General features: G+C 34.9%; 54 protein-coding genes and 1 tRNA gene (1 of these 55 running past the window's edge). 25 read left to right on the top strand and 30 right to left on the bottom strand.

Annotated elements, in window-relative coordinates; all coding sequences use genetic code 11:
* Nucleotides 1-3983: beta strand repeat-containing protein (locus GGR32_RS07785; RefSeq protein WP_221403706.1), on the bottom strand; the 3983-nt coding region annotated here is incomplete at its 3' end.
* A gap of 619 nt (nt 3984-4602) precedes the next feature.
* Entirely contained in the window at nt 4603-5637 is a 1035-nt protein-coding gene (locus tag GGR32_RS07790; protein WP_183477641.1) for an SMI1/KNR4 family protein, read from the bottom strand.
* A 294-nt stretch (nt 5638-5931) separates the two neighbouring features.
* Here GGR32_RS07790 and GGR32_RS07795 point away from each other — a divergent pair, with 294 nt between their 5' ends.
* Nucleotides 5932-6495 carry a helix-turn-helix domain-containing protein gene (locus tag GGR32_RS07795; protein WP_183477642.1) on the top strand — a complete coding sequence of 188 codons (564 nt, stop codon included), beginning with the start codon at nt 5932-5934 and terminating at the stop codon, nt 6493-6495.
* A 7-nt stretch (nt 6496-6502) separates the two neighbouring features.
* Here GGR32_RS07795 and GGR32_RS07800 read toward each other — a convergent pair whose 3' ends face one another.
* From GGR32_RS07800 to panC, 4 genes are all read right to left on the bottom strand, one after another.
* Nucleotides 6503-8227, bottom strand: coding sequence for a tetratricopeptide repeat protein (locus tag GGR32_RS07800; RefSeq protein WP_183477643.1), 1725 nt, complete (start codon nt 8225-8227; stop codon nt 6503-6505).
* 68 nt (nt 8228-8295) lie between these two features.
* A complete protein-coding gene (locus GGR32_RS07805) occupies nt 8296-9282 on the bottom strand; it encodes a lysylphosphatidylglycerol synthase transmembrane domain-containing protein (protein ID WP_183477644.1) in 987 nt (328 codons plus the stop codon).
* Between the two features lie 7 nt (nt 9283-9289).
* Entirely contained in the window at nt 9290-9637 is a 348-nt protein-coding gene (gene panD, locus GGR32_RS07810) for an aspartate 1-decarboxylase (protein WP_183477645.1), read from the bottom strand.
* Between the two features lie 18 nt (nt 9638-9655).
* The gene (gene panC, locus GGR32_RS07815; RefSeq protein ID WP_183477646.1) at nt 9656-10510 is read right to left on the bottom strand and encodes a pantoate--beta-alanine ligase; all 855 of its coding nucleotides are present in this window, start codon (nt 10508-10510) and stop codon (nt 9656-9658) included.
* Nucleotides 10511-10621: 111 nt separating this feature from the next.
* Here panC and GGR32_RS07820 point away from each other — a divergent pair, with 111 nt between their 5' ends.
* From GGR32_RS07820 to mnhG, 12 genes are all read left to right on the top strand, one after another.
* The gene (locus GGR32_RS07820; RefSeq protein ID WP_183477647.1) at nt 10622-11443 is read left to right on the top strand and encodes a glycogen/starch synthase; all 822 of its coding nucleotides are present in this window, start codon (nt 10622-10624) and stop codon (nt 11441-11443) included.
* 5 nt (nt 11444-11448) lie between these two features.
* The gene (bamH, locus tag GGR32_RS07825) at nt 11449-12984 is read left to right on the top strand and encodes a BamH family beta-barrel-assembly machinery protein (RefSeq protein WP_183477648.1); all 1536 of its coding nucleotides are present in this window, start codon (nt 11449-11451) and stop codon (nt 12982-12984) included.
* A gap of 3 nt (nt 12985-12987) precedes the next feature.
* A complete protein-coding gene (gene glmS, locus GGR32_RS07830) occupies nt 12988-14841 on the top strand; it encodes a glutamine--fructose-6-phosphate transaminase (isomerizing) (RefSeq protein ID WP_183477649.1) in 1854 nt (617 codons plus the stop codon).
* 118 nt (nt 14842-14959) lie between these two features.
* Complete coding sequence (gene atpD, locus GGR32_RS07835; protein WP_183477650.1) at nt 14960-16471, top strand: F0F1 ATP synthase subunit beta; 1512 nt, start codon at nt 14960-14962, stop codon at nt 16469-16471.
* A 53-nt stretch (nt 16472-16524) separates the two neighbouring features.
* Nucleotides 16525-16791, top strand: a complete 267-nt coding sequence (locus tag GGR32_RS07840; RefSeq protein WP_183477651.1) for a F0F1 ATP synthase subunit delta/epsilon — start codon at nt 16525-16527, stop codon at nt 16789-16791.
* A gap of 160 nt (nt 16792-16951) precedes the next feature.
* Nucleotides 16952-19264, top strand: coding sequence for a putative monovalent cation/H+ antiporter subunit A (locus GGR32_RS07845; RefSeq protein WP_183477652.1), 2313 nt, complete (start codon nt 16952-16954; stop codon nt 19262-19264).
* Between the two features lie 28 nt (nt 19265-19292).
* Entirely contained in the window at nt 19293-19706 is a 414-nt protein-coding gene (locus GGR32_RS07850; RefSeq protein ID WP_183477653.1) for a Na+/H+ antiporter subunit B, read from the top strand.
* 1 nt (nt 19707) lies between these two features.
* The gene (locus tag GGR32_RS07855) at nt 19708-20061 is read left to right on the top strand and encodes a Na+/H+ antiporter subunit C (RefSeq protein WP_183477654.1); all 354 of its coding nucleotides are present in this window, start codon (nt 19708-19710) and stop codon (nt 20059-20061) included.
* A complete protein-coding gene (locus GGR32_RS07860) occupies nt 20058-21572 on the top strand; it encodes a proton-conducting transporter transmembrane domain-containing protein (RefSeq protein ID WP_183477655.1) in 1515 nt (504 codons plus the stop codon). Before GGR32_RS07855 ends, GGR32_RS07860 begins: the two co-directional genes overlap by 4 nt.
* Before the next feature lies 1 nt (nt 21573).
* Nucleotides 21574-22050: a Na+/H+ antiporter subunit E gene (locus GGR32_RS07865; RefSeq protein ID WP_183477656.1), complete on the top strand. Its 477-nt coding sequence runs from the start codon at nt 21574-21576 to the stop codon at nt 22048-22050.
* Nucleotides 22050-22358, top strand: coding sequence for a cation:proton antiporter (locus tag GGR32_RS07870; RefSeq protein WP_183477657.1), 309 nt, complete (start codon nt 22050-22052; stop codon nt 22356-22358). The genes GGR32_RS07865 and GGR32_RS07870 overlap by 1 nt, the downstream gene beginning before the upstream one ends.
* Nucleotides 22351-22743: a monovalent cation/H(+) antiporter subunit G gene (gene mnhG, locus GGR32_RS07875; RefSeq protein ID WP_183477658.1), complete on the top strand. Its 393-nt coding sequence runs from the start codon at nt 22351-22353 to the stop codon at nt 22741-22743. The genes GGR32_RS07870 and mnhG overlap by 8 nt, the downstream gene beginning before the upstream one ends.
* Before the next feature lie 2 nt (nt 22744-22745).
* Here mnhG and GGR32_RS07880 read toward each other — a convergent pair whose 3' ends face one another.
* From GGR32_RS07880 to GGR32_RS07895, 4 genes are all read right to left on the bottom strand, one after another.
* Nucleotides 22746-23225, bottom strand: coding sequence for a regulatory protein RecX (locus tag GGR32_RS07880; RefSeq protein WP_183477659.1), 480 nt, complete (start codon nt 23223-23225; stop codon nt 22746-22748).
* A 71-nt stretch (nt 23226-23296) separates the two neighbouring features.
* The gene (locus GGR32_RS07885; protein WP_183477660.1) at nt 23297-24838 is read right to left on the bottom strand and encodes an Rne/Rng family ribonuclease; all 1542 of its coding nucleotides are present in this window, start codon (nt 24836-24838) and stop codon (nt 23297-23299) included.
* Between the two features lie 259 nt (nt 24839-25097).
* Nucleotides 25098-25388: an HU family DNA-binding protein gene (locus GGR32_RS07890; protein ID WP_183477661.1), complete on the bottom strand. Its 291-nt coding sequence runs from the start codon at nt 25386-25388 to the stop codon at nt 25098-25100.
* Nucleotides 25389-25518: 130 nt separating this feature from the next.
* On the bottom strand, nt 25519-25995 hold the full coding sequence (locus GGR32_RS07895) for a PH domain-containing protein (protein WP_183477662.1): 477 nt from the start codon (nt 25993-25995) through the stop codon (nt 25519-25521).
* A gap of 84 nt (nt 25996-26079) precedes the next feature.
* Between GGR32_RS07895 and mutY the strand changes: the two genes are divergently transcribed.
* The 5 genes from mutY to GGR32_RS07920 are packed head-to-tail and all read left to right on the top strand — an operon-like array spanning nt 26080 to nt 30481.
* On the top strand, nt 26080-27132 hold the full coding sequence (gene mutY, locus GGR32_RS07900) for an A/G-specific adenine glycosylase (protein WP_221403707.1): 1053 nt from the start codon (nt 26080-26082) through the stop codon (nt 27130-27132).
* 39 nt (nt 27133-27171) lie between these two features.
* On the top strand, nt 27172-27624 hold the full coding sequence (locus tag GGR32_RS07905; RefSeq protein ID WP_183477663.1) for a single-stranded DNA-binding protein: 453 nt from the start codon (nt 27172-27174) through the stop codon (nt 27622-27624).
* A 20-nt stretch (nt 27625-27644) separates the two neighbouring features.
* Complete coding sequence (locus GGR32_RS07910) at nt 27645-28982, top strand: gliding motility-associated protein GldE (protein WP_183477664.1); 1338 nt, start codon at nt 27645-27647, stop codon at nt 28980-28982.
* The gene (gldD, locus tag GGR32_RS07915) at nt 28979-29539 is read left to right on the top strand and encodes a gliding motility lipoprotein GldD (RefSeq protein ID WP_183477665.1); all 561 of its coding nucleotides are present in this window, start codon (nt 28979-28981) and stop codon (nt 29537-29539) included. The genes GGR32_RS07910 and gldD overlap by 4 nt, the downstream gene beginning before the upstream one ends.
* Nucleotides 29540-29590: 51 nt before the next feature.
* Nucleotides 29591-30481 carry a DMT family transporter gene (locus tag GGR32_RS07920; protein WP_183477666.1) on the top strand — a complete coding sequence of 297 codons (891 nt, stop codon included), beginning with the start codon at nt 29591-29593 and terminating at the stop codon, nt 30479-30481.
* Nucleotides 30482-30544: 63 nt separating this feature from the next.
* Here the strand turns inward: GGR32_RS07920 and GGR32_RS07925 are convergent, their stop codons facing one another.
* Both GGR32_RS07925 and GGR32_RS07930 read right to left on the bottom strand, forming a co-directional pair.
* Nucleotides 30545-32614, bottom strand: coding sequence for a M16 family metallopeptidase (locus GGR32_RS07925; RefSeq protein WP_183477667.1), 2070 nt, complete (start codon nt 32612-32614; stop codon nt 30545-30547).
* A 9-nt stretch (nt 32615-32623) separates the two neighbouring features.
* Nucleotides 32624-33949 (bottom strand): M16 family metallopeptidase, encoded by a 1326-nt coding sequence (locus GGR32_RS07930; RefSeq protein WP_183477668.1) that lies wholly within the window; start codon nt 33947-33949, stop codon nt 32624-32626.
* A gap of 226 nt (nt 33950-34175) precedes the next feature.
* Between GGR32_RS07930 and rplU the strand changes: the two genes are divergently transcribed.
* The 4 genes from rplU (at nt 34176) to GGR32_RS07950 (ending at nt 38086) form a co-directional block, all read left to right on the top strand.
* Nucleotides 34176-34787 (top strand): 50S ribosomal protein L21, encoded by a 612-nt coding sequence (gene rplU, locus GGR32_RS07935; protein WP_183477669.1) that lies wholly within the window; start codon nt 34176-34178, stop codon nt 34785-34787.
* Between the two features lie 40 nt (nt 34788-34827).
* Nucleotides 34828-35088 carry a 50S ribosomal protein L27 gene (gene rpmA / locus GGR32_RS07940; RefSeq protein ID WP_183477670.1) on the top strand — a complete coding sequence of 87 codons (261 nt, stop codon included), beginning with the start codon at nt 34828-34830 and terminating at the stop codon, nt 35086-35088.
* Between the two features lie 145 nt (nt 35089-35233).
* A complete protein-coding gene (locus GGR32_RS07945) occupies nt 35234-37954 on the top strand; it encodes a PD-(D/E)XK nuclease family protein (protein WP_183477671.1) in 2721 nt (906 codons plus the stop codon).
* 58 nt (nt 37955-38012) lie between these two features.
* Nucleotides 38013-38086: transfer RNA gene (locus tag GGR32_RS07950), tRNA-Ala, on the top strand.
* A 44-nt stretch (nt 38087-38130) separates the two neighbouring features.
* Here GGR32_RS07950 and GGR32_RS07955 read toward each other — a convergent pair.
* From GGR32_RS07955 to porW, 15 genes are all read right to left on the bottom strand, one after another.
* Nucleotides 38131-39351 carry a murein hydrolase activator EnvC family protein gene (locus GGR32_RS07955; RefSeq protein WP_183477672.1) on the bottom strand — a complete coding sequence of 407 codons (1221 nt, stop codon included), beginning with the start codon at nt 39349-39351 and terminating at the stop codon, nt 38131-38133.
* Entirely contained in the window at nt 39351-40136 is a 786-nt protein-coding gene (gene lolB1, locus GGR32_RS07960) for a lipoprotein insertase outer membrane protein LolB1 (RefSeq protein WP_183477673.1), read from the bottom strand. The genes GGR32_RS07955 and lolB1 overlap by 1 nt, the downstream gene beginning before the upstream one ends.
* On the bottom strand, nt 40136-41500 hold the full coding sequence (locus tag GGR32_RS07965; protein ID WP_183477674.1) for a tetratricopeptide repeat protein: 1365 nt from the start codon (nt 41498-41500) through the stop codon (nt 40136-40138). The genes lolB1 and GGR32_RS07965 overlap by 1 nt, the downstream gene beginning before the upstream one ends.
* Before the next feature lie 3 nt (nt 41501-41503).
* Nucleotides 41504-42523: a sugar phosphate nucleotidyltransferase gene (locus GGR32_RS07970; RefSeq protein WP_183477675.1), complete on the bottom strand. Its 1020-nt coding sequence runs from the start codon at nt 42521-42523 to the stop codon at nt 41504-41506.
* 40 nt (nt 42524-42563) lie between these two features.
* Nucleotides 42564-42995: a dUTP diphosphatase gene (dut, locus tag GGR32_RS07975; RefSeq protein WP_183477676.1), complete on the bottom strand. Its 432-nt coding sequence runs from the start codon at nt 42993-42995 to the stop codon at nt 42564-42566.
* Between the two features lie 3 nt (nt 42996-42998).
* Nucleotides 42999-44477, bottom strand: a complete 1479-nt coding sequence (locus tag GGR32_RS07980; protein WP_183477677.1) for a lipopolysaccharide biosynthesis protein — start codon at nt 44475-44477, stop codon at nt 42999-43001.
* Between the two features lie 93 nt (nt 44478-44570).
* The gene (gene atpG / locus GGR32_RS07985) at nt 44571-45431 is read right to left on the bottom strand and encodes an ATP synthase F1 subunit gamma (protein WP_183477678.1); all 861 of its coding nucleotides are present in this window, start codon (nt 45429-45431) and stop codon (nt 44571-44573) included.
* Between the two features lie 69 nt (nt 45432-45500).
* Entirely contained in the window at nt 45501-47081 is a 1581-nt protein-coding gene (gene atpA / locus GGR32_RS07990) for a F0F1 ATP synthase subunit alpha (RefSeq protein ID WP_183477679.1), read from the bottom strand.
* Nucleotides 47082-47120: 39 nt separating this feature from the next.
* Complete coding sequence (gene atpH, locus GGR32_RS07995; protein WP_183477680.1) at nt 47121-47675, bottom strand: ATP synthase F1 subunit delta; 555 nt, start codon at nt 47673-47675, stop codon at nt 47121-47123.
* Between the two features lie 10 nt (nt 47676-47685).
* Complete coding sequence (locus tag GGR32_RS08000) at nt 47686-48180, bottom strand: F0F1 ATP synthase subunit B (RefSeq protein WP_183477681.1); 495 nt, start codon at nt 48178-48180, stop codon at nt 47686-47688.
* 85 nt (nt 48181-48265) lie between these two features.
* A complete protein-coding gene (gene atpE / locus GGR32_RS08005; protein ID WP_183477682.1) occupies nt 48266-48487 on the bottom strand; it encodes an ATP synthase F0 subunit C in 222 nt (73 codons plus the stop codon).
* A gap of 26 nt (nt 48488-48513) precedes the next feature.
* Nucleotides 48514-49599, bottom strand: a complete 1086-nt coding sequence (atpB, locus tag GGR32_RS08010) for a F0F1 ATP synthase subunit A (protein ID WP_183477683.1) — start codon at nt 49597-49599, stop codon at nt 48514-48516.
* 131 nt (nt 49600-49730) lie between these two features.
* Nucleotides 49731-50123, bottom strand: coding sequence for a hypothetical protein (locus GGR32_RS08015; RefSeq protein WP_183477684.1), 393 nt, complete (start codon nt 50121-50123; stop codon nt 49731-49733).
* A 4-nt stretch (nt 50124-50127) separates the two neighbouring features.
* Nucleotides 50128-50334 carry an AtpZ/AtpI family protein gene (locus GGR32_RS08020; RefSeq protein WP_221403708.1) on the bottom strand — a complete coding sequence of 69 codons (207 nt, stop codon included), beginning with the start codon at nt 50332-50334 and terminating at the stop codon, nt 50128-50130.
* The gene (gene porW, locus GGR32_RS08025; RefSeq protein ID WP_246415184.1) at nt 50334-52928 is read right to left on the bottom strand and encodes a type IX secretion system periplasmic lipoprotein PorW/SprE; all 2595 of its coding nucleotides are present in this window, start codon (nt 52926-52928) and stop codon (nt 50334-50336) included. Before porW ends, GGR32_RS08020 begins: the two co-directional genes overlap by 1 nt.
* Nucleotides 52929-53171: 243 nt before the next feature.
* Between porW and GGR32_RS08030 the strand changes: the two genes are divergently transcribed.
* Complete coding sequence (locus tag GGR32_RS08030; protein WP_183477685.1) at nt 53172-54224, top strand: 2Fe-2S iron-sulfur cluster-binding protein; 1053 nt, start codon at nt 53172-53174, stop codon at nt 54222-54224.
* Nucleotides 54225-54292: 68 nt separating this feature from the next.
* Here GGR32_RS08030 and GGR32_RS08035 read toward each other — a convergent pair whose 3' ends face one another.
* On the bottom strand, nt 54293-54490 hold the full coding sequence (locus GGR32_RS08035; protein ID WP_183477686.1) for a hypothetical protein: 198 nt from the start codon (nt 54488-54490) through the stop codon (nt 54293-54295).
* A gap of 6 nt (nt 54491-54496) precedes the next feature.
* Nucleotides 54497-55075 carry a MarC family protein gene (locus GGR32_RS08040; RefSeq protein ID WP_183477687.1) on the bottom strand — a complete coding sequence of 193 codons (579 nt, stop codon included), beginning with the start codon at nt 55073-55075 and terminating at the stop codon, nt 54497-54499.
* A gap of 158 nt (nt 55076-55233) precedes the next feature.
* Here GGR32_RS08040 and GGR32_RS08045 point away from each other — a divergent pair, with 158 nt between their 5' ends.
* The gene (locus GGR32_RS08045; RefSeq protein WP_183477688.1) at nt 55234-55803 is read left to right on the top strand and encodes a DUF3109 family protein; all 570 of its coding nucleotides are present in this window, start codon (nt 55234-55236) and stop codon (nt 55801-55803) included.
* 18 nt (nt 55804-55821) lie between these two features.
* The gene (gene dgt, locus GGR32_RS08050; RefSeq protein ID WP_183477689.1) at nt 55822-57165 is read left to right on the top strand and encodes a dGTP triphosphohydrolase; all 1344 of its coding nucleotides are present in this window, start codon (nt 55822-55824) and stop codon (nt 57163-57165) included.
* Between the two features lies 1 nt (nt 57166).
* Here dgt and GGR32_RS08055 read toward each other — a convergent pair whose 3' ends face one another.
* Nucleotides 57167-57671 carry the 3' portion of a 1-deoxy-D-xylulose-5-phosphate synthase gene (locus GGR32_RS08055; RefSeq protein WP_183477690.1) on the bottom strand. Its footprint extends 1277 nt past the window's final position, so 505 of the gene's 1782 nt are visible here — the last part of the coding sequence; its start codon lies beyond the right edge, outside the window — the gene reads right to left on this strand; it ends in the stop codon at nt 57167-57169.

The raw sequence follows: 57671 nt of genomic DNA on the forward strand, positions 1-57671 counted from the left end.
TGAGCGTTTTCTGTATTATTGGTGAAGTTAAGTGAAGCCCCACTTCCTGTAACAACATCATCATTGTTAAAATCTCCACTTAAAATGCTTCCTGTAGAGCTTGTAAAATCTCGGGTATGGCTTAAGTTGGTAACACCATTGGTAGGGTCAAAGCCACCGTAGAGTTGTACGTTTTTAACCATAACAAAAGCGTTGTCGCGATTTCCGTTGTTGGTATATTGTCCATCGGCAGCATTGTAAAGAGGCAAATAAGTGCCTTTGGCTACATAAATTTGTAGGGCTTGGGTGTTAAAAACCGAACTATCAGTATCTTGTTGTATTCTGGCCCATTTTAAGGCATCGGCAAGTTCTGGGATGGCGTTAGCCCAAGAGTCTCCTGCTTGTGTACCTCCGGTAACATTTTTATCTACATAAAGAATATTGTTTACATCTGGAGTTAAAATAATGGTAGGGGTTTGGCTTTCAAAAGCACCCATGTCTATCATGTTATCATACAAACGCGGGTTGCCGGCTAGGTCGGTATCGTTATTTAGGTCTCCTGTATAAAGACTATTACTACCTGTATTTATAGCAGGGCTTCCATCTTTTAAGCTATAATCAGCGTTGGCATGGTCTGTAAAAATATCGGTTTCGCTTAAGCCTGTAGCGTCGATATTACCGTTGGCAGTATCACTATTTCCTTGTATTAATGAGTGTTTTGCTGTATAATTACTACCGGAACTATTACTTATTCCTCCCAAAACAATACTGTTGTTTATAATAGGTGAAGAACTATAATTATACATCCCGCCGCCATAATTCGCTGTATTGTTTGCAATGCTTACATTGGTTAAACTTGGTGAAGAATTAGTATTATCCATCCCACCGCCATAGTCTGCGCTGTTTTTAGTAATAGTTACATTGATTAAGTTTGGTGAAGAGTTATTAAGGTTACAAATCCCGCCGCCCCAATCTACTGCTGTATTGTTTGCAATGCTTACGTTGGTTAAGCTCGGAGAAGAATTATTTTGGTTGTACATCCCACCGCCGTCATTAGTTGCTGTATTGTTTGCAATGCTTACATGGGTTAAACTTGGTGAAGAACTATGATTATGCATCCCGCCACCATTATGTAACCATATAATTTGTCCGTTAACGGTTATATGATTACCTCCATTTGCATTCCCGCCTGTAATGGAAAACCCGTTTAATAGGGCGTTGCCAACATCACTTACAGAGATGACTACGTGGTGAGCGTTTTCTGTATTATTGGTGAAGTTAAGTGAGGCCCCACTTCCTGTAACAACATCATCATTGTTAAAATCTCCACTTAAAATGCTTCCTGTAGTACTTGTAAAATCTCGGGTATGGCTTAAGTTGGTAACACCATTGGTAGGGTCAAAGCCACCGTAGAGTTGTACGTTTTTAACCATGACAAAAGCGTTGTCGCGGTTTCCGTTATTGGTATATTGTCCATCGGCAGCATTGTAAAGAGGTAAATAAGTGCCTTTGGCTATGTAGATTTGTAAACTATCATTTTGTAGCCAGTTGTTGTTAGCATCGTGTTCTGTTCTTGCCCATTTTAGGGCATCGGCAAGTTCTGGGATGGCGTTTGCCCAAGAATCTCCTGTTTGTGTGCCTCCGGTAACATTTTTATCTACATAAAGAATATTGTTTGCATCTGGAGTTAAAATAATGGTAGGGGTTTGGCTTTCAAAAGCACCCATGTCTATCATGTTATCATACAAACGCGGGTTACCAGCAAGGTCGGTATCGTTATTTATATCACCTGTATAAAGACTATTACTTCCTGTATTTATAGCAGGACTCCCATCTTTTAAGCTATAATCTCCGTTGGCGGGGTCTGTAAAAATATCGGTTTCGCTTAAACCTGTAGCATCGATGTTACCGTTGCTTGTATTGCTATTTCCTTCTATTAATGAGTGTTTTGCTGTGTAGTTACCACCATATATTCCTCCCCAAACAATACTGTTGTTTATGGTTGACGAAGAAGAAGCATTATACATCCCATCGCCCTTATTTGCTGTATTGTTTGCAATGCTTACATTGGTTAAGCTTGGTGAAGAAGAAGAAGAATTATGTATCCCACCGCCTTCTCCATCTGCTTTATTGTTTGTAATACTTACATGGGTTAAGCTTGGTGAAGAAAAAGTATAATTACGCATCCCACCAGCCCAATCTGCTGTATTGTTTGCAATGCTTACATGGATTAAACTTGGTGAAGAAGAATAATTGCTCATCCCACCTCCAGAATTAGGGCCTATAAGTTCTCCGTTAACTTTCGTATAATTACCTTTTTTTCCATTTGCATTCCCATTTGTAATGGAAAACCCATCTAATAAAGCGTTGCCAACATCTTTAACAGAGATGACTACGTGGTAAGCGTTTTCTGTATTATTGGTGAAGTTAAGTGAAGCCCCACTTCCTGTAACAACATCATCATTGTTAAAATCTCCACTTAAAATGCTTCCTGTAGTACTTGTAAAATCTCGGGTATGGGTTAAATCGGTAATGTTGTTAGCGGGGTCAAAGCCTCCGTAGAGTTGTACGTTCTTGACCATCAAGAAAGTGTTGTCTCTTCCTTCATCTGCAAAATTAGCACCATCTCTTGGGCTATATAGCGGTTTGTAGGTGCCCTTGGCAACAAAAACCTGTAAACTATCGTTTTGTAGCCAGTTGTTGTTAGCATCGTGTTTTGCTCTTGCCCATTTTAGGGCATCGGCAAGTTCTGGAATGGCGTTTGCCCAAGAATCTCCTGTTTGTGTGCCTCCGGTAACATTTTTATCTACATAAAGAATATTGTTTGCATCTGGGCTAATGATAATAGGTTGACTTTCAAAAGCTCCTATATCTATGGTGTTTCCAATTAAACGCGGGTTACCGGCTAGGTCGATATCGTTATTTAGGTCTCCACCTGCGTTGGTGTAAAGACTATTATCTCCCCTATTTATAACAGGACTCCCATTTTTTAAGCTATAATCTCCATTGGCAGGATCTGTAAAAATATCGGTTTCGCTTAAGCCTGTAGCATCGATGTTACCGTTGCTTGTATTGCTATTTCCTTGTATTAATGAGTGTTTTGCAGTGTAGCTACTATTATCATCGGTTGTTCCTCCCCAAACAATACTGTTGTTTATAATAGGTGAAGAATAATAATTATACATCCCGCCTCCGTTACTAGCTGTATTGTTTGCAATGCTTACATTGGTTAAGCTTGGTGAAGAAAAAAAATAATTATATATCCCACCGCCTTTATTAGTTGCTGTATTGTTTGCAATGCTTACGTTGGTTAAGCTTGGTGAAGAACTACGATTATGCATCCCACCGCCAGAATATCTCCATATATCTTGCCCGTTAACGAGGATAGGATTAGTTCCATCTGCATTTCCTCCAATAAGGCTAAACCCATCTAGTAGGGCATTGCCAAGATTACCTGCAGCTATAAGTATATGGTGAGCGTTTTCGGTGTTATTACTAAAACTAAGCGAAGCACCGCTACCTGTAACAACATCATCATTGTTAAAATCTCCACTTAAAATGCTTCCTGTGGTTTCAGAAAAATCTCGGGTATGGGTTAAGTTGGTAACACCATTGGTAGGGTCAAAGCCTCCGTAGAGTTGTACGTTTTTGACCATGACAAAAGCATTTTCGCGGTTTCCGTTGTTGGTATATTGTCCATCGGCAGCATTGTAAAGAGACAAATAAGTGCCTTTGGCTACGTAGATTTGTAAACTATCATTTTGTAACCAGTTATTGTTAGCATCGTGTTCTGTTCTTGCCCATTTTAGGGCATCGGCAAGTTCTGGAATGGCGTTAGCCCAAGAATCGCCCGAGCCATTACCACCGTTTACAGTTTTGTTAACGTAAAGTATTCCGTTACTTGGTGTTGGTGTTTGTGCTGTGCTAGAAGATGTAACCCATAAAGCAAACATTAGGCAAACTATGCTTTTTAGGAAGAAGCTTGTTTGGTAATTATTTTTCATAATTTTAATTGGTTTTAAAGAAAAGGGCTGCTAAAAACTTTTTTCAAACAGCGTTTGTTTCTTTTAGAAAAAATACGATGTACTAATATAAATAGCGTAAAAATAGAAGCTTTTACGTTGGAAGAGTTGTTTTGAAGGGGGGACAAAAAGGGGACAAATTTTTGTACCGCATATAAAGTGCTTAAAACAAGTGATTTGTGTTTTGTGTATTTTTATCTAATTTTCTAGGGTTTTTAATGAAAAATGATTAAGCGATGTGTTTTTTATTATAGAAGTTAGTTATAAACTATATTAATTTTCCCATGTTTGCTTTAAAAAGCAGGAGATCTTTCTAATTGGATTTACAGCTATTTTTGTAAAACTGTTAGTTGGATTGAAATCAACTTTGTTGATTCATGAACACCTCTAGCTGATAAAATTTTTGTGAACTAACACAAAAATTAGATTATAAACATTTATTGATGTATTAGTTTTTCTGGTATTACCAAAATTATCTGTAAAATATGCCATTGTTGGAACAAGTATTTTACTTGTACCTTTTAGCGTTATACCACTGGGAAGGGTTTTTACGATAGTCATCGGGGTTTTTTAGGGTGGGTTAAGGTTTGTAAAACCAGTTTTAATTTATAATTTCGTCTTCATTGTCCATTAGTTTTTCTAGAAAATCAATTAAACTAGTTGCATGGATGTAGCCAATTTCTTGGTCGGCGCCGTAACGAATTATTTGGCCTGGAATTCCTTTTGTATTGGGAGCAAAATCGAAGGCTAAAAAATTGCCGTTTTGTAAATCAAAAAACGGAATCCAATATGGCGTGGTGTACATAAGTAGGGTTTTACCTTGGTTTGTACTATAGGTATCTAGCAATTCTTCCTGTGTCCAGTCATCATAGATTGCTTTCCACTCCTTCCATTCTTTTAAAATGTTTTCGGCTCCCATAAAGGCTGTATTTTTAACCCCGTTGTGTAGGCTTAAAAAGTTTTTAATTATAGCGGGAAAAGGGAAGCCTGCTTCTTGTTCAAATTCAGTGTAGATGGTTTCGTTATTTTTTGGTGGGATAATTTCTAGTTCTTTTTCTGTTAGTAAGGTTTCAAAGTGTTGTTTTACTTTGGTGAAATCAATTTTAGCGTCTAGTTGAATAAAATTTCCTAGGAAGTCTGCTTTTTCTTTTGCTAATTTTTCGGCTATAAATTGGTTGGGTATAAAATCTGCGATAAGTGCGCCGGTATTTTTATAAGAATACTTTTCTTTGAAATTTGATGCGGGTTGGCTGCTAAATAAATTTTTTCCAAAAGAATATATGGTAGAGCTTAATTTTTTAGTATTGTTTTTGTTTCGGTTTAGGGTGCTAAACCAGGTGCTAAAAAGGTTGGTGTTTTCTATCTCGGCGGTTAAGATAAATTTGCCTTCCAAAAAGGCAATGGTGTAGAATTTTGTGCTGCTTATGTTATCTGGGCTTATAAGCAACAATTTAAACACTTCTTTTCCAGAGTGCTTCTCAATTGCTTCTAGAAGTGAATCTCTAAAAACAAAGCAGTTGTTGTAGTGGTCTGGGTCTTTGAGTGGAGGAAGTGTGTTTACTTGGAAAGCATTAAAATTAAAATCATCCCATTTCATTTTGTTTAAATCTTCGGTATACTGTATTATGTTTGTCATGGTGTTTTTTTGTAGGTATTGTAAACTTTGGGGTTAATTTCTAAAAAACAAACCCAAATTTCATTACTAATTGGTAATTCTATAATTTTATTGCTTTTGTTTTACAATCCAAAATTAGAATTTAAACTTTATGTTTTTATCACTGAAATTAATGATATCTGTAAATAATAAATTCTTGTAAGTTTGTAACTAAAACAAGTGTTTAAGGGCAATGTCGTGAGAATGTCGTAACAATATCGTTATATAAAAAAGGTTTTATGGGTAGTTTTGCGAAACATTAAGTTGAAATTAACTATGGTTGAAATAGGAGAAAAAATTAGGGAAATAAGAAAGAAAAAAGGACTTTCTCAAGAAGCCTTGGCCGAATTAGCAAAACTAAATTTAAGAACAATTCAGCGAATTGAAAATAACGAAAGTGAGCCGCGCGGCCAAACCTTGAATTTAATTTGTGAAGCGCTAGCAGTGAAAACGGAAGATATTTTTGATGAAGGGAAGCAAAGAGATAAAAACTACCTAATTGTTTTTCACCTATCGGTGTTAACTTTTTTGGTAATCCCTATAGGCAATGTAATAATTCCGCTAATTATGTGGATGAATAAAAAAGATAAAGTAATTGGACTTAGAGAAGTAGGGGTAAGCTTGTTGAATTTTCAGTTAGTTTGGTCTGTTTTTAGCTTTGTTTTTGTGCTGCTCTATGCTTTTTTAAAAATTATGCATTATACGTATTATGCTATTCCGTTTTATTTGTGCGTAGGACTTTATCTGCTAAATATACTATTGCCTGTGTTTTTTGCTGTTAAAACAAGTAAAGGAAAAACAGGAAATTTATACCCGAGTATTATAAAGCTAATAAGGTAGGCTTAGTTTATAGATTGAAAATTTTCTTTTCTAAAAAAGCATCATCATTAGCGTTTACTTTTTTTCGTATTCTGTATTTATAGATACGTATGCTACTGGGTTGAATTCCTAGAATCGAAGCAATTTCCTTTGCTTCAAGTCCTAATTTTAGCAATACAATATAACGAATTTCCGATGGAGTAAGTGTGGGAATCTCGTGTTGTAAATTTTTTAAAAAATCAGGATGAGATTCGGTAAAGGCTTTTTTAAACTCAAGCCAACTCTCGTCGGTTAGCATGGCTTTTTCGAGAAGCTTGTTTAGTTTCTTTTTTCGCTCGGTTACTTCCTTACTGTTTTCAGTTGTTTTGTCTAAGGATTCAAGCTCGTTTCTATAGGCTTGTATTTCTTTGTTTTTTGTATATAAAAAGTTTCTAAACTGCTTTAGCCTAGCTTCTGAAGCGGTTAGTTTTTTAGAAATCTCTCTATTTCTAAGCTCTAGCTTCATTTGTTTATTTTTGTAAGTTGTTTTTTGTTTTTGTATTAGTACATAGACAATAAGCGCTATTAAACTGATAATTATTAAGCTGGCAATACGTGAAATGAAATTTATTTTTTTCTGATTTTTAATTTCTTGTTGTTGCCTTAAATGCCGTTCTATGTTTTCTTTTTGGTCAGCTTGTTTTAGTAGTTCTGCATTTTTAAGTTTGTTGTCGAGGTTTGTAAAATTCAAGGCAGAATCTAGTAGTTTATAAGCCTCTTTATAATGTCCTTTTTTTTGATGAGAATAAGCTTTAAGGGGTAAAACTTTTTTTAGGTCCATCCAGCGTGTATTTCTTCCTTCTAGGTGTTTTTCTAAGGTGTCTATTGAAGCGATGGCCTCTTTTTCTTTACCTAATGCAATGTAGGTGTAGGCAAGCATTTCGTACCTATTAATTTTTACATTAATGTCCCTGTCGGGATTAAGTAAGTTAATTTCTTCTTGAAACAGCTCTAGTATTTTGTTGTATTTTTTTTGTGAAAAATAAACTCGAGCAATACTGTTTTCTGCGATTCTTTTCCATGTAGGAAATTTATTTTCTTCTGCCAAGTTATATACTTTCGTATAGTAAATTAAACTACTGTCTAATTGTCCTTTAAACTCCATGATCATCCCTTTAGTGTTATCTATGCTTAAGGGTAATTGCGGATAGTAGGTATTTGAGAGCTTTTCGGCTATTTTTAAGTATTCTAAAGCGGTTTCTTTATAGCCTATTTCGTAGTAAATATAGGCAATGTTGTAAATTGCCTCTTGTTTGTCTGGAAAAACATCGGGAGAGAGGTCTGTTATATAACTATAGGATTGTGAGAAGTTCTCTATAGCCTTTTCGTATTGTCTTGTTTCAAAAAAATAATAGTAACCTAATAACTGCCGTATTCTTGCCTGGAAGTGTTGGATGCCTTCTTTATCAATTCGGTCTTTAAAATCGTTAACTTCTGTTAAAAAATCGGGGTAATTTCGGGAAGATAAAAAGTCGTATTTTAAGAATTCGGCTTCCATAGCAAGCTCTTTATCATTCTCTTTTATGGCTAATTGTAATAACTTGTTTACTTCATGAAAATAAGCAGTAGAGTCGTTTAAAAGTTTAGTGTTTATATGAAAGTTGTTTCTGAAAAACATAAACCTATCTGCTCTTTTTTTATGAAGAATAGTGGTGTAATCCTGTGCAAGCAGGTTACAGTTAAAAAATAATAAAAAAGGTATTAAAATTCGCATTCTAGTAGAGGCTATTTTGCTAAAATAGTTACTTTTAAATTGTTAGAGGGGTAATCTAACAAAAAGGTTCAAGAGCAGCTTTGTTTTTGCTGTTTTTTATAGAGAATAGGGAGTAATAGTAGCGAAAGTCCTCCTAACACTAAGTTCAATAAGGTCTGTGTGCCCCAAACAACCCATCCGAAAGCCTCTCCTGCCTCTTTGCTTATCCCAAAAAAAACTAAAATAGCGCCTACAGCAATAGGGTAAATTCCAATGCCTCCATTGGTTAATGAAATAGCAAAGGAGCCAACAACAAAGGCTGCCATGATAGCATTAAAAGATAAGCCGAAAGTTTCTGGAATAGCAAACTTTACCACTAAAAACATGCAGATGTACATGACCCAAATAAATACAGTATGCGCTAAAAAAGCAACAGTATGTTTCATTTGGAAAATACTTTTCATGCCTTCGAGTATTCCTTGTCCAAAGGTTTTAACTTTTTGTAAAATTGGGTGTTTTGTTTTTTTTAGCACTTGTAAACCTAATAGGCCAATTGCTAATAAACCGCCTAAAAGTATAATGGTGAAAAAAGGATTTATGTTATAGTTTTTAAGGAAGTTTATAATTAGGTGTTGATTAAAAATTAGGCTTCCTCCTAATATAATAAGCAGCATCACCAAATCGGCTACACGTTCTGAGATAATAGTTCCAAATGATTTCTCGAAAGGAATATTTTGGTAAGTAGAAAGGCTCGCCGCTCTGAGAATTTCGCCAGATCTAGGGATTCCCATATTGGCTAAATATCCTGCCATAATAGCCATAAACCTTAACTTGAAGCTTGTTTTGTAACCCATGGGTTGTAATAGGTATTGCCAGCGGTAAGCTCTGGATAGGTGAGAAAGGCAGCCTAGGAAAACAGAAAGAAGAAGCCAATACGGATTGGCTTGCGTGATGTTTTTCCACAATTTTGTACGTTCTTCGGGGCTGGCTTCCCCAATAGAGTATAGTATTAAAAAAACTCCCAACAAGAGTGGGAGTATGGTTTTTGTTATGGATATGAGTTTTGTTTTAGGCAAGAATAAACTACTTTAAAAGGTTACCATCGTTAGGAAATACTAATGACGGAGAGAAGGTTTTTGCCTCCTCGGGTGTCATAATAGCGTAGGTAATTAAGATAAGAATATCGCCTACGGCTACTTTTCTGGCGGCAGCACCGTTTAGTGTAATTTCTCCGCTTTTTCGTGGGCCAGGAATTACATAGGTTTCTAGGCGTTCTCCGTTATTGTTGTTTACAATCTGAATTTTTTCGCCTTCAACAATATTTGCCGCATCCATAAGATCCTCATCTATGGTAATACTTCCGATGTAATTTAAATCTGCACCAGTAACTTTTACCCGATGAATTTTAGATTTTACTACATGAATTTGCATAATATTATAAGTTTAGTATTAGTTTAGTGCAATATTATCAATCAACCTTACAGGTTCTGCATATACAGCAATAAATGCACGGTATTTTTTGTTTGGTTTTTTAGTTGTTGCCGGTGCTAAAGTTTGGGCGTCTGCTATTTCCAGATACTCTAACTCTAGGTACGGGTGTTTTTCAAAAGCTTGCGTTGCAAATTTACGTAAGTTTTCAATGCTATTAGAAGAAAATTTATTTTTTAATTCTTTAAGAATCTGGTATATAAATGCAGCTTGCTCTTTTTGCTGTCTTGTAAGGCGTTGATTTCTGGAGCTTCTGGCTAAACCACTTTCTTCCCTGTCTATAGGGCAACCTGTTATTTCTATAGGTAAATGGGTAATTTCAATTAGCTTTTTTACAATAAGTAGCTGCTGGTAATCTTTCTCACCAAAATATGCTTTATGTGGATTAACTGCAGCAAAAAGTTTAGTTAAAACTGTTCCTACACCATCAAAATGCCCATCTCTGTATTTGCCTTCCATAACTTTTGCAATAGGGCCAAAGTCAAAGCTTTGTGAGGTTAGGTTTTCGCCATAAACTTCTTCTACCGAAGGGGCAAAAACAATTACTTTTTCGGCGGTTACACTGTTGCTAAGCATGGCAGTATCTGCGGGGAGCGTTCTTGGATATTTTTGTAAATCGTCTGGATTATCAAATTGTGTTGGGTTTACAAAAATACTCACCACGACAACATCGCAAGTGTTAAGGGCTTGCTTTACAAGAGAGATATGCCCATCGTGTAAAGCTCCCATAGTAGGAACAAGTCCAATTTTTAAATGCTTTTCCTTATAAGGTTTTAATGCATCACGAAGTGCATTTTTTTTATAGAAAATATTCACACACAAGAGTTTTAAGAGGTGCAAAACTAATATATTTGGTGGTAAAGTGCGTAAAATTTTGTAATTTTGCCTGTTTTTTATCGTTAATATTAAATACAAAGAGTCAAATTTATGAAAGATAAGCGCATTTTATACGTATCTTCTGAGGTTGTACCTTATTTACCTGAAACTGAAATCTCATCGATGTCTTTTGAAGCTCCTAGAATGGTAAACAGTCAAGGCGGGCAAATACGTATTTTTATGCCTCGCTTTGGAAATATAAACGAACGTAGGCATCAACTACACGAGGTTATCCGTTTATCTGGGATGAATTTAGTGATAAACGACCTTGATATGCCTTTAATTATTAAAGTAGCATCGATTCCTAAAGAGCGTATGCAGGTTTACTTTATTGATAATGAAGATTATTTTAAACGTAAGGCAACACTTACCGATGAGGATGGAAACTTGTTTTCGGATAACGATGAACGAGCAATTTTCTTTGCAAAAGGGGTAATAGAAACCGTGAAAAAACTTAATTGGGCACCAGATATAATCCATGTGCATGGCTGGTTGGCATCATTATTGCCATTGTATTTGCGTAATTATTACGGAAATGAACCCTTGTTTAAAGATTCTAAAATTGTAACCTCGGTATATGCAAGAGGGTTTGAAGGTGCGCTGGACGATGGAATGCAGAAAAAAATATTGTTTGATGGATTGGAGGAAGAAAAAACAACCATTGTAGCAGAACCTACCTATGAAAACATTATGAAAATTGCTGTAGATAACTCAGACGCCATAATAAAAGCAAGTGAAGTGCTTCCGGAAGGAATAAATGCGTATATAGAAAATGCAGATAAACCTAAATTAGATTTTAAACCAAAACAAGAATTTGCACAAGCTTATCAGGAGTTTTACCTGAGAGATGTGCTTAACGAAAAAGAAGATTAATGTATATGAATCTAAAATCGAAAATGCTTAAAGCAATAAGCTTAAGCGTTGTAATTTTAAGCTTTTTTGCTTGCGAAAATGATGTTTCCGAAATAGGAAGCGGAATGGTGGATAACAATAACTTTAATAACCTGTTATATAGCGAGACCTCGATTTCTGCAATCAGCAAAAAAATAGAAAAAGTACAAACTAACGGGCAATCAAGTTTAAATATGGGAGTTTATAAAGACCCTGTGTTTGGAGTTACAAAAACCGATTTTATTTCGCAATTAACACTCTCTAAAACCAATCCTTCCTTTGGAGACGAACCCATTGTAGATAGTGTGGTGCTTACGTTACCCTACTTTAGTACACCAACAGGTATAGATGATAATGGAGAAAATGTATATAAATTAGACTCTGTTTACAAATTTGGTTTAGGGCAAATTAATTTTTCGGTTTACAGGACTAACTATTTCTTGCGCTCGGAAGATCCTGATAATGATTTTAAACCCCAAGTTTACTATTCTAATCAGTATGATTTGTTTAACCAGCAAAAAGAGAGTCAGCCCTTAGCGCAAGTTACAAACTTTACACCTTCTGCTGTTCGTAAAGTAATTTACCAGATAAAAGAAGGAGAGTTGGATACGGTTTCTAAAACACCACGCTTAAGAGTACACTTGTCTAAAGAGTATTTTCAACAGCATATTATCGAAAAAGAAGGCTCTAATGAGCTTTTAAGTAATGATAACTTTCAAAACTATTTTAGAGGAATACATATTCAAGCAGAAAAATTAACATCAAACGACGGAGTTCTGAGTTTGTTTGATTTATCTTCAGAAGATGCAGGAATTACCATTTACTATAATGTAGAAACAAAGCCAGCAGGAGGAGCTCCTCAAAATTCAGACGATAAATACCTGAAAAGTTTCCAAATGAAATTTTCTGGAAACATGTTTAATGTAGAAAATACAGAAGAACAAAGCATACCACAAGACGATAAGTTGTACCTTAAAGGAGGGCAGGGCGCTATGGCAATTATCGATGTTTTTCAAGATGAAGAAGAATTAGCAAACTTACGTAGTAAAGATTGGCTGATTAATGAAGCAAACCTTACTTTTTATGTAGATGAAAGCCAAGTTGCAGCAGATGAAGCAACACAACCTAAAAGGTTGTTTTTGTACGATGTAAATAATAATGCTGTGCTGTACGATTATAGTATGGATCCTACGGCAAATAAAGCATTCCCAATAGCTTCTAGAATAATTCATTTAGAACCTTTATCAAAAACCAAAGAAGGCTTGCGTAAATACAAATTGCGTTTAACGGCTTATGTTAACGATATTTTAAAGAAAGATTCTACAAATACTAAACTAGGACTTGTAGTTTCGCAAAACGTAAATGTTTCTACCATGTCGGAAGTTGCTTTAGAAGGAAATGAAGAAGCTATAAAAATACCGTCGGCAACAGTGCTTTCTAGGCAAGGAACCGTTCTTTATGGAACAGAAGCAAGTGAAGAAAAAAGACTTAAATTAGATATTTATTATACTGAAGCAAAATAATATATGTGTGGAATAGTAGGATACATAGGAAACCGTGAAGCATACCCAATAATTGTAAAAGGTTTGCAGCGATTAGAGTACCGTGGCTACGATAGTGCTGGGGTAGCTCTTTACGACGAAGAGAGTAAACAAGTTCAAGTGAGTAAAACCAAAGGAAAAGTTGCTGATTTAGAAAAAAAAGCAGCTCAAGAAATTTCGCGTAAAGGGAAATTAGGAATTGGGCATACACGTTGGGCAACTCATGGTGTTCCGAACGATGTAAACTCGCATCCACATGTTTCTAACTCGGGAGAATTAATTATAATTCATAACGGAATTATCGAAAATTATGATGCCCTTCGTAAAGAATTAGAAAATAGAGGCTACACCTTTAAATCAGACACCGATACAGAAGTTTTAGTTAACCTTATCGAAGATGTTAAGAAAAGTGAAAACCTTAAGCTAGGAAAAGCAGTTCAGGTGGCTTTAAATCAAGCAATTGGTGCTTATGCTATTGCTGTTTTTGATGAAACTAGACCAAATGAACTGGTGGTGGCAAGACTAGGAAGTCCTTTAGCCATTGGTGTAGGAGAAGATGAATATTTTGTAGCCTCAGATGCCTCTCCTTTTATAGAATATACCAACAATGCCATTTATTTAGAAGATGGCGAGATGGCAATTATCAAAAGAGAAAAAGGAGTTAAAGTTAGAAAAATAAAATCAGATTCTGAAGTAGAGCCATACGTGCAAGAACTTCAGTTGAATTTAGAGCAAATAGAAAAAAACGGTTACGACCATTTTATGCTGAAAGAAATTTACGAGCAACCCGATGCAATTTCTGATACCTATAGAGGAAGGATGCTTGTAGATGAAGGTATTATCCGAATGGCAGGAGTAGAGGATAACCTTGAGAAATTTACTAATGCGAAACGAATTATAATTGTAGCTTGCGGAACCTCATGGCATGCAGGTTTGGTGGCAGAATATCTTTTTGAAGACTTCGCAAGAATTCCTGTCGAGGTAGAATATGCCTCAGAGTTTAGGTATAGAAACCCGGTTATTTATCCAGACGATGTAGTAATAGCTATTTCTCAATCAGGAGAAACAGCCGATACAATGGCGGCAATAAAATTAGCAAAAGAAAAAGGAGCTTTTGTTTTTGGAGTATGTAATGTAGTAGGTTCTTCAATTTCTAGAGAAACTCACGCAGGAGCATATACCCATGCAGGACCAGAAATAGGAGTGGCATCTACCAAAGCCTTTACAACTCAAATTACAGTATTAAGCTTAATTGCCTTAAAAGTAGCAAAAGCAAAAGGAAGTATTACAAACGAGCAGTTGCACTTGCATTTACAGGAACTCTCGTTAATTCCAGAAAAAGTAGCAGAAGCATTAAAATCAAATGAGCACATTGAGTTAATTGCAGAAAAATATAAAGATGTTGCTAATTTCTTATACCTAGGAAGAGGTTTTAATTTTCCTGTAGCATTAGAAGGAGCATTAAAGTTAAAAGAAATTTCCTACATACATGCAGAAGGCTATCCAGCAGCAGAAATGAAACACGGCCCAATAGCCTTGATAGATGAGCAAATGCCAGTAGTGGTTATTGCTACTAAAAAAGGACATTACGAAAAAGTAATTAGTAATATACAGGAAATAAAATCTAGAAACGGTAGGATTATTGGCGTGGTAACCAAGGGTGATGTGGCTGTGAGAGAGCTGGCAGATTATGTAATAGAAGTACCAGATACCATAGAAGCTTTTACACCATTAGTAACCACTATTCCGTTACAATTACTATCATATCATATTGCTCTAATGCTAGGTAAAAACGTAGATCAGCCTAGAAATTTAGCAAAATCGGTAACCGTAGAATAGGAAGAAAATAAAAATTAAGAATTACAGGTGGTTTTTTGCGGAAAAAAATCTATCTTTGCAGCCGAAAAAGTTATGGCTTTTTTCTAGCATTAAAAACTATAAACTAAACAATTAGATAATGTCTAAAGTTACAGGTAGAGTTTCTCAAATTATAGGTCCTGTTGTTGACGTTGAGTTTAACACAGAGAATACCCAATTACCAAAAATTTACGATTCATTAGAAATTACCAGAGAAGATGGTAGTAAACTTATTCTAGAAGTTCAAACTCATATTGGAGAAAACACAGTGCGCACAATAGCAATGGATTCTGCCGATGGCTTGAGCAGAGGAGCCGAAGTTGTTTCTACAGGAAGCCCAATACAAATGCCAATAGGTGATGATGTATATGGACGACTGTTTAATGTAACTGGAGATGCTATCGATGGTTTAGGAGACCTTCCTAAAGCAGGAGATAAAGGTTTGCCAATACACCGTGAAGCGCCTAAGTTTGAAGACTTATCTGTTTCTACAGAAGTGCTTTTTACCGGGATTAAAGTAATCGATCTTATTGAGCCGTATGCAAAAGGAGGTAAAATTGGATTGTTTGGAGGTGCAGGAGTAGGAAAAACAGTACTTATCCAGGAACTTATTAATAACATCGCAAAAGGACACGGAGGTCTATCTGTATTTGCGGGCGTTGGAGAACGTACTCGTGAAGGGAACGATTTACTTCGTGAAATGTTAGAATCTGGAATTATAAAATACGGAGACGATTTTATGCACTCGATGGAAGAAGGTGGATGGGATCTTCAGAAAGTAGATAAAAATGTAATGAAAGAATCTAAGGCGACATTCGTATTCGGACAGATGAATGAGCCTCCTGGAGCACGTGCACGTGTGGCACTTTCAGGACTTACTATTGCAGAATATTTCCGTGATGGAGCAGGAGATGGACAAGGAAAGGATGTACTTTTCTTCGTCGATAACATTTTCCGTTTTACACAAGCAGGGTCTGAGGTTTCAGCTTTATTAGGACGTATGCCATCTGCGGTAGGATACCAACCGACGTTAGCAACTGAAATGGGAGCAATGCAGGAGCGTATTACGTCAACAAAAAGAGGTTCTATTACATCGGTACAAGCAGTATATGTGCCAGCGGATGATTTAACAGATCCAGCACCAGCAACTACCTTTGCTCACTTAGATGCAACAACGGTACTTTCGCGTAAAATTGCCGAGCTTGGTATTTATCCAGCGGTAGACCCATTAGATTCTACCTCGAGAATTCTAACGCCAGAAATTTTAGGAAAAGATCATTATGCATGTGCACAACGTGTAAAAGAGCTTTTACAGCGATATAAAGAGCTACAAGATATTATTGCAATTCTTGGTATGGAAGAATTATCTGAAGAAGATAAGCTTGCCGTAGCACGTGCTAGACGTGTACAACGTTTCTTATCTCAGCCATTCCATGTAGCAGAGCAATTTACAGGGTTAAAAGGAGTATTGGTAGATATTAAGGATACTATAAAAGGTTTTAATATGATTATGGATGGCGAATTAGACCATTTGCCAGAAGCTGCATTTAACCTTAAAGGAACGATTGAGGAAGCAATCGAAGCCGGAGAGAAAATGTTGGCAGAAGCATAAAAAGCCTACAAGAAAAGTAAAATCTTGTTATTTTTAACATATAACTGAAAAAGATGTATTTAGAAATTGTAACTCCAGAAAAAGTTGTTTTAAAAGGCGAAGTAGAATCTTTTTCTGTTCCAGGAATTAACGGAGAGTTTCAGGTGCTTAACAATCACGCCCCTGTTGTATCTGTATTAACTGGCGGATTTGTGAAAGTGACCACCAATATGCAATTTGAAACTTCTGTAGAAAAAGATGCAGACAATCGTTATCGTTTTGCTATTTCAGGAGGAGTTTTAGAAATAAACAATAATAAAGCAATTGTTTTAGCAGACTAAACCAATTTGCGATATCATATAAAAAGGCTTTCTTGGGTTTTTCCAAGAAAGCTTTTTGCTTTTTTAAATGTTATGAAGTTGTTAAACTGGCGTTTGAGTGTTTTTAAAATCAGGAAATAATTATTTTTACCATTATATTTGTGAAGAAGATTAAACACTTATGCTAATAGCTATACTCGCCGGAATTTTATTTTCTATACTTCTATTATTTATAGGGAAGTGGGTGAAAACCAAACTACAACTTTTACCTGCCTTATTACCTTTAGGTTTATTTATTTATTTTGCGCAATTTTTTCCAGCAATTGCTGCGGGAGAGGTTATAGAGCAGCATTATAATTGGGTGAGCTCTTTTGGCGTTAATTTAAGTTTTAGGTTAGATGGGCTGGCCTTCTTATTTACTCTTCTTATTACAGGAATAGGTTTTTTAGTTTTCTTATACACTTCGGCTTATCTTAAAAATAACGATTACCTTGATCGTTTTTATGGATATTTAAGCATTTTTATGGCGGCCATGCTTGGCTTGGTACTTTCAGATAATATCATGTCGCTTTTCCTGTTTTGGGAATTAACCAGTATTAGCTCCTTTTTTCTTATTGGATTTAATAATAAAAGTGAGGCTTCGCGTAAATCTGCTTTATGGGCTTTAGGAATAACAGGGATAGGAGGTTTATTATTGCTTGCAGGAGCTGTGATACTAGGAATAGTTGCCGATACGTATACGATATCAGAAATGGTAAATCAGAAAGCATTAATTGCTTCGAGTCCATTATATATTCTTATTGCCATTTTTATTTTTGGTGCAGCGTTTACAAAGTCGGCACAGTTCCCATTTCATTTTTGGTTGCCAGGCGCTATGAAAGCACCTACACCGGTATCAACATATTTGCACTCAGCAACTATGGTAAAAGCAGGTGTATATTTACTTTTTAGGTTAACACCAGTATTAGGTGATAATACATTTTGGAATACAACTTTAATGCTGTTTGGCGGTATAACAATGCTGTATGCAGCTATACATACTATTTTTAGAAAAGATTTAAAAGGAATTTTAGCCTATTCAACAATATCGGCATTAGGTATATTAGTGTTTTTAATAGGTTTAGGAACTAAAGAAGCACTTTTAGCAGCAGCCGTATTTATATTGGTACATGCGCTTTATAAAGCTACGTTGTTTTTAGTAACTGGAACTATAGATTTAAGCACAGGAACTAGAGATGTTTCAGTGTTGGCAGGATTAAAAAAAATAATGTTGCCTGTGGCTATTGCTGGTTTTCTGGCAGCCTTGTCTAATGCCGGAATTCCTTCAAGTATAGGTTTTATAGGTAAAGATTTAATATATGAAGGAACTTTGCAGTTGCCTAATAATGTTGTGCTGCTTACAAGTTTGGCTGTAATTACCAATATTTTTATTTCTTATGCAGGGTATTTGGTAGGGGTAAAACCCTTTTTAGGGAAATTGCCAGAACGTTTTGAAATGACAAAAACCCCCGAAATAAGATTATGGCTTCCGCCGGTAATTTTAGCTTCTTTAGGTATTGTTTTTGGTTTTGTACCAAGCCTAATTCAAGATAGCTTAATTAAGCCTATATTAAGCTCTGTAGCAATAGATGCTTCGGATATTCATTTGAAAATATGGCATGGTTTTACTCCTGTTTTAGCTTTAAGTGTAACCACTATAGTGGGAGGTTTACTCTTGTATTTTCTGTTAAAGCCAACAGATAAATTGGTAAGTTTTTCTAATAAACTAGAGGTTGTTTCGCCTAAGAGCATTATAGAGAAACTCATAAGCCTTTTTGAAACTTTTTCTGGTTGGTGGACACGTGTTTTCCAAAACGGATACTTACGTAATTATGTGTCTGTAATTATATTTGTTGCCGTAATCCTTATGGCATATAGGTTATTGCAGGATACTAGCTATGTTATAGATTATAGCTCTTTCTCTAAACTTACAGTTTACGAAGTGGTTGTTTTGGTAATTATGGTAGGAGCTATATTTTTTACAATTTTTGCTAAATCTCGTTTAGCCGCTGTAGCCGCTTCTGGAGTTATTGGTTATGCAATATGCCTGTTGTTTGTTTTTTACAGCGCTCCAGATTTAGCAATGACTCAGTTTGCCATAGATACGTTAACCGTTATTTTATTTGTATTAGTGTTATACCGATTGCCAAAATACTTAGTGCTTTCAGATTATAAACAGCGTATTCGTGATGGAATTTTAGCCTGTTCGTTTGGAGGATTAATAAGCGTACTTGCTTTAGAGGTGTTAGCACAACCTGTAAATGAAGAAATTAGTAAGTTTTATGCAGAGAATGCATACATTCTGGCTCACGGGAAAAATGTAGTAAATGTTATTCTGGTAGATTTTAGAGGGACAGATACTATGGTAGAAATCTCTGTGTTAGCAATTGCAGCAATAGGAGTTTTTGCCTTGCTTAAATTACGTTTGCGAGGACATGAAAGAGAACAGAAATAATACATTTCTTCTAAAAAAATAAAAGAGAATGAAAACAATAATTTTACGAACAGCATCTAATTATTTATTGCCAATATTACTGCTGTTCTCTATATTTATTTTGCTAAGAGGGCATTACCTTCCAGGAGGAGGTTTTGTAGGAGGACTTATAGCTTCTATTGCTTTTGTGCTCCATGCGTTTGCAAATGGACTAAAAGACACCAAAAAACTACTAAAAATTCACCCAGGTTTTCTAATGCCTTTAGGTTTGGCAATTGCTTTTTTAAGTGGACTTTTGCCTGTGTTAGGTTTTGGAGAGCCTTTCATGACAGGACTTTGGTTAGAGTATCCCATCCCTGTAATAGGCGCTATCGGAACCGCATTGTTTTTTGATATAGGGGTGTATATTGTAGTACAAGGGGTGGTGTTAACTATTATCATAACCATTTCAGAATCGGCTTAATATGGAGTTTCTTTTAGCAATTATAACAGGATTATTGTATGCAGCGGGTCTTTATATGATGATGAGACGCAGCTTAGTAAAGCTTATTTTAGGGCTTATTATTATAGGAAACGGGGCAAACCTACTTATATTCCTTCTAGGAAGAATTACAAAAGGAAGCCCACCAATTATTGGAGAACATGAAAAATTATTGTCTGATATATACGCAGACCCTGTACCGCAAGCCTTAATATTAACCGCTATTGTAATTAGTTTTGGGTTACAATCTTTTGCTATTATTTTGGTAAAAAGAGCATATAAGGTGGTGAAAACAGACGATTTAGATAAAATGAAAGCAACCGACGAAGAAGTATGATGCAACAACTATTAATTTATCCTTTATTATTACAGCTCTTTTTGAGTATTGTATTGATGTTTGCTTGGGGAAAAGTAAACCTTCAACGTATTATTAGTATAGTAGGTAGCATTGTAGGCTTAGTTTTTTCAGGAATGCTACTATATCAGGTACTTACTCAAGGTACACAAACCATGCAAGCAGGTAACTGGGCTGCTCCTTTTGGGATTACTTTTGTTGCCGATGCTTTTGCTGCAACTTTGGTTTTGCTTACCTCGTTGGCAGGCTTGGCGGTATCTTGTTATTCTTCAGCTTCAATTATTCCCGCAAGGATTCGTTTTGGATATTTCTCAATCTTTCACTTTTTAGTATTAGGACTTATAGGAGCTTTTTTAACTGGCGATATTTTTAACCTTTATGTGTGGTTTGAAATTATTATTATTAGCTCGTTTGTATTAATAACCTTGGGGGGAGAAAAAGCACAAATAGAAGGTGCTGTAAAATATTTTACACTAAATTTTCTTGCTTCTATAATATTTCTTACTGCCATTGCCGTGTTATATGGGCTTACCGGCTCATTGAATATGGCGGATTTGGCAGTGCTTGTACCTAAGTTAGAAAATAAAACACTTGTAGATGTAGCTGCTATTTTGTTTTTAATTGGTTTTGGGATTAAATCTGCAGTTTTTCCACTGTATTTTTGGCTTCCTGCATCTTACCATACACCACCGTCTGCGGTTCAAGCTATTTTTGGTGGATTGTTAACAAAGGTAGGAGTCTATGCACTTATTAGGATTTTTAGTTTGGTGTTTTTAGGAGATTCCTTTCTTCAAGAAACACTTATCGTTATTGCGGTTTTAACCTTGTTTAGTGGTGGGATAGGAGCTTTAGTTCAAAAAAACTTGCGTAAAGTATTTTCATACCTTATTATTTGCCATATTGGTTTTATGATAGTTGGTTTAGCAATGTTTACAGAAGTTGCACTAGCAGGAGCTGTTTTTTACCTCATTCACGATATTGTAATAAAAACCAACTTGTTTATGATAAGTGGTTTAATTTATCGTATAAAAGGAACCGTACAGTTAGATAAGTTAGGAGGGCTTTACGATAAATATCCTAAATTAAGTTTATTGATGCTTATACCTTTACTTTCATTAGTAGGAATACCGCCATTGTCTGGTTTTTGGCCGAAAATATCATTGTTTTTAGCTGCTTACGATACACAAAATTATTTGGTAGTAGGAATGGTGGTTTTTGCAAGCTTACTTACTTTAATTGTAGTGGCTAAATTATGGGCAGAAGCTTTTTGGAAAAAAGACGCAGAGCTCCCAGAAAGATCACATTTTTTATATTTTGATAAATTATGGATTTCTAGACGAATACAATTTATAGCTCCTATTGTTTTACTAACTTTGGTAAGTTTGTATATTGGTTTCGGGGCAGAGCATATCCAACAATTATCTACACGTATAGCCGATGAATTGATTAACCATAAACAGTATATAGATGCTGTAATGACTAACAGGAATTAACATGAAGAATAGGTTTTTATCAAACATACTACTTACCTTTATTTGGGTTGCCATAACAGGAGATTTCCAGTTTGCCAACTATGTGTTTGGCTTTGTGCTTAGTTTTGTTATCATGTATTTGGTTACTAGAGGGAAAGAAAGTGCAAAATATTTTAAAATAATCCCAAAGCTTATTGCTTTCGTCTTTTTTTTCTTTTACGAGTTAATAAAAGCAAACTTACAAGTAGCTTTTGATGTTATTACGCCTAAATTCTATATGAAGCCAGGTATTGTTTCTGTACCATTAGATGCCGAAACAAATTTAGAAATAACCTTATTGGCAAACCTTATAACACTCACTCCAGGTACGTTAAGTTTAGATGTTTCGCACGATAAAAAAGTATTATACATACACGCAATGTATATTTCTGATAAAGAGGAATTTATCAAGAGTATAAAAAATGGATTTGAGAAACGATTACTAGAAATATTACGATAATGACAATAGAGGAATACTTATATTATATCATCTTACCAGTACTAGCCATCTCTGTTTTATTAGTGTTTTACCGTGTTTTAGTAGGGCCTAGTATTATAGATAGGGTGGTAGCTTTAGATTTACTTATCACTATAGGAATAACTATTATTGCTATTTATAGTATTGTTTACGATCAGTCTACCTTTCTAGATATCGCTATGATATTAGGACTTATTGCATTTTTAAGTACCATTGCTTTCTCTTATTATTTAGGAAAACGAGTACGTGCTAAAAAAATATTAGAAAAAAAAGAACAACAAAATGAGTAATATCTTTATTGTCATACTATCAACAGCAGGAGCGTTATTTATTTTGCTTGCCGCTATAGGTTTTGTAAGAATGCCAGATGCATACTTGAGGATATCGGTAACTACAAAAGCGGTAACCTTAGGGGTGGGACTTATTTTAATTAGTGCAGCTATTTATTTTGAAGATTTGTCGATAACCTCTCGGGTTTTAGCCATAATCTTATTTATAATTCTTACGGCACCTGTAGGTGCGCATCTTATTGGGAGAGCTTCTTACCTCATGAAAGTCTCTATGTGGAAAAAAACAACCTTAGATGAGCTTGAAGGGAAGTATAATGAGCTAACCCATGAGTTACGTAGCGATGATATAAAAAAAGATAAAGAAGAAGAAAATAAAAAAGAATAGGTTTATTTTTTATAATCTAGCTCTTGAAGCTTTTCATAAATAAGGGGTTTTTCGTATCCGCGATAGACAAGGTAATCCATTAGTTTTTGTTTTTGCTTTAGATACGGTAGGTGTTTAACTTGTTGTATTTTTTGGTCAGCGAGCTGATGAAAATTTTCAAGATATTCATTTTCGGTAAACTCTTTTAATGCTTCTTTAATGTTATAACTGGATACCTCTCTAAGTTTTAATTCTCTTAGAATACGTAATCTCCCCCATTTTTTAATTCTAAATTTCCCACGAGCAAAGGCTTTTGCAAAACGTGTTTCGTTAAGAAAGTTATCGGAAATAAGCTTTGTGATAATGTGTTCTTGCGCCAGGGGTGTCATGCGCATTTCTGTGAGTTTTTGGGTTACTTCTTTATGGCAACGTTCTTGGTATGCACAATAGCGCATAAGCTTGGCGGTGGCTTCTTCTACAGTATATGTTTTATAGGTGCTCATGTTTTGTAGCTCGAAGATACTAAAAATAAGGTATAAAAAAACCCGTTGTTTTAAACAACGGGTTTTTAAAATTATAACGCTATCATTTCGCCATCTTTATCATGAAAATGATATTCTAGGTATGTGTAAGCATCTCTAGGTGATACTTTCACCCATCTTTTATGGTCAAAAAACCATTTGTTTCTGGGTGATGGTAATCCTTTTGTTAAATAGGCAGCAATAAAAGGATGTGTACTTAAAGAAATGTTTTTATGTCCTTTTTTTATAAGTTTTTGTAAGTCGGCCGTAATTTTTGTAATCAAAACAATAGGAGCTTCTATTTCCCCTTCTTTATTGGGGTTGCTTTCTCTTGTTTTGATACTCATTTCTGGTCTAACTCGTTGTCTTGTAATTTGGATAAGCCCGAATTTTGTTGGAGGTAATATTTTGTGTTTTGCTCTGTCATCGCTCATTTCTTCGCGTAGATGATTGTAGAGTGTTTTTCGGTTTTCGGCATCATTCATGTCTATAAAATCAACTACAATAATCCCGCCCATATCTCGCAATCGTAATTGCCTAGCAACTTCAGAAGCACTTATAAGGTTTACTTCTAGGGCTGTTTCTTCTTGGGTTTTGGCTTTGTTACTTCGGTTTCCGCTATTTACATCAATTACATGCATTGCTTCTGTGTGTTCTATAACCAAGTAAGCGCCTTTACTCATAGATACGGTTTTACCAAATGCTGTTTTTATTTGCCTTTCAATCCCGTATTTTTCATAAATAGGGGTTTTAGACTTATAAAGTTTTACGATAGATTCTTTTTCGGGAGATATTTCTCCTACGTAATCTTTTATTTGCGTATAGAGTGTTTCATCATCAACGCAGATAGAGGTAAAGCTATCGTTAAATATATCTCTAAGCAGAGATCCTGCTCGGTTTAGTTCTCCTAATACTTTAGAGGGTAGGTGTGCTTTGTGTAGTTTTTTACACATAGAGGTCCAACGGTCTACTAGGTTTTGGAGGTCTTTATCGAGATCGGCTACTTTTTTGCCTTCGGCTACGGTGCGTATAATAACGCCAAAGCCTTTGGGTTTAATACTTTTTACAAGACGTTTTAATCGGTTTTTTTCTTCTTTATCTTCTATTTTTTGAGAAACAGAGATACGGTCTGAAAAAGGAACCAATACAATGTATCTTCCGGCAAGAGAAAGCTCGCTGCTTATTCTTGGGCCTTTGGTAGAAATAGGTTCTTTAACTATTTGTACCAAGATAGATTGGTTTGCTTTTAAGACATTGTTTATGCTGCCATCTTTATCAATGTCTGTTTCTAAGGCATAATCTTTAAGTGAGTAATCTTTTAATTTACCTGTGCTTACACGTTTTACAAATTTTAACAAAGTAGCGACTTGAGGACCTAAATCATGATAGTGTAAAAAACCATCTTTTTCGTAGCCTACATTTACAAATGCGGCATTAAGTCCTGGAACAGATTTTCGTATTTTGGCAAGGTATATGTCACCAACAGAAAAATTTCTTTCCTCGTCTTCTTTGTGCAATTCGACTAATTTTCCATCTTTAAGTAAGGCAAAATCAATAGCAGAGGAATTTGTTCTAATAATCATTTCTTTATTCATGCGTATTAGATTTTTATCCATACCTACATAGGCAAGTATAGATGGATTAGATAATATTGATCACAGGGTTTTCCTGTCGAAGCCTTTGTTTTGGGCTTCTATGTCAATGAACGTTTTTTAAAGAAAAAAAGTAGTGCAAAGACTACTTTTTCTTGTGGCGGTTAGCTCTTCTTCTTTTTTTACGTTTGTGAGTAGCCACCTTATGTCTTTTTCTTTTCTTACCACTTGGCATAAGCTAAATGTTTTTTTAGTTAATAATCTATTTTACTTTTACGTTGCTTTTTACTCCTTCTAAGAAAACTTTAGCAGGTTTAAAAGCAGGAATATTGTGTGCAGGTATCTTAATGGTTGTGTTTTTAGAGATATTACGACCTGTTTTCTCGGCTCTAGTTTTTATAATAAAACTTCCAAAACCTCTCAAGTAAACATTGTTTCCTTCTTCTAGTGAAGTTTTTACTTCCTCCATAAAAGACTCAATTGTTGCTTGAACATCTCCTTTTTCCATTCCTAATTTTTCAGAGATGCTGCTTACTAGATCTGCTTTCGTCATCGTGCAATTTTTTATATAGGGTTATTTCTTTTCGAGGGGCAAATATACTATTTAATTTCAATAAAATAAATCTAAGCGGTTAAATAGTAACCTGATAAATCATCTTTGTTGTTTATTAAGTTAAAATCAATTAGATATTGTTATAGTGTTTCATTTTATCATAAAAATAATTTATATTTTTAGGGCTAATTAAGTAGTTTTTGTTTTTTGTTTTTATTAAAATGTTATTTTTAAGATGTGTAGAGAAAGATCTTGTTCCGTCTTGTGTTTTTCCTAAATAGCCAAAAACACCTTGAGTACTGTATGCGAAACTGCCTTTATGGGGTTTTGCCTTTTTTACTTCTTTAATATCGTTATAAGGAATAAATTGTTTTTTTATAAGGAAATTAATATAAAGTCCTTCTGGGGTTAGCTTATAAGATAAAGGTGTTTGTAATAAAGCAAGTAATATCAATAAGGCTACTGCTGCAAAAATTCCTATGGTTAACCAAGAGAAATTATTAATTAGTGGGATAAAAAGGGCTGTTAAAATTATTATAGCAGTAAACGATGCTATAATGGTATAGAAATCGTAATTACTTGGTGTGTAGGATAAATTTTTCTGCATAGCTTAAAGATATAAAAAATAATATAAACATAGGGCATCAGCTAGTAAACCATTATCATTGCATTTTAAGAAACACTTGTAATAATGTTTAGTAAATCTATACTTAATTGGTATAATGAAAATAAAAGAGATTTACCATGGCGTAACAAACCAGAAGCTTATTTTGTTTGGTTAAGCGAAATTATGTTGCAACAAACGCGTGTAGCACAAGGCTTACCTTATTATTTGCGTTTTGTAGAGGAGTTTCCTACAGTGCATGATTTGGCAGAGGCTTCGCAAGAAAAGGTATTAAAACTATGGCAAGGCTTAGGTTACTATTCTCGTGCTAGAAATTTACACGATACAGCAAAAGTGGTAAGTGTTAATTTTGGAGGAATATTCCCTAATAATTATAAAGATTTAAAAAAACTAAAAGGTGTAGGCGATTATACGGCTAGTGCAATTGCCTCTATTGTTTATCATGAGCCTGTAGCTGTGGTAGATGGAAATGTATATAGAGTATTGTCTCGCTTTTTTGGTGTAGAAACCCCTATTAATTCTACCGAAGGAGTAAAGCAATTTAAAGCGTTAGCTACAAAGATGTTAGCTGAAAAATCTCCAGGATTATACAACCAAGCAATAATGGAGTTTGGTGCATTACACTGCAAACCTAAAAATCCGCAATGCGTAACCTGTCCTGTGCAGTCTAACTGCATAGCTTTTCAGCAAAATAAAGCAGGAGAGTTACCTGTAAAGTTAAAAAAGCAGAAAGTAAGAGAGCGCTTTTTTAACTTTTTGGTTTTTCAAGATGTAAAAGGGCAAATGCTATTGCAAAAACGAGTTGAAAAAGATATATGGCAACATCTGTATCAATTTCCTTTAATAGAAAGTAAACATAATTTAACGCTAGCCGAAATAAAGAAAACCGCTCTGTTGGATAATGAAAAAAAAGTACTTCAAAGTATAAAAAGATGGAATGAAAACCCAATAAAACACGTACTTTCGCATCAGAAAATATGGGCAATATTTTGGTGTGTAGAAGTAAAAAAACTACCCGAAAACATCCAAAATACACAGCAAATAGTTAACAAACAGGAGTTGGTGAAATTTGCAGTCCCCGTTTTAATGGAAAAATTTATTAATTCTAAAAACGGGTAAGTTAAAATTTTTGTTTATATTTACTTAAAACATAGTATTATGGCAGCAGGAACATTAAATAAAGTTATGCTTATTGGGCATACAGGAGATGATATAAAAATGCATTATTTCGAAGGCGGAGGTTGTATAGGGAGGTTTCCTTTAGCAACTAACGAGGAGTATATGAATAGAACAACAGGAGAGCGTGTTAGTAATACAGAGTGGCATAATGTTGTGGTAAGAAATAAAGCTGCAGAAATCTGTGAAAAATACCTTAAAAAGGGAGATAAAGTATATATTGAAGGAAGAATAAAAACTAGAAAGTGGACAGATGATAGCGGTAACGATCGTTACTCTACAGAGATTCATTGTTCAGACTTTACGTTTTTAACTCCAAAAGAGCAAAGTAGCGGGATGAATACTCCTGCCAATCAGCCATCAAATCAAGTACAACCCCAAGCCCCATCGGCTCCTGCAGTAAATCAGGATGACGATGATGATTTACCATTTTAAAAACTTAAACTTTTTGACCTTTGGATCCTGACCCTTCCAGTTTTATAACATTATTATCTTTAGGTTTTTATGAAATTTCGGGTGTAGTACTACTATTTGTGCTACTTATAGCCTCTGCCTTAATATCGGGTTCAGAGGTAGCTTTGTTTTCATTAACACCAACCGATTTTAATACCGATTCTAATAAGTACACTCCAAAAGAACAACTGCTAATTCGCTTATTAGATAAACCTAAAAAACTTTTGGCAACTATTTTAGTAGCGAATAATTTTGTAAATATTGCGGTAATTTTATTGTTCGACTCTCTTGGGAAACACTTTTTTGGTAGCTTAAATACGGTGTTTTTTGGCGTTAACCTTCGTTTTCTTGTAGAAGTTGTCGTGGTAACTTTTTTAATTTTGCTATTTGGTGAAATTTTGCCAAAAGTATATGCCAGTCGTAATAATGTGAAATTTGCTTACTTTATGGCGTATCCACTAGCAGCATTGGATAAATTGTTCGCGATGGTAAGTTTGCCTATGAGCTATGTAACCGCCCAAATACATGCGCGTTTAGGAAAGCAGAAATCACATATAGGGGTCGATCAACTTTCGCAAGCTTTAGCATTAACAAGCCAAGAAGATACTACACAGGAGGAACAAAAAATTCTACAAGGAATTATTTCCTTTGGGAATACAGAAACCAGACAAGTAATGCAACCAAGGATGGATGTTTTTGCGCTGGAAATTAACCAAAGTTATACCGAGGTGTTAACAGAAATTGTAGAAAACGGATATTCTCGTATTCCTGTATACGAAGATAACCTAGATAATATCAAAGGAATTTTATACATAAAAGATGTATTACCACACTTAACCGAAGCAAACCTTAACTGGCAAAACCTTATCCGAGAACCTTATTTTGTGCCAGAAAACAAAAAGTTAGACGATTTGTTGAATGATTTTAAGACGAAAAAAAATCATTTGGCAATTGTAGTAGATGAATACGGCGGAACAAGCGGGTTGATTTCTTTAGAAGATATTATAGAAGAAATAGTAGGCGATATAAGCGATGAGTTTGACGATGAGGATATAATATTCTCTAAACTAGATGAAAATAATTTTATATTTGAAGGGAAAACAACGTTAAAGGATTTTTATAAAATAATAAAACTATCAAATAATTCGGTTTTTGAAGAGCATAAAGGTGAAGCCGAAACTTTGGCAGGTTTTATACTAGAAATTTCGGGGAAGTTTCCTAAACGAAATGAAAAAATAAGTTTTAGAAATTATACCTTTACCATCGAAGTTATTGACAACCGCCGTGTAAAACAACTAAAAGTAAGTAGAACCCCTATAAGCGAAACTTCTGAGGCATGAAATATATAGCTATTCTTTTTTTGATGATATGTGTTTGGTCTTGCCAAGACAACGTACAACCTAAACCAAACGCTTATTTAGCACTTAATTATCCAGAGCCAATTTATGCCAATACAACAGGAACTTGCCCTTATACCTTCGAGGTTAATAAAAAAATGGCTACAATAAAACCATCTAAAGTAGCTAGGCATTGTTGGATCGATATAACCTATCCTAAGCTAAACGGAACCATCTATCTTACCTACATGCCGGTAGAAAATAACCTTACTCAACTATTAACAGATGCTCAAAATTTACCTTTACAGCACACGGTAAAGGCCGATGAAATTTTACCTTCTATTTATGCTAATCCAGAACATAAAACATACGGTACCTTTTATATGGTAAAAGGCGATGCCGCTTCACAAGCACAATTTTATTTAACCGATAGCGTAAAACACTTTATTACAGGAGCTGTTTATTTTGAAGTAAAACCTAACTTCGACTCTATATTACCTGCAGCAGCATACTTGCAACGCGATACTCGTCATATCATGGAAACGATTCGCTGGAAATAATTATGCAAACCCATAAAATAGTTGTTTTTTTGACTCAAAATAGAAAACACTATGCAGCGTATAGAAAAAAAATGGTTTTACCTTATTGGTCTGTCTATTGTTTGGGGTAGCTCTTTTATCTTGATAAAGAAAGGTCTGGTGGGTTTATCGCCATTGCAATTAGGAGCGTTAAGAACATGTTTAGCAGCGCTTTTTATTTTAATAATAGGCTATAAGAGTTTAAAGAAAATTCCTGCGAATAAATGGAAGTGGATTGCTCTTTCGGCATCTTTAGGAACATTTTTTCCAGCTTTTTTATTTGCTTTTGCAGAAACAGAAGTAGATAGTGGTATTGTGTCTATCTTAAACTCTACAGTGCCTATTCTGGCGTTAATTATTGGTTTTTTAGTATTTGAAGTCAGGTCTACCAAACAGCAAACCATAGGTGTTTTTATTGGGCTTATAGGTTCTACAGCTTTAATCTTGTCAGGTGCAGAGGTAGGAGAAAGCAAGCATTTAATTTATGCTGTTTTGCCACTTGTGGCAACAACCATGTATGCTACCAATGTACACCTTATTAAACGACATTTACAGGAAGTTCCTGCGTTGAGTATTACTACCGGTTGTTTTGTAGTTTTATTTTTTCCAGCCTTATTGGTATTGGCATATTCAGGTTTCTTTTCTAAAGAGCTGTTGGTGAATGAAACCATGCAAACCTCCGTTTTTTATATCATGATTTTAGCTTTAATAGGAACAAGTATTGCAAAAATTTTATTTAATAAATTGGTGCAAATATCTACACCTGTTTTTGCAACATCGGTTACGTATTTAATTCCTGTTGTGGCACTTATGTGGGGGCTGTTAGACGGAGAAGTTTTTAACGGATGGCAAGTAATTTCGGGAGTGGTAATTTTGCTAGGCGTATTTTTAGCCAATAAAAAAAGAAAATATAAAATGAATTAATTATAAAAAAAATAGGCGGCCTCCTAAAAAGCCGCCTATTTTTATGATATGTACGATATGGGTTTAATTAAATTCGCTATCAGAAATTTTCTGATTTATTAGTGCTTCAATTATTTTAATATCGATGGTTTCTGGTCCCATATTTACTTTAAGGTTGTGTGGGAATAAAACACCATTCACTTCACGATAGTCACCATATTTAGTAATGCTCTCATAGCTTTGTCCGTTTTGAGACATAGTAACTTTAGTCTGAATTTTTAATCCAGTTTTAGTGTCGTAATAGTTTTTAGTGTTTTCATTTACTTGAACAACATAAGCATCTTTTCCCTCTACAGCTTCAATGTTTAAAAGTTTAGATTTTTCTGAAGTAATATTTAGCTCAGGGAATAATCCAGATTGATCTTTAGCGCTCTTATTTTGCTCCTCTGTATAGGCTACTTTTTGTCCTTGGGCTTCGGCATATCCAGTACTTCCGTTAAAAACATTTTTACTAATTGTCATCCCGTTCATTTTTACTAATTGGAGCGACTTCCCATCTTTTGTTTGCTTAATGTCGAAGGTTAAAGCCATTCCTTGAATTTGTGCTCCACCTTGCATTGTTACGTTATCAACCTTATCGATAGCCGTTTTTCCGCCAATTGCATTTATATATTTGTCGAGAACGCTAGTAAGGGTAGTTCCTTGAGGTATTTTTTTAGAGAAAACAGGGCGTTTAACTTTTTCGCCTTCTTTGTTATAATAAAAAGCAGGAAGCTTTTTACCGTTTATTTTCATGTTTTCTAAGTTGTGTGCTATTTCGCTTCCTTTTCCAGCAATAACAATTTGCATATTGTTGGTTTTAAAATACTTGTTGGCTACTCGGGTGATGTCTTCTGTAGTAACGGCATTAATGTTTTTAAGGAAGTTTTTGTAGAAATCCTCATTTAAATCGTTGGTTTTAATATTCAACGCATAGCTAGCAATGGTAGAAGGTTTTTCTAGTTTAAGTACAAAATCTCCTGCAAATTTAGCTTTCGCATTGGTAAGCTTCTCTGTGGCTACCGGTGTTGTTTTTATTCTATCAATCTCCTTGAATATTTGTACTACAGCACTATCGGTAACTTCGTTTCGTACGCTAGTTGATGCATAAAAACGACTAGCATATTTATCGGCAGAAGCACGACTTCCTGCTCCGTAAGTGTAACCGTGTTCCTCACGTAGATTCATGTTTAAGTAGCTTCCAAATGATCCTCCAAGAATATTGTTTGCAACAAGTACTGCAAAATAGTCTGGGTCGCTCATTTTTAAATCGATGGTGTTTTGAACGCGAATTTCACTTTGTACCGCATTAGGAACATCGATAATATTTAATTGTGTTGTTGCTATTTTAGGAAGTGCGGGTAATGCGTTTTCTGGAACATTGGTAGCTTTCCAGTTTTTGAAGTGCTTTTTTACAAGTTTTTTAGCTTCTTTTAGGCGGATGTCTCCTACAAGTACTAAGTATGCGTTTTTAGGAGAAATGTAAGTATTGTAATAAGCTTTTACATCTTCAAGTTTGATGTTTTGTATCGAAGTTTCTGTGGCAAATTCTCCGTAAGGGTGGTTTTTTCCATAAGCTAAATAAGAACTTAAGTTTCCTGCAATAACTTGTGCACTTTTATCGCCAGATTTTATACCTTCTATAATGCGTTCTTGTTGTTGGTCAAATTCCTCTTGTGTAAAAACAGGATTTATTATTCCGTCGGCTAGTAAAGCTAGTACTTCTGGGAAAAACTTAGATAACGAGCTGGCGTAAGCGCTTTCTTCGCCAAAACCAATAGAAGCTCCCATGAAGTCTATTTTCTCGTTGTACTCATCTTTACTATAGGTTGTGGTTCCGTTGCCCATCATTGCGCTATAAATATCTTTAGTGCCAATGTTGTTGTTCTCAGCATGCGGTTTGTTATCTATTAGTAAAGTAGCACGAACTCTAGGGAGTTTATGGTTTTCAACAAGCATAACTTTTAATCCGTTTTTAAGCGTAAAAGAGGCTGGTTGACTCAAATTAATTTGAGGAGCGGGACCAGGTTTTGGCATTTGGGAACGGTCTATTTGTGCTTGAGCACTAAAAACCATTAGACAGGTAATGAATATGAATAAGATTTTATTTTTCATGATGGCGGCTTATTTTTTTTCTGGAGTTGGTAAGTAATCTAAATCTAATCGTTGGTTTTCTTTTAAGTATTTGTTTGCAACGTCTTTTATTTCCTCACGTGTAATACTTCTATAGATTTCGATTTCTTTGTTAATTAGGTTTGTGTTTCCGTATAAAGTATGGTAGGTTGCTAGAGATGCGGCAATGCCTTCCATGCTACTATTGGCGTTTACAAACTGATTTTCGAACTCGTTTTGTAATTTTTGATATTCTTTTTCTGAGATAAGTGTTGTGCGAAGTTTTGATATTTCTTCATCGATAGATTTTCCTAGTGTAGCAAGGCTTGTTTCTCCTAAAGCTAAAGCACCAACTACATAAGTCCCGTAGTCTTCTTGTGATCTTGGGAATGCAAGTACTTGTAAAGCGGTTTTCTCTTGGTCTACCATTTTTTTGTATAAACGCGAGCTTTTTCCGCCAGTAAGCACCGATGAAATCATTTCTAATACATAAGCATCTCTATCTTTCATAGAGGGGGTTCTATAAACATAAAGTTTTGCTGGGATTTGGATGTTGTTATCGTACTCGGTTGCCTTGATGGTTTTGGTAATCGGGGCTTCCTTAATGTTTACTCGGGTTACTGCTGGGCGTGCTTTTATTTGTCCGAAGTAGTTTTCTATTAGCTTTTTTGTTTCGGGGGTGTTGAAATCTCCTGTTACTACCAAGGTCGCGTTGTTAGGGCCGTAATATTTTTTAAAAAAGGCTTTAAACTCATCAAGCTGTGCAGCGTCTAAATCTTCCATAGTCCCTATTACTGAGTTTTTGTAAGGGTGCTTCTGGAAAAGGTATGGCGTAATTCCTGTGTTATAAATTATCTTACCGTAAGGAGCGTTGTCTATTCGGGTGCGTTTTTCTTCTTTAACCACCTCGTTTTGTGTATCTACACCTATTTGATTAATAACAGGGTGTAGCATACGTTCAGACTCCATCCAAAGTCCTAATTCTAAGTTGTTAGATGGGAAAGTTTCGTAGTAATATGTACGGTCTTGTGTGGTATTGGCGTTATTGCTTCCGCCATGAGCAGCAACAATATTAAACCACTCGCCACGCTCTATGTTTTGGGTGCCTTCAAACAGTAAATGTTCAAAAAAGTGAGCAAAACCAGTTCGTCCTTTTTCTTCATCTTTTGCACCTACGTGGTACATTACGCCTACGGTAACTACAGGAGCACTGTTGTCTTGGTGTAAGATAACGTGTAGACCGTTGTTTAGATCGTATTCGGTAAAATCTACTTCTTGAGCTACTGAGGAAAAACTCAGGGCTAAGCATGTAGCAATAGCGCTAATTGTTTTAATCATGGTTTATTTGGGTTAAAGGTGTTTTTATGATATGACTTCAAAAATATAAAATAGTTACATAAAAGCCTTGTACATTTTTAACTAATCTGTTAAATTGCTTACTTGCAGGATAGGTGTTTGCTGAGGGAAAACATTAGGTGGTAGTTCTCTAAAAAAGAATTGTATAGTTAAATAATAAATGTTATATTTGCCCTCATTTTTTAATTAAAATTAATAACGTAACACTATGTACGCAATTGTAGAGATAGCAGGGCAGCAGTTTAAAGTTGCAAAAGACCAAAAGGTGTTCGTTAACCGTTTAGCAGGTAAAGAAGGTGATTCTATTACTTTTGATAAAGTATTGCTTGCAGGAAACGGAGACGACATTACCCTTGGCGCCCCAGTTATAGAAGGAGCTCATGTTGGAGCAAAAATTACTCGTCACTTAAAAGGTGATAAAGTAATTGTATTCAAAAAGAAAAGACGTAAAGGTTTCCGTAAGAAAAACGGTCACCGTCAGTATTTAACTGAAATTTCTATCGAAGATATTTCATTAAAAGGAGGTAAGCCAGCTGCAAAACCAGCAAAAAAGGCAACAACTGCTGGAGATGATCTTAAAAAGATAGAAGGCGTAGGACCTAAAGCTGCAGAAGCATTAGCAAATGCAGGCGTAGATACTTTTGCTAAAGTAGCAAAAACATCTGCAGAAGAATTAAGCAACATTTTATCTGAAGCTAGTTCAAGATTGGCACATTTAGCAACTGCTACTTGGCCACAACAAGCACAGCTTGCAGCCGATGGTAAATGGGACGAATTAAAAGAATTACAAGATAAATTAGACGGAGGCGTAGAAAAATAATTCTACTCGAAAGTCTTTTTAAACAAAACACTTTTAAAAAATGGCACACAAGAAAGGAGTTGGTAGCTCTAAAAACGGAAGAGAATCAGAATCGAAACGCTTAGGAGTTAAGATTTTTGGAGGACAACCTGCTATTGCTGGAAACATTATTGTAAGACAGCGTGGAACTGCACATAATCCAGGAGAGAATGTGTATGCAGGTAAAGACCATACATTACATGCCAAAGTAGATGGTATTGTAAAATTTACAAAGAAAAAGAATAATAAATCTTATGTTTCTATAGAACCTTTTGAAGCTTAAGAATTATAATTTTACCATAAAAAAAGCCTTTTAGGATTTCCTAAAAGGCTTTTTTTATTATTTTGTACTTCCCTTGTTCTAGTAGGTGTTTTATTAAAATACTTATTGGTGTAGGCTTAACAGAATGCTTAAAAAACAACTAATTATGTCAGGGTTTATCAATCAATGTATTGCTTATGTACTTGCCAAGGAAACAGAAATTTCTTCTTGTGTATTTATTTTACCTAGTAAACGTGCGGGGAATTTTTTAAAGAAAGAACTGGCTGAAGAAATTCCAGATACATTGTATGCTCCTGAGGTTTGGAGTATAGAAGAGTTTTTACACGAAATAACCGCTATGCAAGAGCTAAGCAGCACACAAGCTTTATTTAAGCTTTATGAAGCTTATTGTAGTGTTGTGAAAAAGGAAGCAGAGGCTTTTGATGTTTTTATTACTTGGGGGCAAACTTTATTACACGATTTTAATGAGATAGACCGTTATTTAATTAATCCTGAAGAGTTTTTTACCTACTTAAGCAATATTCAAGACATTAATCATTGGGCATTAACAAGCAATAAAACAACTTTGGTTAAGAAATATCTTGAGTTTTGGAAACAATTGCCTGCCATATATAATGTTTTTACAACAAACTTACTTAAAGAAAAACTTGCCTATCAAGGCTTAATGTATAGGCAAGCGGCAGCAAAATGCGCTCATTTTTTTAAAGAAAATAAAGAAAAAAGATTTTATGTAATAGGCTTTAATGCTTTAAACGATGCCGAACAACAATTGTTTCAAACCCTTTTAGCAAGCGAACAAGGCGATGTGCTTTGGGATATCGATAAAGCCTTCCTAGAGGACCCTTATCATGATGCAGGTTTATTTATTAGGAAATATAAAAATACTTGGGCATATTATCAGCAGTATCCTGACCGATTTAAGTTTATAGATTCTTCTTATAAAAACACAAAGAATATTAAAATTTATGAAGTTTCTAAAAACGTAGGACAAGCCAAACAAGTAGGGGAAATTTTAACGAAATTTGATGCAGAACAACTAGCAAATACAGCTGTTGTAATGAACGATGAAAGCTTGCTTACCTCAATGTTAAATGCCTTGCCAGAAAATATAACCGAGGTAAACATAACTATGGGATTGCCCTTGGTAGAAACCCCAATAGCAGCTTTGATAGAGATTTTGTTTGATATTCAACAAGAGAAAAAAGATACCTATTATTATAAAAATATATTAGCTTTTTTACATCACCCTATAATTCAGCGTAAATTAAGCAGTGCTGGAGATAAGCTCATTAAAGAAATACAGGAAGAAAACCTTGTTTTTATAGAACTTTCTACGGTATTAGAGTTCTTTGAGCCAGATGAACATCCTTTTTTAAATTTTTGTTTAGGTAAAAATATAAGCTCACCAAAACAGTTTATCCAACACCTAACAGAAGCTTTATTAGCGCTAAAAGCTAGTTTAAGCGATGCTCCTGTTTTAAAGGAGTATGTTTTTCAGTTTTACCAATTGTTTAATCAGCTTTTGGTACTTACAGAGCAATACCCTTACTTAGATACAATTCCTTTAGTTAGGCTAATGTACAAGGAACAACTTCAAAGTTTATCGGTAGATTTTAAAGGTTCGCCTTTTAAGAATTTACAGCTTATGGGAATGTTAGAAACTCGGGTTTTAGATTATGAAAATGTAATTCTTACAAGTGTTAACGAAGGAATTCTTCCGTCAGGAAAAAGTCAAAATTCTTTTATCCCTTACGATTTAAAAAAAGCTTACGGCTTGCCTACATACCGAGAAAAGGATGCTATTTATACGTATCATTTTTACAGATTATTGCAACGAGCAAAATCGGTTAGCTTGTTATTTAATAACGATGCTTCGGGAATGCAATCTAGCGAAAAGAGCAGGTTTATAACACAATTAGAATTAGAAAGAAACATAGAAATTATAACCAATCCAGTTTATGTTCCTCCCATAAAAACAGACTTAAAGCAATTTCCTAAAACACCAGAAGTTATCAAACGTATAGAGGCTTTAGGTGCTTACGGATTTTCGCCTTCAGCGTTAACAACCTACATTAGAAACCCAATAGATTTTTATCAGAAATATATTTTAGGAATTAGAGAGGAAAATACGGTTGAAGAACATTTAGCTGCAAATACTTTTGGAACAATAGTTCACGAAAGTTTAGAGCAATTATATACGCCTTTTTTAAACAAGAAGTTAACTGAAAGAGATTTGTTGTGGATAAAAGAAAACATTGCTAATGAGGTAGATAAGCAATATCAATTAGTTTATAAAAAAGCACCTGTACAAGAAGGGATAAACCTTATTAGTAAAAGCATTTCCAAACGGTACTTATCTAATTTGGTTATACAGGAATTACAAGTTTTAAACCAAACCGAAACCGATACGGTAAAATTAATAGCGCTCGAAGCACCGTTAGAAGCCAACATAACCGCTAGTTTTTTAGCAAACCCTATAAAGCTGAAAGGAACAGCAGATAGGATAGACGTATACAATACTACTTTACGTATTATAGATTATAAAACAGGGAAAGTTTTGCCGTCTGATTTGGTGGTAAAGGACTGGGGTTTATTAATTACCGATTATAAATACAGCAAAGCTTTCCAAGTGCTTTGTTATGCTTATATGTACCTTAAAACAACTCAAGTAGAAGCAGGAGTAACCGCAGGAGTTATTTCGTTTAAAAATTTAAAAAGCGGTTATATGGCCTTTGAAAATAAAGAAGGTAAAGAAGCTGAGGCGTTGATAACTCCAGCAATACTAGCAAAATTTGAGCAGGCGCTAGTAACATTATTACAAGAAATAGTTAATCCAGAACTTCCTTTTATAGAAAAGGAAGTTTAACTCAATAAATTATTTTAATAACAATAATATTATCCTTACTTTTAGGCTTTCATTTTATGGGGGATTAGCTCAGTTGGCTAGAGCGTTTGGCTGGCAGCCAAAAGGCCACCGGTTCGAATCCGGTATTCTCCACTTTTGGAAGCCTTAATCAGTTTATATATAATTGGTTAAGGTTTTTACATTTTATATATCCAATGTGCCGGATTTAACGATTGTGTATTTTTATACATTAAAAAGCTAAGGGTGGGCTTGTTGGTGGCAGTACTTCTGGCAACATGTCCAAGTACAGTTCCTGTGTTTATTTCATCTCCTATATTTACAAAAACTTCACTTAAGTTATTATAAATGGTTATGTAATTTCCGTGTTTAACAAATACAGCACGATTAGCTCCTCTAATAGATTGTATTTTAAATACACTTCCTTTAAAAACAGCTTTTACGGGTTCATTTTCGTTTGTTTCTATTCTTACTCCGTTACTTTTTATATTTGCTGTTTTTACAATAGGGTGAGGATGGGTTCCAAAACGCATTACAATAACTCCCGACTTTACAGGCCAAGGCAGCTTTCCTTTATTTGTGGCAAAATTTGCAGCAAGGGCTTTGGCTTGTGGGGTTAGCTCAAACTTTGTTTTATTACTAGAGCCTTTTTTCTTGTTTTCGGCCGCAATAGCTTCTTTGATAAGGCGTTCTATTTCTTTGTCTATTTTCGAAATTTCAGACTGTTTATCTTGTATTTGCTGCTTAAAAACATCTTCTTTTTTACGGATACTAGCAATAAGTTCCTGTTGCTGTACTTTGTCTTTACGTAATTTAGCTTGTGTTTTTCGGTTTTCTGCAAGCAAAACCTCTTTTGCCGCGCGTTGTTCTACCAATTCTTTATTGAGGCTTTGTAGTTTTACGGTTTGCTCTTTTATTTTTTCGCCTTGTTGCTTACGGTAATTGGTATATTGTTTCATATACTGTAAGCGCTTGTATGCCTGTAAAAAACTTTCGGAAGAAAGTAAAAACATAATACGGTTTTGTTGAGATTTACTTTTGTATGATTTTTCAATCATTTCGGCATAATCTTCTTTTAACTTATTAAGTTCTTTGCGCAGTTGCTCAATATTGTTTAGGTTGGTGTTTATTCTACGCGTAAGCAGGTTGGCTTCTTGGTTGGTAACTTTTATTAAATTTTCGCTAACGCGAATACGTTTATCTAGGTTTTCTACTTGTGTTAAAATAGACTCCTGTTTATTTTTGTTAGAAATTAATAAGCTGTTAATTTCTTTTATTTGGTGCTGAAGTTCTCGGCGACGCTGTTCAAGAGCTTTACGCTCTTTATCCTGCCCGTAGCTTTGAGTACTTGCTAATAGTAGAAAAACGGTGATGAAAGCAAAAAAGGAGCGTATTCTCATTATAAAATCATTTTTTTATAGCCTTTTGGAACGGTATAAGGAAAACTAACTTCCTCGTTAAATACAACCGAGCGATAATCTATGCTAACATTTGTATTTTCTTTTTTGTTTTTAGATTGTATTTCTATGCGATTAGGAAACCATTGTCCTGCTACTTTTGAATAAGATGGGTAATCTATTTTTAGCGACCTGTTATTAAAAGGTTGCGCTATACGTTGTTGTTTTACCTTAAAATTTGTAGGGTCTAACAGGATATCAAAAATAAGGTTTTGGTATTCTTTTTTATTTAAAGCGTAGTAACGGTCGTTATTTTCTAAATTAAAGGATTTGTTTATTGGGTAAATAAGTTCTCCCGTAAGAAAGCTCTCTAAATTTTTATAATTTAGGTCTGCATTTAAGTAATTTTGAATAAAAGAAAAATCGCTGTCCCAATAGGTGCCATTTATTTTCTCATAGGCTTGCACACGGTTTGGGGTAATGTATATTTTGGCTAAAGGAATAACTCCTGCTAGTTTTGCGCTAAGCCAAATGCCTTCACCTTTTTTTATACGCATACTAATACTTATAGATTGCTCGTCTTTTTCTGTTTTGTAACTCCCTTTTAACCGAGCTTTTATGGTTTTGAAATTTACTTGTTCTTTTTCATGAAATTTCTCTATTTTTTTTACAGAAGTAAGTGTAGGAGAATTGCTGGTAGGCGTTTTGGTAGTTTTACAAGCTAACCATAAAAAACTAACCGCTATAAGTAGGCTAGTGTGCTTTATTTTGTTTAAAAACATTTTCATTACTTGGTAATATGTTTAATTTTTTCTTCTATTTCTAGTATTTTTTCTGGTTGCTCAAGTGCCTTATAGGCTTCGAGTATATTTTGGTACAAACTTAACTTTAATGCTGAGTTTGCTGTGATAAAATTAAGTCCTAATTCAGCACTTTCTATGCCATTGGTATATTCCTTTAAGTTGATATATGCGGCAGATTGATAGGTGTAGAATATGCCTTGTGTTGGGTAGAAACTTAAGGCTTCTGTACTTAATTTTAAGGCCTCATGATATTTTTTTTCTTTCAAATATAAAGGGATTAATGCTTTTAGTGTTTGAAAGTCAGAGTTTTTTGTTTTTAAAATCGCTTCGTATTGTTCAATAGCTTTTGCATTATTGTTTTCAGCAAGGAAATCTGTTGTTGTTTTTTCTAACGGAAGTGATTTTTGTTGTTCCAAAATGCTGAGTAAATTGGGCTTATACTCAGGGTGGTTTTTTACAATACTAACCAAATAGGTAATCGCTTTAACCTTTAATTCATTTTCGGTTTTAGGGTTTTCAACTACTGCTGTTATTGTTTTTACAGCAGCTGGAATTTCGTTGTTTTTGAGCTGGTAGGCATAAGTTAAGCTTTGGGTTTTAGGGCTATCTGGAAATTCTTTTTTCATGTTTTGCAGATAGGTTATAGCTTTGGGATTGCTTTGCTCAAGGTATAGGGCTGTAATATTGAAGTAATTGTTTGCAGAGGCTTTTTTCTCGAGTTTATGAAGAAAATAGTGTTCTAGTTTTTGGGGAGTTATTTCGTTATAGAGTTTATTTCTAAGCTTTTTTCGGTAGTAAGTGTCTCCTTGTTCATCAACTATTCTATCTAGTGCTTCTAAGGCTTTTTCGTGTTTTTCTGTTCGGCTATATAGGTTGGCAAGGTCCTCGTAATAATTAAGTTTTTTTTGGCTTAAGCTTATGGCTAACGGAATGGCTTTTTGGTAATTTTTTTGCGCAGCAAATACGTCGTAAAGTGTAATTTCTATATCGATATTGTTAGGTTGTTTTGCTAAGGCAGTGGTTAAATATTTTTCTGCTTCGGGTAGATTGTTTAACGAAAAATAATTTTTGCCTAATTCAAAATCTACACTCATTTCGTTTGGACGTAGTGTTTTACATTCCTTTAAGATTGTAATGGCTTGGGTGTAATCTTCGATAGCTCTTTTGGCGAGTGCTTTAAAAAAGTATTCTTGAAATTTATCAGAAACATTCCCTAAGTCATCCTGGTTAACTTCTTTTTTTGCAATGGCAAGAGTATCTTGTGGAGTTTGGGCATATAAAGTAGTTATACCTGATGTAAAGATCAGGTATAAACTACTTAGAAAGATATGTTTCTTAATTATATTCATTAATTATTCTAAGGTGGAATAGTCGCCTATACTTATGGTTTTAAACGCTCCGTTATAATTAACGTAATTTCCTATCATAGCATTGTTTAACTGTACATTTTTTATTTTGCTATGTGTTTGGATAAGGCTGTTTTTTATCGTAGCATTTTCTATAGTGGTATTGTTACCCACCGATACATTAGGGCCAATTGTTGTATTGATAAGATGAACATTTTCTCCAATATAACAAGGTTCAATAATTTTGCTGTTTTCTAGCTTTATGTTGTTAGATATAAGTTGCTCCTCTCCGTCCTGTTGGATAAAATGCAGCATTTTTCCGTTGGTTTCTACGGTTACATTTTTATTACCACAATCCATCCATTCATCTACGGTTCCTGTTTTAAAAATTTTACCTTCTGCCATCATTTTTTTTATGCCATCATTTATTTGGTATTCTCCTCCGTGCATAAGGTTTTCTGCTAAAACTTCTTGAAGTTTATTTTTTAGTACCGCTATATCTTTAAAGTAATAAATCCCAATAACGGCTTGGTTGCTTACAAATGTTGTAGGTTTTTCTACAAGCTCTATAATTTCATTATTAGCGTTGAGGTTTACTACTCCGTATGCTTCTGGGTTTTCAACTTTTTTGGTCCAGATTACAGCATCAGCTTTTTCATCTAGGGTGAAATTAGCTCTAATCAAGGTGTCGGCATAGGCAACTACCGCGGGTCCTTCTAGTGAATTTTCTGCGCACATTATGGCATGTCCTGTTCCTAGGGGCTTATCTTGGCGATAGATGGATGCTTTTGCTCCTAAACTATGGGCTAATGCGGTAAGATTTTCTACGACATCATCTCCGAAAAAAGCGGGGTCGCCTAATATAAAAGCAACTTCGTCTATGGGTTCTGCAATAACTTTAGCAATATCTTTAACTAAGCGGTGTACAATAGGTTGCCCTGCAATGGGGATTAATGGTTTTGGTACCGTAAGTGTATGTGGGCGAAGCCGAGAGCCTCTACCTGCCATTGGAACGATGATTTTCATAAGTTTTTGGTGTTTTTTTAATAGGTTAGTTTTTGTTTTTTTAAACTCCAGTGCTTCCAAATCCAGCTTGTCCGCGTTGAGTTTCGTCTAATTCGGTTGTTTCTTGCCAAGTTATTCTTTCGTGTTTTGCAATAACTAGCTGTGCAATACGCTCTCCATCTTTTATTACAAAAGGATCGTTAGATAGGTTAACAAGAATTACGCCAATTTCTCCTCGATAATCGGCATCTATTGTACCTGGTGCATTAAGCACAGTAATGCCTTTTTTTGCAGCCAATCCGCTTCGAGGTCTTACTTGTGCTTCATAACCTATTGGGAGTGCAATGTGCAAACCTGTTTTTATAATGCTTCTACCCATAGGAGGGAGTGTTATTTCTTCTTCGAGATTGGCACGTAAATCCATTCCTGCAGCGGCTAGACTTTCGTAATTTGGTAACTCGTGCTTGGAGGTGTTGTATATTTTAACGGTCATTATTTATCGTTTTCTGTTTTTTAAAGAATTATAAATACTGATAAGCTGATTTTTTTCTAGTGCTATCATTGTTCCACTAAGCAAAAGAATAAACAGGATACCAACATAATAATTTTCTCTGAAAAGAAAAAAGTATGTAAAGGCAAATGCACTAGAAAGACCTAAGTATAGCCCTATTTTTTTTATATTGTAAGGAATGGGGTAATATTTTTTTCCTAACAGGTAAGAAATAAGCATCATGCTGGCGTAAGCGGCTAAGGTTGCTATTGCGGCTCCTTTGTAGCTGATAATTGGGATAAGCCAAAAGTTTAAGGCAAGTGTAACGATGGCTCCTAAAATAGAGATGTATGCGCCTATTTTTGTTTTATCGGTCACTTTATACCATACCGATAAGTTGTGGTAGATGCCTAAACATAAATTTGCTAAGGTAATAAATGGCACAATCCATAAGGCTTGGCGATATGCTTCGCTACGGATAATGTATAGTTTTAGAATATCTGTAAATACTACAATGCCTAAAAACATGAGCGCCCCTAGCATGACAAAGATTTCTAAAATAGTGGCATAATTTTTCTCTTTGTTTTTTTGCTCTGCTTGACTGAAAAAAAAGGGCTCTACCCCAAGCTTAAAACCTGTTACAAAAAGGGTCATAAACACCGCTATTTTATAACATGCAGCATACATGCCTATTGTTGTCTCGGCAATATTTTTAGGAAGCAGGTAGTCTAGTAATAGTCTATCAAAGGCTTCATTGATAGAATAGGCAATACCGGCGATAAGCACAGGAAATGCATATTTCATCATTTTTTTCCAAAGGTCTTTATCAAATCTAAAGTTTAGTTTAGTGTAGAATTTCCCTAGCAAAATTAAACTCGAAACACTGCTAATTACCTGTGAAATTAAAATGTAGTTGATTTCGAAATTTGGAATGTATAAATTTTCAGCAAAGGTGAAACTCTCGGCTATTTTTTTTAAGCCAACCAGAAAGAAAACATTAAGCCCTAGGTTAATTGCAACATTGGTAATTTTTATAAAAGAGTATTTTAGGGGTTTTTGCATGGCTCTTAACCATGCAAAAGGGATAATGACAATAGCATCTAAAAATAAAATAGCAAGAATGTATTTGATGTACTCAATGTTAAGCCCTGTTACTTGTGCTATTTTATGCTGCAGTAAAAAACCTATGATTAAAAAAAGTAAGGAACTTATAAGTAATGAAATACTAGCGGTACTGGTAACAGTGTTTTTGTTTTTTTCTTTATGAAAAAACCTAAAAAAAGCGGTTTCCATCCCATAAGCGAGAATAACATTAAAGAAAATAAAGTAGGAGAATATAATATTTAATTTTCCATATTCAGCTACAGAAGACAGTACGCCGTCTGAGGTATAAAGTGGTACGAGTATAAAACTTAATAACCTTGGTAGCACAGTGGCTAAGCCATAGATAAACGTTTGTTTAAATAGTTTTTTAAGTGTTGCCAAAATTTTATTTTAAGGAGCATATAAAAGTACATAACAAAAAAAAGCCTTACAAGATGTAAGGCTTTTAAATATTTATTTTCTAGTGTTTTTAGACTAGTTGTTTAAAGCTTCTGCTCCACCAACAATTTCTAGAATTTCGTTAGTAATAGCGGCTTGTCTTGCTTTGTTGTATTCTAGTTTTAACGAGTCGCGTAATTCGGTTGCATTATCGGTTGCTTTGTGCATAGCCGTCATACGAGCTCCATGTTCAGAAGCAAAAGAATCTCTAAGTGCTTTATAGAATTGCATTTTAAGCGATTTAGGGATAAGTTCTTCTATGATTTCATTTTTTGAAGGTTCAAAAATGTAATCTAAACTTACGTTATCGTCTTTTTCTATAGGTACAATTGGTAAAAACTGTTCTGTTTTTGCAATTTGGGTGGCAGCGTTTTTAAAGCTATTGTAAACCAATACCACACGGTCGTATTTTCCAGCAACAAAAGCCTGCATAATATCTTCGGCAATTACAGCACTGTTTTGATAGTCTAGGTTATCGAAAATCTCTACATTGTGTTGTGCTACGTTGAAATCTTTTTTCAGAATATCATTAGCCTTTTTACCTAAGGTATATAAGCTTACGTTTTTATCTGAAAATTTTTCAGAAATTACTTTTTTGGTAGCCTTGATAATATTCGCATTAAAAGCACCTGCTAAACCTCGATTAGAAGAAATAGGTACAATAAGTACGTTTTCTACTTCACGTTGTTCTGCATATTTACTTTCGTTTCCTTCCTCTAGTGTAGCACTTAGGTTTTGTAATAGCTCGCTAAGTTTTTCAGAGTAGGGACGCATAGCAGTAATGGCATCTTGTGCTTTGCTTAACTTTGCGGCAGAAACCATTTTCATTGCACTAGTAATCTGCATGGTGGAAGATACCGAGGTAATTCTGCTACGTAAATCTTTTAAGTTTGCCATTTTTATAAATATGAGTTATGATAAACATAAAGAGTAAATTATAATTTACTCTTTATGCTGTAAGAACACTTATTTAGTGTATTTTGCTGAAATTTCTTTTGCAACATTTGTTAATACTTCTAAAGTTTCATCGGTTAATTTACCGGCCTTTAATGTATCTAAAACATCACGGTGTTTAGCATCTAAGAGTGCTAAGTAATCTTTTTCGAATTCCTTAATCTTATTTACAGGAACATCACGTAATAAGTTTTTAGATCCTGCGTATACAATTGCAATTTGATTTTCTACTGGGTAAGGGTCGTTTTGGTCTTGCTTTAAGATTTCAACGTTACGTTTACCTTTTTCAATAGTGCTTAAGGTTGCAGAGTCTAAGTCTGAACCAAATTTTGCGAAAGCTTCTAGTTCACGGAATTGTGCTTGGTCTAATTTTAATGTACCTGCTACTTTCTTCATCGATTTAATCTGAGCAGAACCTCCTACACGAGATACAGAGATACCTACATCAATTGCAGGACGTACACCAGAGTTAAATAAATCTGAGGTTAAGAAAATCTGTCCGTCGGTAATCGAAATTACGTTGGTAGGAATATAAGCCGAAACGTCTCCTGCTTGTGTTTCGATAATAGGAAGTGCGGTTAATGAACCTCCTCCTTTTACTTTATCTTTTAACGATTCTGGTAAATCGTTCATGTTTTTTGCAATAGAATCATCGTTGATAACTTTTGCAGCTCTCTCTAATAATCTTGAGTGAAGGAAGAATACATCTCCTGGGTATGCTTCACGACCTGGAGGACGACGTAATAATAAAGAAACCTCACGATAAGCAACTGCTTGCTTAGATAAATCATCATAAATAATTAATGCTGGTCTACCAGTATCTCTAAAATATTCTCCAATTGCAGCTCCTGCCATTGGTGCATATACCTGCATTGGTGCTGGGTCTGATGCGTTTGCTGCAACAATAGTAGTGTAAGCTAAAGCGCCTTTATCTTCTAAAGTTTTAGCGATACCAGCTACGGTAGATGCTTTCTGACCAATAGCTACATAGATACAGTATACAGGTTCTCCTCTGTCGTAAAACTCTTTTTGGTTAAGAATAGTATCGATACAAACGGTTGTTTTACCTGTTTGACGGTCACCAATAACTAATTCTCTTTGCCCTCTTCCTACAGGAACTAATGCATCGATAGATTTGATACCAGTTTGCATAGGTTCTGCTACAGGCTCACGGTAAATTACTCCAGGAGCTTTACGCTCTATAGGCATTGGGATGGTTTCACCACTAATGGCTCCTTTCCCGTCTATAGGGTTTCCTAGTGTATCTACTACACGACCAACAATCCCTTCACCAACATTGATAGAGGCAATTTGTTGTGTGCGTTTTACAGTGTCTCCTTCTTTGATTTCTTTTGAAGCACCAAGTAGTACAACCCCAACACTATCTTCTTCGAGGTTAAGTACCATTCCTTTTAGTCCGTTCTCGAACTCTACAAGTTCGCCATATTCTGCGTTTGATAATCCGTAAACGTTGGCAATACCATCACCAACTGTTAGTACGGTTCCTATTTCATCTAATGAAGCTTGGGCTTCAAAACCTGATAGTTGTTGTTTTAATATTGCTGATACTTCAGCTGGGTTTACTTCGGCCATAATTAATTATTATAAAATGGTGTGCTTACCGTTTGTTTTTTAATTTGATACTACAGTATTACTGTTATTAAATTGTTGTTTTAATGCGTTTAGCTTTCCGGCTATGCTGGCGTCGTATTGTATATCACCGATTTTTAATATAAAACCTCCAATAATGTCTTTGTTTATTTTTTCGGATAGTTTTATTTCGCTTTTTGTGAGTTCAGCTAATTTTTGCATCACTTTCTCGCGCATTTCGGTGCTTAGTGTTTCTGCTGTAATTACTTGAACGTCGGTAATGTTGTTTAGTTTGTTAGCTAATTTTTGGTATTGATTGGCTACTAAATCTAAACTGTTTATACGGCCATTTGCTATTAAAACATTAAATAGCTCTTTTGTTATTTGATGTGTGTTACTAAAAACCTGTTGTAAAACTTCTTTTTTTTGTTGAGGTTTTATTACTGGATTTTTTAATGCAAGCTTTAAATCTTTACTACTGTGTAGGGTTTGCTTAATTAAAGAGATGTCTGTACTAATTTCTTTTAGACAGTTTTTCTCTTGTGCTAACTCTAGTAAAGCTTTGGCGTAACGTTGTGCTGCTCTTGTACTTGCCATAAAAGGGTTGTTAGTTAAGTTTTACATCTTCTAGCATGTTGTTAACCAATTTCATTTGGTCTTCTTTGCTAGCTAATTCTTTCATTACTACTTTTTGTGCTATTTCTAGCGATAGTGTTGCAACTTCATTTTTCACTTCTGCAAGTGCTGCCTTTTTTTCTGCTTCAATGCTTTGTTGTGCATTGGTTAGAATTTTATTGGCTTTTTCTTGAGCGTCTTCTGTTGCTTCGGCAATCATTTTATCTTTAATGCTACGAGCTTCTTTTAGCATGTTGTCGCGTTCTGCTCTTGCTTCAGCTAATAGTTTTTCATTGCTTGCTTTAAGGTTTTCCATTTCTAAGCGTGCTTTTTCTGCTGCGTCTAGAGCTCCGTTAATAGAGTCTTCGCGTTTTTTTACAGCGCTTAGGATGGGTTTCCAAGCAAATTTAGCCATTAAGAAGATTAATACAAGAAGGACTATTGTTTGCCAAAAAATTAATCCGAATTCTGGGGTTATTAAGTTCATAGTAAACGATTATATACTAGTTTTTTTAGACATCATTTAAAAAGTTACCTGTAACCAACCGTTACAGGTAAACTTTTGTTGAATTTTACTTTAATACACCTAATAAAGCGGCAACTACACCAAAAAGTGCAACACCTTCTATAAGTGCGGCAGCGATAATCATAGCTGTTTGAATTTTACCAGCTGCTTCAGGTTGACGTGCGATTGCTTCCATAGCAGAAGAACCAATTTTACCAACACCGATAGCTGCACCGATAACTGCAATTCCAGCTCCAAAAGCTGCTAAACCTACGTGTAATAATTCCATAGTAATTAAATTAAAAAATTAAAAAATTAATGATGTTCATGTTCCGCAACCGCCATCCCTATAAATAAGGCAGACAGCATTGTAAAAATAAACGCTTGTAAGAATGCTACTAGCAATTCTAATATGGTAATAAAAAGTGCAAAGGGTACAGATATTCCTGCAACGCCAGCGCTTTCTAATATAAATATCAATCCTAATAAACTTAATATAATAATGTGTCCTGCGGTAATGTTTGCAAATAAACGTATCATTAATGCGATTGGTTTAATAAACATTCCTATTAGCTCGATTGGTGCTAATATTAACCTTACAGGTGTAGGTACGCCAGGCATCCATAGGATGTGTTTCCAGTAATCTTTGTTTCCGTTTATTAGTATTATTATAAAGGTAAACAGACCTAATGCTACGGTTACCGATATATTTCCGGTTACGTTTGCTGCTCCTGGTAGTAACCCTAGTAAGTTTGTGATCCAGATGAAAAAGAATACGGTAAGTAAGAAAGGCATGAATTTAGCGTATTTCTTTTTGCCAATTTGTGGGATGGCAATCTCATCTCTTACAAATAATACTAGCGATTCTAATACGTTATTAAGTCCTGCTGGAGCTCTGTCGTTTTTTTTGTGAAAACGTGCAAGTTTAAAGAAAAACAGTAGCATAACGATTACGGTTAATAACATCGCAGCTACGTTTTTTGTTATCGAGAAATCTAGAGGTTTGCTTGCGTTGATAGGGTAGTGTGCCTCGTTAAACTTTACCGCAGTTTCGCCTTCGTTTAATTGATAGATATCTTCGTGGAAATTTACAAAACGCATTCCGTTTTTTTCTACAATGTGTTTGCCTTCTATGTCGTGATGAAATTCGCTGGACATAAAAGTTACAAGACCACTGTCGGTATATAAAATAACGGGAAGTGGTAGTGTTACAGAATTGTCTCCTGATCCCATAAAGTGCCATCCGTGTGCATCTCCGATGTGATGCATTATCATATCGGTAGGATTAAACTCTTTTTCGGCTTCCGAGATTGTTTTTTCTCCATTAGAAAATCCTAAAAAAGGGAAAAGTACCAGGGTGATAGCTAAACAGATGAAACTCTTGGATGTAATGGCTCTCATATATACCTAATTCAACTTAATAATTAAGGGCTCTAAATTTGGGTGCAAAGATATGTTTTTAAATTTTATTTTAAAGGGGGTTGAGTGTTTTTTTTATTTGTAACTTAATAAACTTAATAGTTTGTTGATTTTTAGCTGTTTTTGGACTGGTTGTTTACAAGTTTAAAAGCGTAAATAGCCTCTAGTGAAAGAAATAAAAAGTACGGAATGAAGAAAAGAAGTATGTCTGTAATTTTATTTTCTTTTTCGCTTAGTAGCAAAGGAAGTAAAAACAAGATGCAAGCAAACATTTTTAAAGTGCTACACCCCATAAATGTAAAGCCTACTTTGTCTGGAAAATGTAAATTGATGTAGTGTAGTGCAATGTATGTGATTAGTGTTAAAATAAAATGAAAACTATAAATGCTAATAGTATTATAATAACTTTCTATATTTAAAATACTTAAAATACCATATTGTAACAAGCTAAGCACTATACTGATAATAAAAAGTGGGATGAGTTTAGAAACTAAGGTTGGTTTCATTTTTTTATTTGTTAAGATTTTTGATTGTTTTAAAAACACTGTATAATGCAATAAAAACACCTAGCAACGAACCTATAATGGTGAGGAAGGGCGAGGTGTCAAGGTGTTCATCTGCCCAAATGCCTCCCCAAACTCCTGCAATAATACAAACCGCCATTTGAAACCCCATATTTATAAAAATTAAATACTCGTTTTGAGGTCTGTTTTTCATTATAGCTTATTAAGGAATTCTAGGTAATCGTCTAAGTTCTTTTTTGTGAGTAATGTTTTGTAATTGTTGGCGGCAATAGGGAAAGAAGGCTGTGTTATAGCTTCCCATTTTTGTTTTTTGTTAGGTTTGCTAAGTTGTTCTGCAAGCCCTTGTGCCCCTAAGCTACTTTGTAAACCGTGTATAACAACGAAAACCTTGGTAGGAGAAAAATTATCTATCGAGGTTTTAAAGCCGTTTGCGTAGCCTAATTCTTTAAGTGCTGTATTTATATTTTCTTGTAAGGCTGTAGCTTCTTCTAGTTTATTTTTATCAAAATTATAAATCAGTTTATAGTTATTGTAGTCTTTTTGAGGTGTGATATAAGTTTGTTTTTCCAGCTCAGGAATAAGTGTTTTTACAAGGTGTTCTGCATGTTTTCCTTCTTCGCTTTGGGGGTAATTTAGGGCAACGTAGTTTAGGCCTTTTTTAAAACTTTCTAAGCCTAAAAATCTTCCGGAACAAATGGCTTTAAGAAGCTCGAATTTAGGGATAATGTCTGTTCCTGTAAACCTGTCGATATACATGTTGCAATCATCAAGTACTGCTTGATATTGTTGTGCTTCAAACTTCCTGTAAACCATGGTGTAAATGGCTTCTGGGCTGTCTTTGTCTCCTTCAAATGCTTTTGGGTTTTTTAGTATTTTGGCATAGCGGGTTTCAGGATGATTGTCAATGATATTTTGCTTCCAGTAGTTAGCTTTTGTGGTGTTTCCTGTAGCTTCGTAAATTTTATAAAGGTTGTATTTTGAAGGTAGAATAAGGCGTTCTTCTGGCGAGTTTTTAAGTAATTTTTCAAGTTTATCGCTAGCTAATCCGTATTCTTTAAACTTTTCTTTATAGATTATTCCTAGTTGGTAGTAGGCAAAGTTTCTTTCGGTGCTTAAGCTATCTATTAGGCTTTGTTCTGTTGGAAGTTGATCTATAAAATTTTGCGGATTGTATTGCGGGTCGTTTTCGATTTGTGTAATTAAAGCTTTTTCGCTTAAATCTTCTGTGTTATTTTTCTTTCGTTCTTTTTTAGGGTCAAATCGCCAGTTGTCTTCTGGGGCTATGTTTCCCCATGTTTTATTAAATGTTCTTATTCCGTTTGCTACTTGCATGGTGTTGTAGAAGTAGTAGTTGTTTCCTGCATTAGGACCTCCTGCTATACTTTGTTGCTTTCCAAAAAAGTTTCCGCTGGTGTTTTGTGGTTGTTTGAAACTGTTTTTTGCAGCTGTTATGGCGGCAGATTTCAGGCTGTCGGCATAGTTTTTAAAATAAGCCTCTTTTTCTGCAGCTGGCATATTTACAAGTTGTAAAATGCTATCGTTTTTAACGGCGATAGTTTCGTATAAAATTACATCATCTAGGTTTTCGCGCTTCTTTTTAATCGCTCTGTACTCTCGGGAGTTTTGAAATAAATAAGTTAATGTGCTGTCGTAATAAGCTCCTGCGGTTTTATATTGGGCATCGTCAAAATAGATGTTTCCTAAATTAAGGTAATCTCGAGAGACTAAAAACGTGTCTATAGATTCTTCGCGTAAGGATTTGTTATAAAACACAATAGCTTGGTTTATGGAGTCGTTTCGGTGGTAGAAATTTGCTATTTGGTAGTAAATACGGTCTAAAAAAGGGCGATTTTCTCTGTTGTCGGCAAGTTCGGTTAATAATGCGAGTTGGGCTTGCTTATCTCCATTTAGGCTATCTATGGTTTTTATTTTTTCGAGGTGTGCATTAATAAGATAGGTGCGAGGTATTTTTCTGTTTAAAGCGATAATTTTATCGAAAGTTTTATGCGCACTATCTATGCGTCCTAAACGTTCTTGGATTTGTGCTTTTATAAATAAATAGCGTCCTAATTCATCTTTAGATTTGGTGTAAGCAATAGCGGTATCTAATGGAAATATAGCGCTATCTTGCTGTTCTAGGTTTAGGTATGCTTGAGCCATTGCAGCAGCTGCATCGGCATAGTCTTGTTTTTCTAATTCCGCATCTTCGTGATACAGGAGGGTTTTTAAATTTTTCAGTGCTAATTCATTATACCCTAGGCGCATATTTGTTTTTTCTCTCCATACCATGGCAGAAAAAAGTTTGTTGCTGTTGTTGTGTTTTCGTAAAACATAATTAAAAGCCTCTAATGCGGGTATAAAACGTTGTTCGAAGTAACGCGATTTTCCTAAGAGAATAAACGCCTCATCCATCTGTGGGTTATGCTCTTGCCCGTCGATAAGCATGTTGTGTTTTTGGATGGCTTTAGCGGCTTTTTCCTCGGCTCGTTGAAATTTACTTCCTTCTCCTTCGCTTGCTTCGGTATTATCATCTCCAAGATTTCCCATCGAGATGTTTTCAGAAATCTTCATTCGTTCTATAGGCAGAATGTCCCAATAATGATCTTTATAATCTTGTTGTAGTTCTAGTTTGCCTTCCTCAAGGGCAAGGTTTCCATTATAAAGAATATTATAATAGGAACCCATGGCATGAAAATTACGGTTAAGGAATTTATCTTTTTTACGAGAGCAGCTAGCTATTGCTAAGATGCTAAGTAATGCTATAATTGCTTTGGCAGAAGTATTCAAGATGCTTAAGATTCTAGTTTTTTATTAGTTTACCATAACAACTCGTTAAATATGAATTTAGTATGGTAGTTGTAAAAATACGTTTCTTTTATTAAAAACAGATAATTTTATTCTGAATTGCAAAGATATTACATTTTATATGGATGTAAAATGTACAACTAGATTAAAAGCTTTAAAAATTTAAACCTAAACGGGGTTTAAGCGCATACAACTTTGTATTTTTGTTGAAAAATTAAGTAAAGCGTGAAAAATTTTCATTCATTAAAAATAAAAGAAGTTGTTAGAGAAACTTCAGATGCCGTTAGTTTAGTATTAGATATTCCTACAGAATTAAAAACAGTATTTAATTTTGATGCAGGGCAATATATAACCATAAAAGCACAGCATGAGGGAGAGGAAATACGCCGTTCCTATTCGTTGTGTTCTTCCCCCAATAGCGGTGTTTTTCAAATTGCTATAAAACAGATAGAAAACGGTGTGTTTTCTACCTTTGCGAACACTAACCTAAAAGCAGGAGATGTGTTGGAGGTGTTTCCTCCAGAGGGCAAGTTTATCGTTGAGTCTTCAGCGAGTAATTCGCCCAAAAATTATGCAGCTTTTGCAGCAGGGAGTGGTATTACCCCTGTGATGTCTATACTTAAAAGTGTTCTGGAAACAGATAAAGAAAGTAAATTTGTTTTAGTTTACGGAAATAAATCGCCAGCAGAAACCATTTTCTTAAACGAGTTAAATGCGCTAAAAGAAACATATAAAGATAGGTTTTTTATCGTGCATACCTATAGCCAGGCTAGAGCAGAAGATGCTTTGTTTGGGCGCATAGAAAAAAGTACGGTGAACTATATGCTTAAAAATAAGTTTAAAGAGCTTGTGTTTGATGCATTTTACCTTTGTGGACCAGAGCAGATGATAGAAAGTGTAAGGGCAACCTTGAAAGAAAATGGTGTAGCAGAGGATAAAGTGAACTTTGAACTTTTTAACTCTACAGAAGAAGGAAGTGTAGAAGCCAACCTAGAAGGAAAAACACAAATTACCGTAATTGTAGATGAGGAAGAGTTTAATTTTACAATGGATAAAAAAGAGAATATCCTAGATGCTGTTTTAGATAAAGATATAGACGCGCCGTACTCTTGCCAAGGAGGAATTTGTAGTAGCTGTATTGCTAAACTTACCGAGGGTAAAGCTGAAATGGCAAAAAATCAAATCTTAACCGATAGTGAAATTGCCGAAGGACTTATATTAACATGTCAAGCTCATCCAATTACACCAACTATAAAGGTAGATTATGATGATGTGTAGAAGAAACGTTACACAAACAAAAAAGCCTCGGTAAAATAAACCGAGGCTTTTTGTTAAATCGATGGTGCTTAACCGTCTACTTTCTTTTTTATAGCTTTAGACATCAATAAAATTATCATGAGCACAATAACGCAAAGACAAGCTAAAATTCCAACAAGCGCAACGCTGCTTTCTTTACCGAAAATATTAGTAAAATCAAGCATAGTAGCATTAAAAATAAGCAAGCCTATCGCTGTAACAATTAGAAAGTAAATAAAATATTTCATAGCATTTTAGAATAAATCTCGAATATTGGTGGTAAATAGTTTAACCGAAATAGCTAACAAAATTACACCAAAAATCTTTTCTATAATAGCAATTCCGTTATTTCCTAATATTTTTTGTAGCTTATCGGAGGTTTTAAGTACAACAAAAACAATAATAATATTAATAACAATAGCCATAATAATGTTGTGTACGTCGTATTCTGCTCGTAGAGAAAGTAAAGTGGTTAAACTTCCTGGTCCAGCAACAATAGGAAAAGCTATAGGAAAAACAGTGGCAGAATTTAAATTGCTCTCACTTTGTTTAAAAAGCGTAATACCTAATACCATTTCTAAAGCAAGAAAAAACAATACCATTGCTCCTGCAACAGCAAACTCTTTTACATTAACCCCAATAACAGATAAAATACGCTCACCTAAAAATAAAAATAAAATAAGTACAATTGCCGATATAAGTGAAGCCCAAGCACTGTTTATTTTGCCTGATTTTTTGCGTAGTGAAATAATTACAGGGATACTTCCAATAATATCAATTACAGCAAATAAGACCATAGTTGCAGTGAAAATTTGTTTGAAATCGAAGGTCATAATTGTAGGTTTTAAAAGTAGTTGGAAAATGGCGGCAAAAGTATTTTAAATATATTCAAAATGATAGATTCAGTGTTAATTTTTTTCTAAAATTACAAAAGTTGATATTTGCATGCAAATCTATATTAAGAGCCAAAAAATAAAATTACTTTTGCGTTATGTTTCAGTTAGGAAAAACCATCGTTTCGGAAGATATTCTAGAAAAAGAATTTGCTTGTAACCTTTCTGCCTGTAAAGGTGCTTGTTGCGTAGAAGGAGAAGCAGGAGCTCCCGTAGAACCTGCAGAAGTTGAAAAACTAGAGCAATTATACTCCGAAATAAAACCTTTTTTAAGAAAAGAGGGAATAGCCGCAATAGAAGCGCAAGGCACATATATTAAAACCGATTTTGGCGACTTAGAAACGCCCTTGGTTAATGGGGCAGAATGTGCTTATGTTACTTTTGATGATAAAAATACCGCCCTTTGCGGAATAGAAGCCGCATATCGAGCAGGAAAAATAGATTGGAAAAAACCTATTTCTTGTGAGTTATACCCAATCCGTTTGCAAGAATATTCAAGGTTTACCGCTGTTAATTACCACCGCTGGCCTATTTGTAGCGATGCTTGTGCGTTAGGAAAAGAGCTGCAAGTACCTGTGTACAAATTTGTAAAAGAAGCACTGATTAAAAAATTTGGAGAAGCTTGGTACGCAGAGCTAGAAGAAGCGGCTCAAGACTTAAATTATTAAAACCTTTAGTTATTATATATGAATTGGCATCAGTTATTATCTTTAAAACGTTATGGTGATACCCAAAAAAGGTTGCGAATAGAACAAGATGAAACCCGATTGGGTTTTGAGGTAGATTATGACCGGATTATCTTCTCCTCTTTTTTTAGAAGTTTACAAGATAAAACACAAGTTATCCCGCTTTCTAAAACCGATTTTGTACATACACGGCTAACACATAGTTTAGAAGTTTCTGTTGTGGGGCGGTCGCTAGGAAGAAGCGTAGGTAAAAAAATATTACAAAAACACCCAGCTTTAGAAAAAACCTACGCGTATAAGTTTAACGATTTTGGGGCAATTGTTGCCGCCGCCGCTTTAGCACACGATATCGGTAACCCGCCTTTTGGGCATAGTGGAGAAAAAGCCATAGGAGAATACTTTTCTGTAGGAAAAGGAAAACGCTTTCAAGATGTTTTAACTCCAGAGCAATATCACGATTTAACCCATTTTGAAGGTAATGCTAATGGCTTTAAATTGCTAACAGAAACACGCAACGGTGCTAAAGATGGTTTACGCTTATCGTTTGCCACCTTAGGGGCGTTTACAAAATACCCCAAAGCTTCATTGCCGCATAAACCAACAAAACATATTGCAGATAAAAAATATGGTTTTTTTCAATCAGAGCAAGCTGTTTTTGAAAATATAGCAGCAGACTTAGGTTTAACCAAGCAAACAGGAGAAGGAGTGCGCTACCACAGGCATCCGTTAGCTTATTTGGTAGAATCGGCCGATGATATCTGTTATACAATTATTGATTTTGAGGATGGGATAAACTTAGGTTGGATAGATGAAGACTTAGCCTTGGAGTATCTTATAAACCTTGTACGCGATAATATTATTACCAAAAATTATAGTAAACTAGGTACCAAAAATGCTCGTTTAGCTTATTTGCGGTCTTTAGCAATAAATACACTTATTGCAGAAACCGTAGAGGTGTTTCTAACTTATGAAGAGGATATTTTAAAAGGAGAATTTCAACATTCGTTATTAGATAAATCTAAATATAAGGCTCAAATAGATGATATTTTAGCCGTTAGCAGAAACAAAATTTACCAAAGTAACGAGGTTGTAGAAAAAGAAATAGCAGGTTATAAAATAATAAATACGTTGTTGGATGCTTTTACTACAGCGATAGAAAATCAACGGAACAATCAGGCTACAAATTACGATAAAATGCTATTAAAAAGTTACCTTGATAATGTTTCTTATAAAGAAGGAGACACCTATGCTTGGTTAATTTCTTTATGCAGCAATATCGCTTTACTTACCGATGGAAATGCTTTGCGAACTTATAAAAAGATAACAGGAAACTATAGTTACTAGGTTACAACTTGTTTAAAAGTTTATTGAGTTTTAACTTGATTTTGTTCGCTGAAATCTCCAAACTTTCGTAAAGTTCATCTGTTTTTCCTTGTTCGATAAATGTATCGGGAATGCCTAGATGTATAAATTTAACAGTAAAATTGTTCTGTTGAGCAAACACAAGTATAGCCTCGCCAGCACCACCAGAAAGCACACCATCTTCTAAAGTGATTATGGTTTTATGTTGACTGAATATTTTTTTCAGAAGCGTTTTATCAAGTGGTTTTACAAAACCTAAATTGTAAAGTGCAATTTCGGCAGGATTATTACAGTTGTCAATTGCTTCTAGAGCTTGGTTGCACATGGTTCCTACACTAATAATAGCGATGCTTTTACCATGTTTTATGATGTTGCCCCGCCCGATATCGAGTTTTTGAAAAGGTTTCTTCCAATCGGTAATTTTTCCTCTTCCTCGCGGATACCGAATGGCAATAGGTTGTTTTAGACCTAAAGAGGCAGTATATAAT

Source organism: Mesonia hippocampi, from assembly GCF_014197445.1.
Taxonomy (GTDB): Bacteria; Bacteroidota; Bacteroidia; order Flavobacteriales; family Flavobacteriaceae; genus Mesonia; species Mesonia hippocampi.

Coding starts and splice junctions, on each gene's coding strand:
- GGR32_RS07840 (WP_183477651.1), top strand. CDS start 16,525: ATGTATTTAGAAATTGTAACTCCAGAAAAAGTTGTTTTAAAAGGCGAA.
- GGR32_RS07795 (WP_183477642.1), top strand. CDS start 5,932: ATGGTTGAAATAGGAGAAAAAATTAGGGAAATAAGAAAGAAAAAAGGA.
- GGR32_RS07845 (WP_183477652.1), top strand. CDS start 16,952: ATGCTAATAGCTATACTCGCCGGAATTTTATTTTCTATACTTCTATTA.
- panD (WP_183477645.1), bottom strand. CDS start 9,637: ATGCAAATTCATGTAGTAAAATCTAAAATTCATCGGGTAAAAGTTACT.
- GGR32_RS08000 (WP_183477681.1), bottom strand. CDS start 48,180: ATGAACTTAATAACCCCAGAATTCGGATTAATTTTTTGGCAAACAATA.
- GGR32_RS07970 (WP_183477675.1), bottom strand. CDS start 42,523: ATGAAAATCATCGTTCCAATGGCAGGTAGAGGCTCTCGGCTTCGCCCA.
- atpH (WP_183477680.1), bottom strand. CDS start 47,675: ATGGCAAGTACAAGAGCAGCACAACGTTACGCCAAAGCTTTACTAGAG.
- GGR32_RS07790 (WP_183477641.1), bottom strand. CDS start 5,637: ATGACAAACATAATACAGTATACCGAAGATTTAAACAAAATGAAATGG.
- GGR32_RS07865 (WP_183477656.1), top strand. CDS start 21,574: ATGAAGAATAGGTTTTTATCAAACATACTACTTACCTTTATTTGGGTT.
- GGR32_RS07855 (WP_183477654.1), top strand. CDS start 19,708: ATGGAGTTTCTTTTAGCAATTATAACAGGATTATTGTATGCAGCGGGT.
- GGR32_RS08035 (WP_183477686.1), bottom strand. CDS start 54,490: ATGAAATATTTTATTTACTTTCTAATTGTTACAGCGATAGGCTTGCTT.
- glmS (WP_183477649.1), top strand. CDS start 12,988: ATGTGTGGAATAGTAGGATACATAGGAAACCGTGAAGCATACCCAATA.
- dgt (WP_183477689.1), top strand. CDS start 55,822: ATGAATTGGCATCAGTTATTATCTTTAAAACGTTATGGTGATACCCAA.
- GGR32_RS07955 (WP_183477672.1), bottom strand. CDS start 39,351: ATGAGAATACGCTCCTTTTTTGCTTTCATCACCGTTTTTCTACTATTA.
- GGR32_RS07885 (WP_183477660.1), bottom strand. CDS start 24,838: ATGAATAAAGAAATGATTATTAGAACAAATTCCTCTGCTATTGATTTT.
- GGR32_RS07905 (WP_183477663.1), top strand. CDS start 27,172: ATGGCAGCAGGAACATTAAATAAAGTTATGCTTATTGGGCATACAGGA.
- atpE (WP_183477682.1), bottom strand. CDS start 48,487: ATGGAATTATTACACGTAGGTTTAGCAGCTTTTGGAGCTGGAATTGCA.
- GGR32_RS07880 (WP_183477659.1), bottom strand. CDS start 23,225: ATGAGCACCTATAAAACATATACTGTAGAAGAAGCCACCGCCAAGCTT.
- GGR32_RS07945 (WP_183477671.1), top strand. CDS start 35,234: ATGTCAGGGTTTATCAATCAATGTATTGCTTATGTACTTGCCAAGGAA.
- bamH (WP_183477648.1), top strand. CDS start 11,449: ATGAATCTAAAATCGAAAATGCTTAAAGCAATAAGCTTAAGCGTTGTA.
- atpA (WP_183477679.1), bottom strand. CDS start 47,081: ATGGCCGAAGTAAACCCAGCTGAAGTATCAGCAATATTAAAACAACAA.
- GGR32_RS08020 (WP_221403708.1), bottom strand. CDS start 50,334: ATGAAAAACAGACCTCAAAACGAGTATTTAATTTTTATAAATATGGGG.
- rplU (WP_183477669.1), top strand. CDS start 34,176: ATGTACGCAATTGTAGAGATAGCAGGGCAGCAGTTTAAAGTTGCAAAA.
- gldD (WP_183477665.1), top strand. CDS start 28,979: ATGAAATATATAGCTATTCTTTTTTTGATGATATGTGTTTGGTCTTGC.
- atpG (WP_183477678.1), bottom strand. CDS start 45,431: ATGGCAAACTTAAAAGATTTACGTAGCAGAATTACCTCGGTATCTTCC.
- GGR32_RS07925 (WP_183477667.1), bottom strand. CDS start 32,614: ATGAAAAATAAAATCTTATTCATATTCATTACCTGTCTAATGGTTTTT.
- GGR32_RS08015 (WP_183477684.1), bottom strand. CDS start 50,123: ATGAAACCAACCTTAGTTTCTAAACTCATCCCACTTTTTATTATCAGT.
- GGR32_RS07965 (WP_183477674.1), bottom strand. CDS start 41,500: ATGAATATAATTAAGAAACATATCTTTCTAAGTAGTTTATACCTGATC.
- dut (WP_183477676.1), bottom strand. CDS start 42,995: ATGACCGTTAAAATATACAACACCTCCAAGCACGAGTTACCAAATTAC.
- mnhG (WP_183477658.1), top strand. CDS start 22,351: ATGAGTAATATCTTTATTGTCATACTATCAACAGCAGGAGCGTTATTT.
- GGR32_RS07870 (WP_183477657.1), top strand. CDS start 22,050: ATGACAATAGAGGAATACTTATATTATATCATCTTACCAGTACTAGCC.
- GGR32_RS07920 (WP_183477666.1), top strand. CDS start 29,591: ATGCAGCGTATAGAAAAAAAATGGTTTTACCTTATTGGTCTGTCTATT.
- GGR32_RS07850 (WP_183477653.1), top strand. CDS start 19,293: ATGAAAACAATAATTTTACGAACAGCATCTAATTATTTATTGCCAATA.
- GGR32_RS07860 (WP_183477655.1), top strand. CDS start 20,058: ATGATGCAACAACTATTAATTTATCCTTTATTATTACAGCTCTTTTTG.
- GGR32_RS07820 (WP_183477647.1), top strand. CDS start 10,622: ATGAAAGATAAGCGCATTTTATACGTATCTTCTGAGGTTGTACCTTAT.
- atpD (WP_183477650.1), top strand. CDS start 14,960: ATGTCTAAAGTTACAGGTAGAGTTTCTCAAATTATAGGTCCTGTTGTT.
- atpB (WP_183477683.1), bottom strand. CDS start 49,599: ATGAGAGCCATTACATCCAAGAGTTTCATCTGTTTAGCTATCACCCTG.
- GGR32_RS08040 (WP_183477687.1), bottom strand. CDS start 55,075: ATGACCTTCGATTTCAAACAAATTTTCACTGCAACTATGGTCTTATTT.
- rpmA (WP_183477670.1), top strand. CDS start 34,828: ATGGCACACAAGAAAGGAGTTGGTAGCTCTAAAAACGGAAGAGAATCA.
- mutY (WP_221403707.1), top strand. CDS start 26,080: ATGTTTAGTAAATCTATACTTAATTGGTATAATGAAAATAAAAGAGAT.
- GGR32_RS07895 (WP_183477662.1), bottom strand. CDS start 25,995: ATGCAGAAAAATTTATCCTACACACCAAGTAATTACGATTTCTATACC.
- GGR32_RS07800 (WP_183477643.1), bottom strand. CDS start 8,227: ATGCGAATTTTAATACCTTTTTTATTATTTTTTAACTGTAACCTGCTT.
- GGR32_RS07890 (WP_183477661.1), bottom strand. CDS start 25,388: ATGACGAAAGCAGATCTAGTAAGCAGCATCTCTGAAAAATTAGGAATG.
- GGR32_RS08045 (WP_183477688.1), top strand. CDS start 55,234: ATGTTTCAGTTAGGAAAAACCATCGTTTCGGAAGATATTCTAGAAAAA.
- GGR32_RS07930 (WP_183477668.1), bottom strand. CDS start 33,949: ATGATTAAAACAATTAGCGCTATTGCTACATGCTTAGCCCTGAGTTTT.
- lolB1 (WP_183477673.1), bottom strand. CDS start 40,136: ATGAAAATGTTTTTAAACAAAATAAAGCACACTAGCCTACTTATAGCG.